51 protein-coding genes and 1 pseudogene are annotated in these 49,460 nt (G+C 63.2%); 20 read left to right on the forward strand and 32 right to left on the reverse strand.

Translation table 11 applies throughout. From position 1 onward, the window contains the following. Positions 1 to 279: 279 nt before the first annotated feature. Positions 280 to 591 (forward strand): hypothetical protein, encoded by a 312-nt coding sequence (locus NJ75_RS20815; protein ID WP_039337870.1) that lies wholly within the window; start codon positions 280 to 282, stop codon positions 589 to 591. Positions 592 to 716: 125 nt separating this feature from the next. Here NJ75_RS20815 and NJ75_RS20820 read toward each other — a convergent pair whose 3' ends face one another. Further along, positions 717 to 944: a hypothetical protein gene (locus NJ75_RS20820; protein ID WP_039337871.1), complete on the reverse strand. Its 228-nt coding sequence runs from the start codon at positions 942 to 944 to the stop codon at positions 717 to 719. A gap of 454 nt (positions 945 to 1,398) precedes the next feature. Between NJ75_RS20820 and NJ75_RS20825 the strand changes: the two genes are divergently transcribed. The 9 genes from NJ75_RS20825 to NJ75_RS20865 all read left to right on the forward strand — a co-directional run bounded on the left by NJ75_RS20825 (position 1,399) and on the right by NJ75_RS20865 (position 9,199). Continuing rightward, entirely contained in the window at positions 1,399 to 1,689 is a 291-nt protein-coding gene (locus tag NJ75_RS20825; RefSeq protein ID WP_010890955.1) for a ribbon-helix-helix protein, CopG family, read from the forward strand. Continuing rightward, positions 1,676 to 4,006 carry a type IV secretion system DNA-binding domain-containing protein gene (locus tag NJ75_RS20830; protein WP_010890956.1) on the forward strand — a complete coding sequence of 777 codons (2,331 nt, stop codon included), beginning with the start codon at positions 1,676 to 1,678 and terminating at the stop codon, positions 4,004 to 4,006. Before NJ75_RS20825 ends, NJ75_RS20830 begins: the two co-directional genes overlap by 14 nt. Positions 4,007 to 4,009: 3 nt before the next feature. Then, on the forward strand, positions 4,010 to 7,051 hold the full coding sequence (mobF, locus tag NJ75_RS20835) for a MobF family relaxase (protein ID WP_039337872.1): 3,042 nt from the start codon (positions 4,010 to 4,012) through the stop codon (positions 7,049 to 7,051). A 38-nt stretch (positions 7,052 to 7,089) separates the two neighbouring features. Further along, positions 7,090 to 7,290: a hypothetical protein gene (locus NJ75_RS20840; RefSeq protein WP_236727219.1), complete on the forward strand. Its 201-nt coding sequence runs from the start codon at positions 7,090 to 7,092 to the stop codon at positions 7,288 to 7,290. A gap of 2 nt (positions 7,291 to 7,292) precedes the next feature. Continuing rightward, positions 7,293 to 7,496, forward strand: coding sequence for a hypothetical protein (locus NJ75_RS20845; RefSeq protein ID WP_039337874.1), 204 nt, complete (start codon positions 7,293 to 7,295; stop codon positions 7,494 to 7,496). Positions 7,497 to 7,514: 18 nt separating this feature from the next. Further along, positions 7,515 to 7,871, forward strand: coding sequence for a hypothetical protein (locus NJ75_RS20850; RefSeq protein WP_039337875.1), 357 nt, complete (start codon positions 7,515 to 7,517; stop codon positions 7,869 to 7,871). A gap of 126 nt (positions 7,872 to 7,997) precedes the next feature. Beyond that, complete coding sequence (locus tag NJ75_RS20855; RefSeq protein WP_039337876.1) at positions 7,998 to 8,420, forward strand: hypothetical protein; 423 nt, start codon at positions 7,998 to 8,000, stop codon at positions 8,418 to 8,420. A 120-nt stretch (positions 8,421 to 8,540) separates the two neighbouring features. Beyond that, a complete protein-coding gene (locus tag NJ75_RS20860) occupies positions 8,541 to 8,762 on the forward strand; it encodes a DUF5818 domain-containing protein (protein WP_039337877.1) in 222 nt (73 codons plus the stop codon). A 251-nt stretch (positions 8,763 to 9,013) separates the two neighbouring features. After that, on the forward strand, positions 9,014 to 9,199 hold the full coding sequence (locus NJ75_RS20865; protein WP_039337888.1) for a hypothetical protein: 186 nt from the start codon (positions 9,014 to 9,016) through the stop codon (positions 9,197 to 9,199). Between the two features lie 2 nt (positions 9,200 to 9,201). Here NJ75_RS20865 and NJ75_RS20870 read toward each other — a convergent pair whose 3' ends face one another. Then, positions 9,202 to 10,002 (reverse strand): GntR family transcriptional regulator, encoded by an 801-nt coding sequence (locus tag NJ75_RS20870; RefSeq protein ID WP_230487993.1) that lies wholly within the window; start codon positions 10,000 to 10,002, stop codon positions 9,202 to 9,204. Positions 10,003 to 10,159: 157 nt separating this feature from the next. Between NJ75_RS20870 and NJ75_RS20875 the strand changes: the two genes are divergently transcribed. Beyond that, positions 10,160 to 10,822: an FCD domain-containing protein gene (locus NJ75_RS20875; RefSeq protein ID WP_039337879.1), complete on the forward strand. Its 663-nt coding sequence runs from the start codon at positions 10,160 to 10,162 to the stop codon at positions 10,820 to 10,822. A gap of 329 nt (positions 10,823 to 11,151) precedes the next feature. Here NJ75_RS20875 and NJ75_RS20880 read toward each other — a convergent pair whose 3' ends face one another. From NJ75_RS20880 to NJ75_RS20975, 20 genes and pseudogenes are all read right to left on the reverse strand, one after another. Next, positions 11,152 to 14,193 carry a conjugal transfer protein TraG N-terminal domain-containing protein gene (locus tag NJ75_RS20880; protein ID WP_039337880.1) on the reverse strand — a complete coding sequence of 1,014 codons (3,042 nt, stop codon included), beginning with the start codon at positions 14,191 to 14,193 and terminating at the stop codon, positions 11,152 to 11,154. 12 nt (positions 14,194 to 14,205) lie between these two features. Then, positions 14,206 to 15,660, reverse strand: coding sequence for a conjugal transfer protein TraH (locus NJ75_RS20885; protein WP_010890970.1), 1,455 nt, complete (start codon positions 15,658 to 15,660; stop codon positions 14,206 to 14,208). Continuing rightward, positions 15,660 to 16,472 (reverse strand): thioredoxin family protein, encoded by an 813-nt coding sequence (locus tag NJ75_RS20890; protein ID WP_039337882.1) that lies wholly within the window; start codon positions 16,470 to 16,472, stop codon positions 15,660 to 15,662. Before NJ75_RS20890 ends, NJ75_RS20885 begins: the two co-directional genes overlap by 1 nt. Continuing rightward, positions 16,469 to 16,843 (reverse strand): hypothetical protein, encoded by a 375-nt coding sequence (locus NJ75_RS20895; RefSeq protein WP_234007471.1) that lies wholly within the window; start codon positions 16,841 to 16,843, stop codon positions 16,469 to 16,471. The genes NJ75_RS20890 and NJ75_RS20895 overlap by 4 nt, the downstream gene beginning before the upstream one ends. 16 nt (positions 16,844 to 16,859) lie before the next feature. Continuing rightward, positions 16,860 to 18,974 (reverse strand): conjugal transfer protein TraN, encoded by a 2,115-nt coding sequence (gene traN / locus NJ75_RS20900; protein ID WP_010890973.1) that lies wholly within the window; start codon positions 18,972 to 18,974, stop codon positions 16,860 to 16,862. Position 18,975: 1 nt separating this feature from the next. Next, the gene (gene trbC / locus NJ75_RS20905) at positions 18,976 to 19,740 is read right to left on the reverse strand and encodes a type-F conjugative transfer system pilin assembly protein TrbC (protein WP_010890974.1); all 765 of its coding nucleotides are present in this window, start codon (positions 19,738 to 19,740) and stop codon (positions 18,976 to 18,978) included. 8 nt (positions 19,741 to 19,748) lie between these two features. Beyond that, positions 19,749 to 20,771 carry a conjugal transfer pilus assembly protein TraU gene (gene traU / locus NJ75_RS20910; RefSeq protein WP_010890975.1) on the reverse strand — a complete coding sequence of 341 codons (1,023 nt, stop codon included), beginning with the start codon at positions 20,769 to 20,771 and terminating at the stop codon, positions 19,749 to 19,751. Continuing rightward, positions 20,768 to 21,034: a hypothetical protein gene (locus tag NJ75_RS20915; RefSeq protein WP_010890976.1), complete on the reverse strand. Its 267-nt coding sequence runs from the start codon at positions 21,032 to 21,034 to the stop codon at positions 20,768 to 20,770. Before NJ75_RS20915 ends, traU begins: the two co-directional genes overlap by 4 nt. After that, on the reverse strand, positions 21,031 to 21,726 hold the full coding sequence (traW, locus tag NJ75_RS20920; RefSeq protein WP_010890977.1) for a type-F conjugative transfer system protein TraW: 696 nt from the start codon (positions 21,724 to 21,726) through the stop codon (positions 21,031 to 21,033). The genes NJ75_RS20915 and traW overlap by 4 nt, the downstream gene beginning before the upstream one ends. After that, entirely contained in the window at positions 21,723 to 22,265 is a 543-nt protein-coding gene (locus tag NJ75_RS20925) for a S26 family signal peptidase (RefSeq protein ID WP_011906604.1), read from the reverse strand. The genes traW and NJ75_RS20925 overlap by 4 nt, the downstream gene beginning before the upstream one ends. After that, positions 22,249 to 22,830 carry a type-F conjugative transfer system protein TrbI gene (locus NJ75_RS20930; RefSeq protein WP_011906603.1) on the reverse strand — a complete coding sequence of 194 codons (582 nt, stop codon included), beginning with the start codon at positions 22,828 to 22,830 and terminating at the stop codon, positions 22,249 to 22,251. Before NJ75_RS20930 ends, NJ75_RS20925 begins: the two co-directional genes overlap by 17 nt. After that, a complete protein-coding gene (locus NJ75_RS20935; protein WP_010890979.1) occupies positions 22,820 to 23,182 on the reverse strand; it encodes a hypothetical protein in 363 nt (120 codons plus the stop codon). The genes NJ75_RS20930 and NJ75_RS20935 overlap by 11 nt, the downstream gene beginning before the upstream one ends. Next, positions 23,179 to 25,785 (reverse strand): annotated as a pseudogene (traC, locus tag NJ75_RS20940) (type IV secretion system protein TraC). Before traC ends, NJ75_RS20935 begins: the two are co-directional and overlap by 4 nt. Positions 25,786 to 25,791: 6 nt before the next feature. Continuing rightward, a complete protein-coding gene (locus NJ75_RS20945) occupies positions 25,792 to 26,943 on the reverse strand; it encodes a hypothetical protein (RefSeq protein ID WP_011906601.1) in 1,152 nt (383 codons plus the stop codon). Next, complete coding sequence (locus NJ75_RS20950) at positions 26,940 to 27,836, reverse strand: DsbC family protein (RefSeq protein ID WP_010890982.1); 897 nt, start codon at positions 27,834 to 27,836, stop codon at positions 26,940 to 26,942. Before NJ75_RS20950 ends, NJ75_RS20945 begins: the two co-directional genes overlap by 4 nt. Before the next feature lie 10 nt (positions 27,837 to 27,846). Beyond that, positions 27,847 to 29,223 (reverse strand): TraB/VirB10 family protein, encoded by a 1,377-nt coding sequence (locus NJ75_RS20955; RefSeq protein ID WP_010890983.1) that lies wholly within the window; start codon positions 29,221 to 29,223, stop codon positions 27,847 to 27,849. Further along, the gene (locus NJ75_RS20960) at positions 29,223 to 30,017 is read right to left on the reverse strand and encodes a type-F conjugative transfer system secretin TraK (RefSeq protein WP_010890984.1); all 795 of its coding nucleotides are present in this window, start codon (positions 30,015 to 30,017) and stop codon (positions 29,223 to 29,225) included. Before NJ75_RS20960 ends, NJ75_RS20955 begins: the two co-directional genes overlap by 1 nt. Further along, positions 30,017 to 30,640: a type IV conjugative transfer system protein TraE gene (locus NJ75_RS20965; protein ID WP_010890985.1), complete on the reverse strand. Its 624-nt coding sequence runs from the start codon at positions 30,638 to 30,640 to the stop codon at positions 30,017 to 30,019. The genes NJ75_RS20960 and NJ75_RS20965 overlap by 1 nt, the downstream gene beginning before the upstream one ends. A 13-nt stretch (positions 30,641 to 30,653) precedes the next feature. After that, entirely contained in the window at positions 30,654 to 30,938 is a 285-nt protein-coding gene (gene traL, locus NJ75_RS20970) for a type IV conjugative transfer system protein TraL (RefSeq protein WP_010890986.1), read from the reverse strand. A gap of 65 nt (positions 30,939 to 31,003) precedes the next feature. Next, positions 31,004 to 31,318: a hypothetical protein gene (locus NJ75_RS20975; protein WP_010890987.1), complete on the reverse strand. Its 315-nt coding sequence runs from the start codon at positions 31,316 to 31,318 to the stop codon at positions 31,004 to 31,006. Positions 31,319 to 31,656: 338 nt separating this feature from the next. On the opposite strand from NJ75_RS20975, the gene NJ75_RS20980 reads away from it, so the two are divergent. The 3 genes from NJ75_RS20980 (at position 31,657) to NJ75_RS20990 (ending at position 32,913) form a co-directional block, all read left to right on the forward strand. Next, complete coding sequence (locus tag NJ75_RS20980; RefSeq protein WP_039337885.1) at positions 31,657 to 32,016, forward strand: hypothetical protein; 360 nt, start codon at positions 31,657 to 31,659, stop codon at positions 32,014 to 32,016. 89 nt (positions 32,017 to 32,105) lie between these two features. Then, positions 32,106 to 32,627 carry a hypothetical protein gene (locus tag NJ75_RS20985; protein ID WP_010890988.1) on the forward strand — a complete coding sequence of 174 codons (522 nt, stop codon included), beginning with the start codon at positions 32,106 to 32,108 and terminating at the stop codon, positions 32,625 to 32,627. A gap of 10 nt (positions 32,628 to 32,637) precedes the next feature. Beyond that, entirely contained in the window at positions 32,638 to 32,913 is a 276-nt protein-coding gene (locus NJ75_RS20990; RefSeq protein WP_010890990.1) for a hypothetical protein, read from the forward strand. Here NJ75_RS20990 and NJ75_RS20995 read toward each other — a convergent pair. The 8 genes from NJ75_RS20995 to NJ75_RS21030 all read right to left on the reverse strand — a co-directional run bounded on the left by NJ75_RS20995 (position 32,880) and on the right by NJ75_RS21030 (position 39,448). Beyond that, entirely contained in the window at positions 32,880 to 33,638 is a 759-nt protein-coding gene (locus tag NJ75_RS20995) for a lytic transglycosylase domain-containing protein (protein WP_143004971.1), read from the reverse strand. The two genes, NJ75_RS20990 and NJ75_RS20995, sit on opposite strands and share 34 nt — an antisense overlap. Before the next feature lie 219 nt (positions 33,639 to 33,857). Beyond that, positions 33,858 to 34,526 carry an RraA family protein gene (locus NJ75_RS21000; RefSeq protein WP_010890992.1) on the reverse strand — a complete coding sequence of 223 codons (669 nt, stop codon included), beginning with the start codon at positions 34,524 to 34,526 and terminating at the stop codon, positions 33,858 to 33,860. After that, complete coding sequence (locus tag NJ75_RS21005; protein WP_039337886.1) at positions 34,519 to 35,217, reverse strand: RraA family protein; 699 nt, start codon at positions 35,215 to 35,217, stop codon at positions 34,519 to 34,521. Before NJ75_RS21005 ends, NJ75_RS21000 begins: the two co-directional genes overlap by 8 nt. Further along, positions 35,210 to 35,602: a RidA family protein gene (locus NJ75_RS21010; RefSeq protein ID WP_010890994.1), complete on the reverse strand. Its 393-nt coding sequence runs from the start codon at positions 35,600 to 35,602 to the stop codon at positions 35,210 to 35,212. The genes NJ75_RS21005 and NJ75_RS21010 overlap by 8 nt, the downstream gene beginning before the upstream one ends. A 77-nt stretch (positions 35,603 to 35,679) precedes the next feature. Continuing rightward, the gene (locus NJ75_RS21015) at positions 35,680 to 36,690 is read right to left on the reverse strand and encodes an amidohydrolase family protein (RefSeq protein ID WP_010890995.1); all 1,011 of its coding nucleotides are present in this window, start codon (positions 36,688 to 36,690) and stop codon (positions 35,680 to 35,682) included. 59 nt (positions 36,691 to 36,749) lie between these two features. Further along, positions 36,750 to 37,247 carry an aromatic-ring-hydroxylating dioxygenase subunit beta gene (locus NJ75_RS21020; protein ID WP_010890996.1) on the reverse strand — a complete coding sequence of 166 codons (498 nt, stop codon included), beginning with the start codon at positions 37,245 to 37,247 and terminating at the stop codon, positions 36,750 to 36,752. Further along, a complete protein-coding gene (locus NJ75_RS21025) occupies positions 37,244 to 38,419 on the reverse strand; it encodes an aromatic ring-hydroxylating oxygenase subunit alpha (RefSeq protein ID WP_010890997.1) in 1,176 nt (391 codons plus the stop codon). The genes NJ75_RS21020 and NJ75_RS21025 overlap by 4 nt, the downstream gene beginning before the upstream one ends. Positions 38,420 to 38,461: 42 nt before the next feature. Then, positions 38,462 to 39,448: a dihydrodipicolinate synthase family protein gene (locus NJ75_RS21030; RefSeq protein WP_010890998.1), complete on the reverse strand. Its 987-nt coding sequence runs from the start codon at positions 39,446 to 39,448 to the stop codon at positions 38,462 to 38,464. Positions 39,449 to 39,599: 151 nt separating this feature from the next. Between NJ75_RS21030 and NJ75_RS21035 the strand changes: the two genes are divergently transcribed. Next, the gene (locus NJ75_RS21035; protein WP_010890999.1) at positions 39,600 to 40,388 is read left to right on the forward strand and encodes a 1,6-dihydroxycyclohexa-2,4-diene-1-carboxylate dehydrogenase; all 789 of its coding nucleotides are present in this window, start codon (positions 39,600 to 39,602) and stop codon (positions 40,386 to 40,388) included. A 19-nt stretch (positions 40,389 to 40,407) separates the two neighbouring features. Here the strand turns inward: NJ75_RS21035 and NJ75_RS21040 are convergent, their stop codons facing one another. Both NJ75_RS21040 and NJ75_RS21045 read right to left on the reverse strand, forming a co-directional pair. Next, a complete protein-coding gene (locus tag NJ75_RS21040; protein WP_010891000.1) occupies positions 40,408 to 41,634 on the reverse strand; it encodes an NAD(P)/FAD-dependent oxidoreductase in 1,227 nt (408 codons plus the stop codon). A 113-nt stretch (positions 41,635 to 41,747) separates the two neighbouring features. Further along, the gene (locus tag NJ75_RS21045) at positions 41,748 to 43,388 is read right to left on the reverse strand and encodes a sigma-54-dependent Fis family transcriptional regulator (protein ID WP_010891001.1); all 1,641 of its coding nucleotides are present in this window, start codon (positions 43,386 to 43,388) and stop codon (positions 41,748 to 41,750) included. 212 nt (positions 43,389 to 43,600) lie between these two features. On the opposite strand from NJ75_RS21045, the gene NJ75_RS21050 reads away from it, so the two are divergent. The 5 genes from NJ75_RS21050 to NJ75_RS21070 are packed head-to-tail and all read left to right on the forward strand — an operon-like array spanning position 43,601 to position 49,459. Beyond that, a complete protein-coding gene (locus NJ75_RS21050) occupies positions 43,601 to 44,953 on the forward strand; it encodes an aromatic ring-hydroxylating oxygenase subunit alpha (RefSeq protein ID WP_010891002.1) in 1,353 nt (450 codons plus the stop codon). Then, the gene (locus NJ75_RS21055; protein ID WP_010891003.1) at positions 44,946 to 45,473 is read left to right on the forward strand and encodes an aromatic-ring-hydroxylating dioxygenase subunit beta; all 528 of its coding nucleotides are present in this window, start codon (positions 44,946 to 44,948) and stop codon (positions 45,471 to 45,473) included. The genes NJ75_RS21050 and NJ75_RS21055 overlap by 8 nt, the downstream gene beginning before the upstream one ends. 25 nt (positions 45,474 to 45,498) lie before the next feature. Further along, positions 45,499 to 46,866 (forward strand): aromatic ring-hydroxylating dioxygenase subunit alpha, encoded by a 1,368-nt coding sequence (locus NJ75_RS21060; protein WP_010891004.1) that lies wholly within the window; start codon positions 45,499 to 45,501, stop codon positions 46,864 to 46,866. A 14-nt stretch (positions 46,867 to 46,880) separates the two neighbouring features. Further along, positions 46,881 to 47,432, forward strand: coding sequence for a 3-phenylpropionate/cinnamic acid dioxygenase subunit beta (locus tag NJ75_RS21065; protein WP_010891005.1), 552 nt, complete (start codon positions 46,881 to 46,883; stop codon positions 47,430 to 47,432). 50 nt (positions 47,433 to 47,482) lie between these two features. Continuing rightward, positions 47,483 to 49,459 (forward strand): TonB-dependent receptor, encoded by a 1,977-nt coding sequence (locus NJ75_RS21070; RefSeq protein WP_236727220.1) that lies wholly within the window; start codon positions 47,483 to 47,485, stop codon positions 49,457 to 49,459. Position 49,460 lies beyond the last annotated feature (1 nt).

Here is a 49,460-nt window from a genome sequence, read left to right on the forward strand (position 1 = left end):
GCATCCGCGACCGCGTCATCGTGGATCAGGGTGGTATGCCCGCTGCGCCTGATTGACAGGTTAGCGATTAAAAGACTCTCGCAGACTTGCCAAGCATGATGGCCGCCATTGGCCCGCGTCAAGAAGGGCAGTTCCCCCAATTTTTACGCCTGAAGAAGGCGAAAAAATCGGCACCCCCACCCCCGCTGCGCGGCGGGCCGCGGGCGACCCGTTCCTGACCCGGACCAAGCTCGGCCATCCCCGAGGAGACCTCTTCAATTCCTTTGACAGGAGGCTCACATGAACGCTCTTACCAAGTCCCTCGACATCCCGGCTTTCGACCCCATCAGCTATGACGCCGCGCTGCGCGCCGCCAGCATCAGGGCCCAGCACAGCTTCTTCGACCAGCACGTCATCGAGGACGAGTTCGGCTGCTTCCTCGCCATCGACGAAGGCGATTACAACGCCCTGCCCCAGGACCTGATCGACCGGATCGTCCATTCCGTCCCCGGCATGATGGCCGACGACTTCGACGAGGCGAACATCGCCCGCGCCGCAAGCTTCATGAGCGTGGTGATGGATCCCGAATGGGACGCGGATTGCCCGTTCTGAGATGACTATCGACCGCAGCGCCGGAGGGCTCCGACGAGGGGCTCTCCGGCCCCTTTTTTGTGCGGATGATAAAGCACAGCCGGGGCATCGAACCCCGGCTGCGCTGGCCTTTTGCAAGGCCGGTTTCAGCTTGCCCGCAGGCGTTTCTCGGCTTCGTCGAGACCGAGCCTTGCGAGAGCGGCGAAGAAGCCTTCGACCCTCTCGAACGGCGCCTTGCCGAGAACCGATTTCTGCATCAGTTCAACGCTTGCCGCCCGCTCGCTGTCACGCAGTTTCGCCTCTCGCGCTTCCAGCGCTTGACGCTCCTTTGCGATCGATGCTCGTTCCGCTTCGAGACTTCCTTTCCTGGCCATGATGATACCTCTTGGGTTGGTGCTGAAACCTCCCGCGCGCGAGGATCGTCATCCTGGCCAGCTTGGCAAGCCCCCTCCCCTGTATCGCCCCGGTCGGAGCTGCAGACTGCGTGCAATCCTGCGCCCCAGGCTACCGTTGGCAGGCCGTGAAAGGCCCACCCGGATTCGGGCAAAATCACCAAAACCCGCGAGCCATCTAAGCTACGGGATCAAGGGGAAGAGGTGCAGACCGTACACGGCAGGGCCGTAGGGAAAATGGCGGAAATGCGTGGGTTTCGTTTCGCGAGATTTGTCTGACTGGGTCTGACAGTGGCGCAAACCCGCAGAACTCCGTCGTTTTCCTGTCGGACAGGGTCGGACAGCCGCTCTGGGGCGCGTCACGATTGCCAGAAGCGCTCTGCTGGCCTAAAAGGGTCCAGCGCAATTCCCACCAGGCCCTGATGAGGGTCTGGTTATGGCAGATGAAGTCCGGCTGACGGTTCGGATACCGCGCGACCTCGCAAATGGCGTTGAGAAGGTCCAGGCCGCGCGCGGCCTGACGCCTTCGATCATCCTTCGCGATGCACTCACCCTGTACCTCGAAGCCTTCGCCGGCAGCACGGAAACCGAGCGGCGTCGGCAGTTCTCATCCGAGTATCTGTTCCTCGGCATCGATCTCCTGATCCAGCGCCAGTTTCCCGATGCGCATGAAGCCCTGATGGCGGAAGCCGACCGCCGCGTGGAGGCGCTCTATGCGTCGTCCTGACACCTGGTCCGATCAGGCCCGCCCCGGCCAGCTCAAGCACCATTCGGCGCGCGGGAACATGCCGCGCAACGCGGGCAATTTCACTCGCGGCTCGCAGCTCATCACGCACGAATTCCTGATGTGGTTTTCCTCGGCGAAGATGCCGCTGCTGGTGTGGTTCTTCACGTTCCTGATCGCGCTCTCGATCGTCCTCGCGCTGCTGCTTCACGAGCATGAAGTGCAGATGATCCTGATGCGGATCTATGCGGAGGGATGGAGCTTCATGGAGTTCAGCCCGCGCAAGATCCTCAACCTAACCTTGCCCTCCGGCCGCGTGATCCCTGCCCCCGTTTCGATGATCGCCAGCCACCCTGATGTCGTCATCGCCTGGAACAAGCTGATGCGCGCAATTTGGGGTTCGCTGTTCATCTCGCTGTTCGTCGCGGTGCCGCTTTCGGTCTGGTTCATCGACCTCTCGCGCAAGCGCGGCAAGGCGATCCTCGAAGAACGCCACCAGCGCGGCGCGATGCTGGTCGACGCCAAGGAGCTTGCCGCCGTGATCAACCAGCACAACAGCGCCGCGCTTGCCCAGGAGATTGCCGAACGGATGCCCGGCAAGACCATGGACGACGTCATGAAAATGAGCTTTGCCGAGCGCAAGGCCGCCGGCATCCACCACGTCTACAACATCGCCGGCGTATCGTTTCCGTGGCGGAGCGAACAGGCTCACACGATCATGATCGGGTCGACCGGGACCGGCAAGACCACGCAGATGCGGGACATGATCGCGCAGATGCGCGTGCGCCAGGATCGGGCGGTCGTGTTCGATCTTACCGGGGCCTACGTCGAGGCGTTCTATAACCCCGAGACCGACACGATCCTCAACCCGATGGACGAGCGCTGCCCGAGCTGGTCGCTGTTCGACGAGGGCAAGAACTACGCCGACTTCACCGCGATCGCATCAGCCATCTTGCCGACCGACGGCGGCGGCTCGGACCCCTTCTGGATGCTGGGAGCAAGGACATTGTTTGTGCAGACCTGCGTCCAGCTCATGAAGCTCGGCCAGGCGACCAACGCCGCACTCGCCTACCGGCTGATGATGGCCGACCTTGAAGAGGTCCACGAACTGCTTCGCAATACCATTGCCGAGCCGCTGACCGCGCCAGTCGCGGCGCGCATGGCCGAGTCTGTCCGTGCAGTTCTCAACACCAATGCCCAGGCCTTGTTGTTTATTCCCGAAGGCAAGGAACCCTTCTCGATTTGCGACTGGATTCGCCACCAGGACAAGCCGGGCTCGATCCTGTTCATTACCTCTTCGCATAACGAACTGGTGCTCAACCGGGCGCTCTTGTCGCTGTGGATGAACCTTGCGGTGCATACCCTGATGCGGCTGCCGCGCACCCGGTCATTGCGCACCTGGTTCTTCTTCGACGAAGTCCATGCGCTGCACCGCCTGCCAGCGATCGAAGACGGCTTGCAGACTGCGCGCGGCTTTGGCGGCGCCTTCGTGCTCGGCATCCATTCCTTCGCCAAGCTAGCCGAGACCTATGGCAAGGAAGGCGCGCAGAACCTTGCCTCGCTGGCCCGCACCAAGCTGATCCTGGCAGCGGCCGATCGCGACACCGCCGAGCACTGCTCGGACTACATTGGTCACCGCGAAGTGCGGATGATGGATGAGGCCTACAGCTACGGCTATTCCAACATCCGCGACGCCGCGACCATTACCCCGCGCTCGGAAGTGCAGCCGCTGGTGATCCCCGATGACATCATGCGCCTGCCTTCGCTGCGCGGGTTCCTGGTCTTTCCGGAAGGGTTCGATGCGGCGCGGATCAGGCTCACCTACAAGGACTACCCCAAGGTCGCAGAGGGCTACATTCTGCGCGAGAACGTCGAGCCTATCGAGTTCATCTCCATGCCCAAGGGTGACGATGAAGTCGCCGAGACCGGCGGCCGGGACCGCAGCGGCGAACCGGAACTGGAGCCGCGCGGCGAAGACCTTGGGCGCGACCCCGCAGTGCCGTTGTCACCGGCGCTCGAGCCCGACGCCAATGCGCCGGAAATCATGCCCGATGGACCAAATCCTGATCCCAGTGTCGGCAAGCAGATGGCATTTCGTCTGGAGCAAGCGCCTCAGAACGAACGCACCAATAGCCGCGAGCAGGACCCGAGTCAGAAGGCTGAAAAGAGTTCCGCGTCCAAGCCTGCCGCGCAGCGCACCGTCGGGTCCCGCGAACTCAATGACCCCGCCATCCCCGACAAGGAATCTGAGCGCGGCGCGAAGACCGCCAAGGGGATCGAGGACCAATCGCATTCCCGTGACGACGGACCGGAGCTCTAGGCCATGCACTCGATCGCCTCCGTCCGGTCGTCGAGCGGCGCTGCCGACTACTTCGCCAACGACAACTACTACTCGGCCGATGAGCACGCGGAAGCGGGGGTCTGGGGCGGCGAAGGTGCGCGCGCGCTGGGGCTTGAGGGGCAGGTCGAGCGCGATGCGTTCGAGGGCGTGCTCAATGGGCGGCTGCCCGACGGCGAGATGGTCGGGCAGGTCGAAGGTCGGCGCCTGGGTCTCGATCTCACCTTCTCGATGCCCAAGTCTGCCTCGATCCTGGCGCTGGTCAGCGGCGACCGGCGGATCATCGATGCGCACCTGGCGGCGGTCAAATCGACCATGTCGCAGCTTGTCGAAAAGCAGTTCGCCGAGAGCCGCAACTATGAGCGCAGCCGCAGCGGCGAACCCCAGAAGACCGGTAACCTCGTCTATGCCCTGTTCGCCCACGATACGAGCCGCGCGCTCGATCCGCAGGGGCATATCCACGCCGTCGTCGCCAATCTGACTCGCGATCCCAAGGGCACCTGGAAGGCGCTGTGGAACGGCGAGATCTGGAAGAACAACACCACGATCGGCCAGTTCTACCACGCCGCCTTCCGCGCCCAGTTGCAGAAGCTCGGCTACGAAACCGAGGCTGCCGGCAAACACGGGTCGTTCGAGATCAAGGGCGTGCCCGCCGAGGTGATCAAGGCCTTCTCGACCCGCACCACCGAGATCGAGGCGAAGATCGCCGAGGTCGGGGCAACCCGCCTCGAAACCAAGAAGCAGATCACGCTATATACCCGCGATCCCAAGCTCGCGGTCGAAGATCGCGGCGCACTGATCGAGGGCTGGCAGCAACGCGCGGCTGAGCTCGGTTTCGACGGCAAGACGCTGGTTGCCGAAGCCAAGGCGCGCGCCGAACTCGAGGCAAAACCGACTTTCCGCGAAACTGCCACGGCTGCAATCAGTGAAGTCGCCACCAGGATCAATGCGGCACTGCGCGCGCCGAGCCCGCTTGCAGTGAGCGGCGCGGCAGCGCTCTTCCTGCCTGCCGAGACGATCAAGGCCCAGCACGCGACGGCCTCGGCGATCCGGCACCTCTCCGAGCGCGAAGCCGCCTTCTCTCCCCAAGCGATACTGGCGAGCGCACTCGGGTTCCAGATCAAGGGGCTCGAGGGCGGCGCGGTGGTCCAGCGGATCGGCGAGCTGGTGCGAGAGGGTCACCTGATCCCGGGAAAATCTGACCGGCTCGATGGACATGTCGACCTCGTCACCACGCCGGCCGCATTGGCTATGGAACAGCGGATCCTCGACACGATCGACCGGGGGCACGGGGCCGGCCGCGTATTCATGCCGCCCGAGACGGCGATGGCGCGGCTCCAGGAAGCGGCACGCGAACTGGGGCGCGAGCGCGCCGGGGTCGACACCTGGCAATTGAATGAAGGCCAACTGGCTGCGGGCGTCGCGATCCTCTCCGGTGGCGACCGGTTCCTCAATGTCCAGGGCGTTGCCGGTGCGGGTAAATCGACGCTGCTCGGCGCGCTCGACAAGGTGCTGGACGCCGAAGGGGTCAAGCTCGTCGGCCTTGCTTTCCAGAACAAGATGGTCGCCGATCTGCGAGGCGGCGGCGGCCAAGGCATGTCGGCCGACCAGATGCGCGCGGCGGGGATCGAGGCCTATACCATCGCCCGGTTCCTCAATACCTACGGCTCGGCGGCCGCTGCAGGCAGCGGCGAGCGCTACGAGGCAGCCAAGGCCGCGCTCGCCAACACCGTCATCATCACCGACGAAAGCTCGATGGTTTCCTCGCGCGACATGCTGCGCTTGGTAACGCTCGCCGAACAGCTCGACCTCGCCAAGGCGCCGTTCATGGGCGACCGCCAGCAATTGTCGGCGATCGAGCAAGGCAAGATGTTCGCGGTCTCGCAAGCCTCTGGCCAGGCGACCGTGCGGATGGACGAGAACATCCGCCAGAAGAATTCACCGCTCCTGCTCGCTGTCGCGGGCCTCTCGAACGAAGGTCATGCCGGTCTCGCGCTCGACCTGCTTGCGGCGCACGGCCGCGTGATCGAGGCGGGGCCCGACCATGTCGCCCGCGCCGCCGAGCTGTGGCTGTCGCTCTCGCCCGACAAGCGAGAGGCGACCGCGATCTTCACTGCCGGACGCGACGACCGGGCCGAGATCAACGCGCGGGTCCAGGCGGGCCTGCTCAAGGAAGGGACCCTCCTCGGCGCGGGCGTGCCGCTCGCCACCCTGCAGAGCGTCAACGCCACGCGTGAGGAGCTGCGCTTTGCCTCGACCTACCGCGTCGGCCAGGTGCTCGAGGCGCGGATGGAGGTGCGCGAGATCGGGCTCAAGGCCGGCGAATACCGGGTGAGCGAGGTGCGCAAGGACGGCAAGGTCGTGCTCGAGCGCGATGGCAAGCGCAAGGTCATCGATCCTGACCGGATCAATCCCGATCACCGCTTCGACCGGCTCGGGCTTCATGAAGAGAAGCAGATCCGCCTCCACGACGGCGAAACCGTGTTTTGGCGTGACAAGGACGGGTCCCGAGACATTGCCAAGTCGACCTACGCCACCGTGCTCGAGGCGCGAGCAGAAGGCATCCGGGTCGAACTTGCGGACAAGCGGCAGCTTGTCCTGGTCCCCGGCGATCCGATGCTGCGCCGTCTCGACCTTGGCTATGCGCTCAACGCTCACATGGCGCAGGGCATGACCAAGCCACAGGCGATCGAGGTCATCTCTTCGACCCAGCGCAACCTTGCCACCCAGCGCACGCAGAACGTCCTCAATACCCGCGCCACTGACGACATGACCGTCGTCACCAACAACCTCGAAGGCCTGAAACAGCAACTCGACCGCACGCCCGGCAACAAGACCTCAGCGCTCGAAGTCACCGGTAAGGTCGAGGTTGAGCCGCGCCATGTGAACCCGATCGATACCCGGCAGGTGCCCGAACTCCGCATGAGCCCCGAGCTCAAGGCCAAGCTCGACGCAGTGCTCGGCAAGGTGGCGGAGGCGCCGGTGAAGCAGATGCGCCCGGAAAAGACGCTGGGGCTCGACCTGTGAGGGCTCGGTTTGCCTTTTCTCCCGACGCCGCGGGCCGCGTGTTCGATCGCGCGCAGGCAACTCTGGTCTGGCTGGCGGTGCTGGTTTTCTTGTCTTCCGAGCCAGCGGTGCGCGGCCTGGCGGTCGCCGCGATGCTCGCCGTCGCACTGGCGGCAACGGCGGTCGCGCTTCTCGCCGAGCCTGCCGCTTCAACTCCCTCACAGGCGGCCCCTCCCCCGGCTGCCGAACCTGGAGACTGACCATGGCTTACGAGCATGACGAAATCGGCGACTTTGCCAGCGAGCGCGACGCGCAGGACTGGGCCGAGCGCAACAACATCGATCCAACCGATCTCCACTTCCGCGCCCGCGGCAAGCGGGGTGTCACCCTGAGCGTGCGCCGGTCGGCGCTTGGGGATTCATCGCAAGCCGACCTCTCGTTCGGTCGGCGGACCGGCTTTTTCTGAAAACCAAGGAGACCAAAGATGAAGCGTTATTTCTACCTCGTCCTGCCGCTACTTGCGGCAACGGCCACCCCTGCCCTCGCGGCGAATGCACGCCCGCAGGATCCGGCGGCAACCGCTGTGACGCCCGCCGCCGCGCAGCGCGCGACCGACAGGGAGGCCATGACCGAGCAGGTCCGGCAGAAGCTCGCCCGCCTGCGCGAAGCGCTCGAAGCCCGCAAAGGGGATGCCAAGGCCGGCTCGGCGGCCGCCCAGCACGAAGCACAGGGCCTGTGCTCGGATTGCCCGGACGAGGACGCCAAGACCTATCACCATTCCGTCAGCGAAGAGCGCAAGGCCGATTGCATCGAGTGCGTCGAGCACGCGACCTACGCCTGACGGGGTGCGGCGCGGCCCGGGCCACCTCCCACCGGACCGCGCCGTTTTCCCGGCGGTACTCTTGAACAAGGATTTTGTGAAATGGATTCAGTTGCATCACATCTATGCCGGGAACCCGCAGTCCCTATGCCCACGGGGCAGTCCTACGATGCCGAGCTTACCGTCGATCGCTGGCAACTAAGCTACTTTGCCGGGCCAGAAGGGATCAGTCTTGGCGTCGGCGGCAGGCTTGAGATTGACAGGGCGAGTCCCCGCGTGGTCGAAGTATCGGAAATTCATCTTTGCAACGGGTACGCGACGCAGCGCTACTTCAATAATTTCCATGATATCCCCCAAGGTGCAGTTGGGGCAATTGACCTGTCCGACGACACGTGCGGCGCGATCGTCGTGCGTGCAGGCGATCCGGTATTGATCTACGACCTGCTCGAACTGCAGCGCACACGGCAACTGTCGCTCCACCCTTTCCAGCAGATCAAGTTGTTGATGACGATCGCGGAGACAGATACTCACGACTTCCTTGCCGTTCGTTCGATGCATTTCTACCTCTGACGGCCGCAATGTGCATTGAAAGGACGCTGCTGTTGGGAATTCCCCTCGTCTCCTGCTAAAGGCTTCCTCGCCTCGAATTGCTCCCGGCTAGGCCCCATCAATCGCGAACCAATTCTGCCTATGAACCGCCCTGCCCGCCTTACATCCAACACGATAATCGGAACGATCGAGGCTGGACCGCGCGGACCGATCTTGCGCGATGCCGAAGGCCTCGCCTGGCGGCTGCATTTTGGCGAGCAGCCGGTGCCTGAGGGTCTTCAGGGAGAGGTCAGCGTGCGCGGCAAGATCGTCCAGCCCGACCGGATCGACGTCGAATTCTGCACCCTCCTCACCGGTGACTGATTGCCACTGCGGGACGAAGTTCCAGCATCCCGGACGTTCACTGGCATTTGTCTCGACAAGTCGACATGGCTTCAGCGTTCGTGACAAAGTCGATTTTGCGCAGTCGGCGCTCCGCGACTTAGGCGCAGATACCTAACTAGCGCCATTTTAGAGCGACTATTTGATAGATTTAACTTGGCGCAATATTGACAGATTCCCAAGTTTCAACAATCGTTTGCTTGGATTTGGGCTTCGGGGGCGGCTTGATGCGAATGCAGCGACTGCTGATCGATCGAAGCACACTGGACCTGATCACATCCGATGCCCGGGACTTCCTCAATGTCCTCGATGCCGCAGGCCTTCTCCAGGCCTCGGCGATGATGCGGGACGTCCTTGAGCAACTCGCGCTCGACCGCTTGCACCTGCCCGACGATACCAGCGAGGCAGGTCCGAACTAGGCCTATCTGAGGTTGGCGGCGGGCACCCCGAACGGGATTGTCCGCCCGTCGGCACCCGGCTCGCGGGTCCCCTGGCCGTAGAGCCTGCCTTCGAACTCGAAGGTCGGCGCAAACCGGACGATGGTAGCAGTCTCGCTCGCCTCACGCCCGACCAGGTCCGCGATCGTAGCCAGCACCGCCTCTCGCGACGAGTAGATGTCCTCGCGCATCAGCAGCCGCGCCATCGAGCCCGATCTCTCGGCAATTGCGGACGCAATCTTCTGATGCATGCGGAACGACTGCTCGGCATCTTCCGCTCGCTGCGACCAGACGATCCGGCGGTGGAGCGCATTGGGAAGCACCATGCGCGCCATGTCCGGTATCTGGGGGATGCGCGACATGCGCATAACCTCGACGTGGAACCTGAGGTTCTCGATGACTACGCGCTCGAGTGAGTCCGGATCCTCGGGCATTGCTTCCCTGGCCTCTGCGGCGAGCGCGGAAAGCAGCGAGATCTCGGCATCGCTGGCCCGCTCGGCCGCACGGAATGCGGCGAGGCCTTCGAAATTGGCGCGCATCTCGAACAGGTCCTCGACCTCTTCGCGGCCCCAGGCGCGCACGGCAAAGTCGCTCCGGCCCTGGCGGATGAGGTAGCCTTCATGGGTGAGCGCACTCAGCACTTCGGCGACCCCGGCAGGGCGGCAATCGTAGACTTCGCCGACCTCGGCCTTGCTGATCGCCTGTCCCGGAAGGTAGCGCGCAGACAGGACCCCGAACCTGATTTCGAGGAACATGAGTTCGGAAAGAGACTGTGCTCTGGTCAATCGACCTCCCTCATGGGTGAGTTCTGGCTCACCGCATTGTTTCGTACTTCCTAGCATAATATCGTTCTGATTTCCGAATCCGGGAGCTTCGCATTATCCCCATTTGGTCGTCGTTCGGGTTTTTGGGGCAGCAGTGGCCAAAGCAAAATTGCCAGTCATGACAACGATTGCCTGCCCGGAGCAGATGATCTTTGCCGTGCTGCGTGAGCCCAGCAAGCGGCGGCGCTATGACAGTGCGGCCGATATTCCCGGCCTTCAGGGTCTCGATCCCGCCGAGGCAGAGCGCCTGGCACTTGAACTCACCGATCTTGGCCTCATTGCGCGTGACCATGGCCGCTACACCATCATCGACTGGAGCGTTGACCGGATCACCGAGCACCTGGCGCTGGCCGGTGCGATCCAGGCCTTGGCTGCGGCGCAAGTGGCGAGTCTGCACAGCAAGGCGGATTTCAGCCATCTCGAGACTCTGAATTCGGCGCTCAAGACCTTCGATGACATGGATGCGGCAAACCTGCTCCAGGGAGCCTACATCGACTACCAGTGGCACCTAGAACTGGTCCGTCTGAGCGGCAATCGGGCGGCGCTTTCCGCTTATGGCAAGGCGGTTCCGCCGGCGGTCTGGATCGCCGGAGCCAACTACTTCCAACTCGATGAAGCACGCAGCTCCTTGGTCGAGCACGACCGTCTGGTCGCCTACATGAAGGCGGGCGACACTCTGCGCGCGCGCGATGCCGTCTCTTTCCATGTCGAGGAAGCGGCCGCCCAAATCCGCCGCGCCGGCGCGGCGCGGATCGAGAGCTATCCTGGCAAAGGCACCTGACTTCCAGCGCCGCGGCGCTGCGAGGAGAGGGGGTGCGAGCCTTGTGTGGAGGGCTCGACCTGCTGCTGGCACATGATTGAAAATCCAGTCCGTTCGGGGTAATCATGGCCAGGGCGAGGAGACCCTCGATGGACCATGATCGCTACGGACTTGATGGAATGCCGATTTACCCGCGACCTGGTCACTTTGACCATGTCACGGGGGTCAGACTCCCTACGTTTCGCGGCAAATCCAAGACCATGGGCCGTTGGCCAGCAATCGTGCTCGTGGCTCTGATGGTGATAGTCGGGATAGCGTTGGCTTCGGCCTCTCACCTGTTCGGTTGAAAGTCAGGTTCGTCTCTTAGCAACATGCAGGTGATCACGCTCGGGCTTGTCAGGGAAGCGCTCGAACTGAACGGCATATCCGTCACCAAGCCGTGACCGAACCTGCGAAGCCCAGCGCTCGCCCTGCTCGTCTGAAATGTTGTTGCCCCTGAAGTCCAGAGCGCGATCGTCATAGTGCGCTGACCCGGCCATGTGCTGGCTGCTGTCATTGCCCGACGTCACCACCGGGGTTGGCAGGCCAAGCGAACGGGCCTCTTCAGCCACCACTCCCATTGCGGGCACAAGGTCTCCATCCATGCGGCCGAGCCTCGCGCCAGGCTTGACCTTGATGCCAAGGTCGCGCGCAAGGGCGGCGCCATCGACTGGACCATCGGGCACCGCGAGCAGCGTGCCGCCTTCGAGCGGCGAAGGAACCAGCCCCTCCGTGCGCGGGGCGGATGGAAGCGCAGGCGTTTGCGGCATACCGAGATCGGCATTGGTCCCAAGCGATCCCACGCCAGCGATCCCGGCAACATCGCTGAGTTCGTCGATCCGGTGAGCGCGCAAGTCACCCATCAGGTCGTCCATTATATAGGTGATGGCCTGGTCGCGGCGCGTCACATCCCGATAGTCGAGCCGCGGGTTGGAGAGATCGGGCAGGTGCCACTCCGGGTGCTCGCGCTGGAGTGTCTCATAGCGATCCTGGATCAGGTTGGACATGTCGCTCGAGATCTGGAAGCCGTGGCTTTCGGCGTAACTCGCCTCTGACATCATCCGGCTGCCGATCTCGCGGTAGCGAGCAGCAGCGGCGCGCCGTTCCTCGGCCTCGCCAATCCGCCAATCGCTGCCATCGGTGCTGGTTCGCGAACGGCTATGGTCAGTGTAGTCCGAGCTCTGGCTGTAGGTGCCCGAAGACTGGATATCGCCGCTCGACCCGCTGACCACCATGCGATCGCTCGTCTCGTCGGATTTGTCGGTGCCGCGCGTGGTCTGGTTCGTTGCTGAACGCTCGGATCCTGCGCTGGCATTATCGCCGCTTTCACGGCGACCGGAAAGAGAGCCGGAAAGAGAGGCAGACACGCCGCTACCCACTTCCGATTCCAGAGGGGTGCCGACCGTTCCGGTACCAGTCAGCGACAAGCCTGAACCAAATGTGCGACTGCTGAAATCGCTCGATGAGCGGTTATTGCCCTCGCGAAGGATCAGGTCGTTGTTAGTGACCTCCCGCGTTGAGCTGCCTTTGGCGCCTTCGACGACGACGTTGCCGCCCACATTGTGAGTGTCCGATGCCCGCGAACCGCTTTCGCGCCGCGCTCCCGACACATCGCTGGTCGCGGTGACCGCGCTGCCAAACTGGCCTTTCGAGCTGGTCCAACTGCTTGAGGTGCCGTTTTCGATCTTGTCGGCCTCATTGAGATACCATTGGCCCTGGGATCTGAGGTCGGTCGCATAGCCCCGCGTCATCGTGGGCTTGAACGGCAATTGGGACATCGCTGCATTGGTGTCGATCACCGAATAACCCGAGCCATATTCGTTGAACATGCGCCCGTCCGCTTCGCGGAAGCCAGAATGCCCTGCACCTGCCAGCAAGTTCGGCGCCTGATTCCACTGCGACATCTGCCGGTTGTCTGCGTTGAGATTGCCGTAGCTGACATCGCCATAGGCGTAGTTGCCGGTGGTCCGCTCGAGCGCCGCGGCATCCGAGCCAGCCTGGACCGGGGCGAGCATCGAGCCAAGGTTGTTCGCAACCGACATGGTTCCGCGCATGACCATCAGCGCCAGCATCGGCACCGACAGCATCAGGAACCCCGCCATCGTGGCGATGTCCTGATTGACCGCATCGATTCCCGCCCAGTTGGCGAGGTTCACGCTGCCTGCTGAAACCGCTGCGGTCTGGGAGGCCAGGCGGTCCATGATGAACGAGTGGATGAGAACGTAGATCGGTCCCCAGGCCGAGAGGTAGAAGAAGCCCGAGAAGTAGCCCTTCAGGGTCGCGATGCCGGTGCGCGGGAACAACAGCAGCGGGAAGACGATCGGGAACAGAGCGTAAAAGACCACGGTCAGGACCACGCCAAGCACCGGAATCCAGATGAGCCCCTGCTCGGCTGCCGTCGTCATCGCGTTGCGGGTCTGGGTGTCCGCGCGCTGGAGCGCGAAGGAATCGGCATCGGCATTGCCGAAGTCGAGCTGGGCGGCCTCGAAAGCGTCGACCATGCTCTTCTGCTTGAAGAACTGGTTACGCGTCATCGCGGTGCCGGTGAGCAATTGCGAGACCACCGGCACGTCGGCGGCGAGCTTTGCCCCTGCCGCGGCCTCGGTGAGCTTGGGGTACATCGTATGCGCAAATGGCAGCGCATAGGCGTTGATCTGGTTGTCCCACTGGTTGTTGATCAGCGTCCAGGCCTGCGCACAGGTCTTGCCCTCGATATCGACCGTGCCGGTGCCGGTATCGGTCAGGTACTTCATGCCGCGGTTGGTTGCGGCATTGACCCCGAGTTCGGCCCAGAGGTCGGGCGCTTCGCTCAGCAGCTTGAGGCTCTTGGTGCCAAGCAGGATGTCGTAATAAGCGCATTGCTTGAGATAGCCGTCGACATTGGCCTTGAACACCGGATCGCGGATCTCGAACCCGCGCGCCTTGTCCCACATCCGCGCGCCGTAAACGAAGCCGCCGGTCGAGTAATTGAGCGCAGCAGGCATGACGAAGACTGTCTCGGCCGTGCGGGTCAGGTAGTCGCTGATCTGGCTGGTGAACGAGGCCATGGCTGCGAGCCCGATCGGCACGTTGGCGACCGTGGCGGGCGCAAGCCCGGGATTGACACGGTCGGTGACCTTCACCGTCACCGTCGGGACCATCAACACGGTGTAGATCAGCGTCGACTGGATGAACCAGCGAAACCACGCGCGCCAGTCGAGGTCCATCGCGGTAATGAGGAGCGCGTAGATCAGCCCCATCACCATGACGACGCGGATCAGCGACTTGAACCCGCCCGAGCCGGTCCAGGCGGCGATCGCGTTGAAGGTGTTGACGAGGTAGTCGCCGCCCCCGACCGTGAAGACCTCGAGCATCTCCGCCGCCCCTTACTGGACCTGGCTGCCGAGCGTGCGCGAGAAGCGCAGCGCGGCCGACATCTGGGGCGAGAGCTGGGTACGCAGGGTCTTTTCGAGCATCTGCGTGCGCTGGATCAGCGCAAAGGTCTGGTCGAAGCGCTGCGAGGTGCGCGCCGCGATCCCGAGGAAATTGCGCCGGGTCTCGTAAAGCCCCTCGCGCCATTCGCGTAAGCTATCCGCATCAGCCCCGTTGAAGTCCGAACGCGCGTTCACTGCCATGTCGATGAACCGCATGGTCATGGTGGTGACGAGATCGACCGCGACTATTTCGGAAAGGTCGTTGATCTCCTGCGCGGAGATGCCGAACTCGGCCGCTGCGCTCACGGTGATGATCTTGTAGACCGGCACGCTCGCCATGCCGAGGAGCTGGATCTCGGCCGGGGTCAACGAGGCGCCGGGATCGCGCACTTTCAAGGCCATGCTCTCGATCAGCGTGCGCACCCGCGCCTTGATCGCTGCATTAGGCCCGATCACCATGTCGATCTCGCTCGGCGCCATGCACTTGGCGCTATCGCCGCCGCAGCTCCAGTATTTGTGCGGGGTGGAAGAGGTGCCGTCGAGCATGGCGCTGATCAGCGCCGGGTCGGCCGGGCCGATGAACTGGACCCTCGGCTTGCCGCCATTACCGGCCGGATCGTAGATCACGGTCCCGACGAGGGTCATCAGGAACTCGCGGAACTGGGTGTCGAACCCACCGTATTTCTTGCCCAATGCCGCCCAGGTGTAATTGTTGGGCATCCCGGCCTGTTCCTTCATGTCCGGGTCGGAATTGGCGCTTTTCAAGGCTTCGCGCTGGCCGCCGTTGTTGCACTGCTGGCGCGCGCGGGCCCAGTCGGAGACCGCGCCCTGACTGTTGGCGATCGCCTCGCAGATGACCGAACTCGCCGTATCGCTCTTCGGCCAGAGGCCGCCGACCAGCGCCTGCGCGGTCTCGCAGGACGAGATGTTCATCTGGTTCATCTGCTGAACCTTCTGCGCCAGCTCATCCATGACCTTGCCGATCTCGGGCGAGATCGTGTCGATCGCGAGTTTGAAGGCAAAGCCGAGCGCGTTGTTCGCGGTCGCTTTCAGCATGGCGACAAGTTCGGCGGTGTTGATGAACGAGAACGACCCGGCAAAGAGGTCGATGCCGCCGCACCCGGCGCGCGCGTGGGGCAACTGGAGGTTGAAGGGCTGGATGTTCTTTTGCGGGAAGCGCGACCAGACCGAGCCCATCGAATAATAGCCCGCCGACTGGCCCTGGTAGGCGCTGGGACCGGTGACATTGGCCTGGACGCCCATGTCGGACATGAAGCTCTGCATCTCGCCTTCGACCCCGGCCGAGGCGGGTGTGGGCGAAGCGAGCAGAACCGCGGCACCGAGGACTGTGCCAAGTGCGCGGCGCGAGGCTCCATGGAGGCGGCGGGCGAAGCGACGGGCGCGCATCAGTAGTCGCTCCCCACCTTGACCTGCGTCAGCTGGAAGACGCGGTCCATGATCTCGTCCTGGCTGAGGATTCCGTAGCCGATCGGCATCGGCTGCTTGGTGACTGAATCGAACAGCACCAGCGCGGGCACCTGGCGGTCGGTGCCAAGCCCGAGCTTCTCGTATTGCCCGCTGTCGACCATGTAGCCGGGGAAGGTCGAGGAAGGTCCGCCATCGGTGGAGACCGCGAGCACCGCGAGGCCGTACTTGTCCGAGACGGCTTTGAGGATCGGCGAGAAGATGTCGCAGGCGCCGCAGCTCGAGGCGAAGAAGTAGAACACCCCGTAGCGCTGCGAGAGAGTGGCCATGACCCGGTCGCGGTCGGTCTTGCGCTCGTCGATCCAGGCGCGCTTGCCGAGCGTCGAGACCGGGCGCTGCAGCGTGTAGTCGAGCCCGGGATCCTGCCACAGCGCGCGCTGCCAGACGTCGGCGAACATCGAGGAGCGGTCGAGCTGTTCGCGCTGGAAGCGGACATAGGCGGTGACGTTCTCCGGGCTCGGCTCGAGGATCGCGCGCGCCTTCAGTTCTTCAAGCTGGGTCCCGATTGCGGCCAGTCGCTCGCGCGCTGGTGGCTGCGCAGCAGCAGCTTTGCGCGGCTCCTCCTTGGGCTTCTCGCAGTAGAACCAGGTGCCGAGCTTCCTCTCCTTGCAGTAGAGCGCGTCCTCGGACTGCCGCACCTCGACACCGTCGCCCTCGGAGGCGCGCAGCGGTGCGGTCCCGGTAAGCGCGACGCTGGAGGCGGCAAGCAGGGCAATGCATTGGCGGTGGTTCATGATCCGCTCCTCTCGAATTCCTTGATCAGTGACATGAAGACGCCGAGGTCGAGCAGCCGGCGGCCGCCATCGAGCAGGCGTACAAGCGCGCAGTAGAAGCCGGACAGCGCCTCGCTCCCGGCATCGGCGATCGTGTAGGTTCCGGCCTCAAGTCGCGCCCATCCCCGCCGGACGATGGCATCGAGCTGCGCGCTGAGGCTGCGCGCGCGAACCGGGTGGTCGAACCAGGCCGAGATTTCGGCAGCGATCCCGCGCGCGGTCAGCGGCCCCTTGCGAGCGAGCGCCATGCCGACGCAGAACTCCAGCACGGTCAGATCGGGGGCTGCGGCGTAGGCCCCGAACGCGACCACGCGCGCGCCGCTTTCGGGCACAGGATTCGTGGCGGGCTCAGGGCTTGTGCGCGGCATAATAGGCCTCGATCTTTGCCTGGATTTCGATGAGCGTGGCGGCTTCGTCGGGGAGCTTCGCCGCATCGACGAACTCCGCGTAGATTTCGGAAAAATCCATCACCGAGAGGTCGAGCTGCTGGAACTCGAAAATGGTGAAGCCGTCGCAGACGGGCTTCTTCGGCGTTCCCCATGTCTTGCCGATCTGGGGCCGGCCCTGCTCCTGGAGGATCCGACTGATCTTCGAGAGGAAGCAGCAATAGACATCGCGCTTGGAAAGACAGATGCCAAGGAAGCTCGACGAGCAGTAAGTGCCAATCTTGTGGCAGAGCCCTGCATCGTCCTTCTGATCGAGCAGCACCTCGGCCGGGCTGCACAGCAGCGGAACGAGGAGCGGGACGCCCTTCCCCGAGCAGCAGTTGGCGAGACCGAAGACCTTGTGCGCACAACTCTCGGCGGTGCCCTTGAACAGCGTCAGCGTGCTTTCGTCGAACTCGGAATTGGCCTGTCCGAGCGCGTTCAGCGCCACGACCGCGTCCTTGAACTCGTCGGAGGCCTCGCGAACGATCGGCTCGCAGTCGCCATTGACGCAGTAGACGTCGTCCCCGCAGATGTACTGCGCAGGCTGGCTCGTCGATCCCGGGATCGGGCACTTGTAGACACGCTCGGCGACCTTGCACGAACCATCTCCGCTGGGCGGATCGTCGAGACAGGTCTCGTGGTCGAACATGCAGCCGGGGGTTGCATCGAGCTTGCCGCAGTCGTTGCCGCCGCCCACCACGGTCTGGCACTGGTAGGTCTTCGCCGTCTCCCAGCAGGCCCGCGTGACCGGCACGCCATCGATCAGGCGGGTTTCATTGGGGGCAGTGCAGGTCTCGGCAGCGAGGGTGCAGGTGCCAAGATCGACCGAGCAGGCATTGTCGGTCCAGACTTGGGTGAACCACTTCGATACCGAGCTTTCGGGCACGATGCCGGCGACATTGGTGCTGCACGAATAGACCGCTTCTAGCGAAGCGGGCTCAAGGCAAGTGAGGTAGCCCCCTCCCCCGAACGGATCGCCGATGAAATCCCAGGTCTTGCAGAGCTGGCGGTCGGTGAGGCCTGCCGCGGAGGCGGTGGTTTGGGTACAGCTCGGCTCCGCCGATATCGCCCCGCACTGCTGAAGCCCGCTCACATATTGGACGGGAAAACCCGTCACGGGATCAAAGGTCAGCGCATCGGTGATCCCTTCGTTGTTGCAGCGATAGACGTTGCTCACGACCTGGAAGGCGTCCGCCGGCGGCGGTTTGGCCACCGTGCCCATGAGGTAGACGTTGGGATCACTGACGCCTGCGTCGCAGTCGTAGTAGTCGACCGTGAGGTTATAGTCGGGAACAGGGAAGGTCCCGGTCTTGCGGCACAGGGCGTTGCCCTCAAGCGAGGCGCAGCCCGGAAAGCCAGGGGCCGTGACGCAGAGGTACTGGTAGAGCGTCTCGTTCCATGGCGCGACGGTGAGACTGCGGGTGCAGGTCTTGGGCTGTTCGACCACGCTCGAGCCGACATTGCAGGTCCATTCGGCAGTGTTGGTGGTCCCCGGACTCGGCGGCAGCGGGACGCAATTGCCGGTCGACCCGTCCGCGCTCATGCCAGACAAGTAGGCATTGGGATCGTCGGTCACGGTGTTGGCGCGGGACAGGTCGGCGCGGGTGACATCGACGGTCGGCCGCGTGGTCGAATTGGCGGTGCGGTAGGCATTGCTATTCACGCCGGCCGCCGCCCCATCGGCGTACATGTTGCCGGGATTGTCGTAATACTGGGTGAGTCCGGGATATTCCGCCTGATACCCCGGTATCTGCCCGGCCGCACCCGGGGCATCGGTGATCCCCTGGTAGGCGCCGCGCACGCTCGATCCGGTCGCCCGAGCCTCGGCCTTGGCCTCGTCCACGGTCATGGTGGCAGGCGCGGAAGGAGGCGGCGGGGCGGGAGCGGGCACGCCGGGATCAATCGCGGGCGGGAGCGGCGGTTGCGGCTCGACCAGATCGTCGGGCGGGGGGATGTAGACCTGTCCTTGTGCGCCGGCCGCGGCGAGCAGCACCATCCCGGCAAGCGCAAATCCAGCAAGGCGCGGCGCGCGCATCTCAATGACCCTTGTTGAGCTGGGCGAGCGCGATGCGCGCGACGCCGGCGCCGGGCCCGCGGCCACCTGCAAAACTCTCGAGCGCGAACTCGACTGTGACATTGCCGGTGAGCCGGTCGTGGTCGGGAGTGGCGCTGGTGCAGTCGAGCCCGTCGCAGAGCTCGTACTCGCGGCCCGCGGCGACGAAGGTCGGCGCAGCCTCGACCTTGAAGGCGCGGAACAGGCGCGGGTCGATCGCGAGATGGGCTTCTTGGCCCTCGTCGGTCACAACGCGCTTGAGGCCCTCGGCAAAGGCTTTTGTGCTGCCTCCGGGAAAGCCGCGGAACACCACCACGCCGCCGGCCTTGGTCGTGTCGGCGATCAGCCGGGTGAGCGAGGCCCCAGGCATCGACAAGCTGGCAAAGACCATGAACATCGGCCCCTCGCCCATCGGCGCGCGGGTATTGGCCGCGGCGCCGGCGAGCAGTTCGTCGAAGTCGACCGCGCCATCCGGGCCCTTGGGAAGGCTCGCGGGATCGATCGAAGCGACGGAAGCGAGGCCTTGTTCGCGCAAGGTCTCGGCCTCGGCGCGGTGCGCCTCGCCCTTGCCGGCAACCGCATCGACCAAGGTCTGGGCATCGGCTGTCGCCTCGGTTGCCCGGTCCTTGATGGCCTTGAGGTCGATGCCGTCTAGCGTTTGCGCGAGCGCTGCCGAGACAGCCGTAAGCGCGAGGAAGCCAGCGATTCCTGCGAGGTGGGGTTTAAGCAAGGTGCGCGCGAAGGTCATGGGCGTCCTCACAGCATGCAGCAGTTGCGCTTGCGCCAGACGAGGTAGCCAAAGTCCTCACCCTTGACGGGGTAGCCCTTGCCGGTCTGGGGAATGATGGTGGTCGCGCCGATCGGCGCGCAGGCGTAGCGGCCCTTCACTGTCGAGATCGGGTTGGTCATCTGCAGCCGGTATTGCTGCTTCCTCATCACCGGCATCAGGTACTTGTGGCACAGCGCCTTCGAACCCATCGTCCCCCAGGCGAGCGCCTCGCGGTGCATCTTGTAGAGCATGCGTTCGGCGACGAGCCGCGAGGCCTGGATCGGGGTGACATGCGCGGCGACGTGGCCGTTCAGCGGGTACATCCCGCCGTTGCAGCCCGCGCACCAGAACATCTGGTCGATCGGCAGCTTGGCGGTCGCCGCGACACAGTCGGCCGCACACGCCGCGGTCGCGATCGGGTTCGAGAACAGCGCGACTTCCGGATTGATGATCGAGGTGAGCGCGGAATCCTGCCAGAGCGGGTCAATCTCGGTGACATAGGCAACATCGAAGGTGGTCTGCTCGAAGCAAAGGAAGTCGGTCAGGATCTCCATCCAGTAGAGCAGCGGGTAGACGTAGTAGTGCGACTGCCACTGCGAGCTGTTCTGCGCCTTGCCGCCGATCTGGCTGCGGCCCTGGACATGGCCATTGCCGATGGCGAAGCCGGGGTTGAGGCGGATTCCGCCAAGGTTGGGAAAGCACCAGGCCTTGTTGGTGACGTCGACAAGCCGCACCGGCTCCCAAAAGCCCACCGAGATACCAATGCGCGGGATCGGCGAACCGCAGGCGCACAAGGGAAACGAGGGATTCTTGGGGTCGGGGCGCGAGCCCTTCCAGATCGAGAGCCCGCCGATCGACAGTGGGAACAGGCACGACCAGCACACGTCGGTGATCGGGTTGATGAACTTGCCGTGGCAGGTGGCGGTATCGGCGCGCGCGGGCGCCGATACCGCAAAGGCGAGCGCCAGCGCCGCGAGCAAGGCGGCGAATTTCCGGCCGAGCCGCGTCATGGCCGAGCTCCTTGGGCGAAGGCCTCATCCGCCCGCAGTTTGGCGCGGAAGTAGGCGACGCCGTGGACCGGCGCGGCGAGGGCGAGGGTCAGCGCAGGACCTGCACCCCAGAGCCCGAACAGCGCTTTGAGGAGCGGGAGCAGCAAGACGGCGAGCGCCAGCGCCCAGCACAGGGCCATCCACCAGCGCCGCATGTGACGAAGGCGCGCCGTTTCGGGAGCGGCCATCGGTGTCTTGAGGAAGTCGATGAGCGAGTGGGTCATGACACCTTGCCTCCGCCAGAGAGAACGGGTGCGCGTGCGGGCGCGGCTGCCGCGGGCGGTAGCGGCACTTCGCTGATCTTGAGATTTGCGCCCGCTGCCGAGACCACGGCGGGGGTGTGGCGGATGCCGAACTTGGCGGTGAGCGTGCCGCCCTGGTCGAAGTAGAAGCGCCGCTGCCAAGGCTTCATCGCATCGAACGGCGAGCCCGAGACAAAGATGATCTTGGCCCGCGCATCGCTCCAGGTTTTCACCGCCCAGGCCAGCTCGGCCGCATTGTCACCATCGACGAAGACCAGCGCCTGGCTCAATTGCACCATGTCGAGCGGATTGACCCGGGTGCCGCGCGCGGCGATCAGGTTGCCCTTGGCATCGACGATGTCGTCTTCCGTGACGATCGAGGGATCGAACAGCCATTCGCGCTTGACGCTTGCGGGGGTCATGCCATCGACCGGCTTGGGACGGCGCACGCTGGCGACCGCTTGTTCCTGCATCTGGCGCTGCATGCGCTCGATCCCGCCATTGGCCTCGAGCGTCCTCAGCCGCGTCTCGATCGTGGTGAGAAGATCGGTCTCGATGATCGGAAAGGTCTGACCCATCTGCCCATAGTCGGCAGCACGCAGGCCCGAGATGCCCGGCCAACCGACCAGCAGGGCAAGGCCGCTTGCGGCGATCAGGGCGGCGAAGGGCCTCACAGCAACGAGTCCCCGGTGCCGATGATCGTCCCGGAACAGACGAACCCGATATCGGCATAGCGGCTGTCGAGCCCGTCCTTGTGCGCGGTGCCGAGATAGTAGCAGTGTTCGGGGATCCGCCCGGTCGGACCAGGCTCGAGCTTTTCACCGCGCGAGCTCGCCGGCTTGAGGCGCGCAACCTCGGCGCCATTGATCCGCACGACGGCGCCCTCGCGGCTGACCACGTCGCCCGGCATGCCATAGACCCGCTTGGCAAAGGGCGGGGCCACCTTGCCGAAATGCGCGGTGATGAGCGGGGTCTGCGGCGCCTTGAAGACCACGAAGTCGCCGCGCTCAGGCACGCGGTGCTTGTCAATCCAGAACGCCCAGTTGGGGAGCGACTGGGTGGTGTTGATCAGGATCGCATGTTCATCGCGCCAGCTCGCGAGCAAGGAACTCGCCGCGAGGCACGCCGCAAGCGCGCCAATCGCCAGCCAGCGCTTGGCATGACTGCCGCTCGCCGCCGGGGGCTCAGGGTGTGTTTCATTTTGCGGGGGCATTGCCCTGACCCCCGAGAACTCCAGCCTGCGGCGCCGGTCCCGGCCCCGAACCCGACATAGCGGCACGCATCGCGCCCATGACATCGGTGCTGCTCGCCGCCGCCTGCTGCGGCATCCGCACGCGGGCATAGACCTCGCGGCGCACGTCGGCAGTGATGTCGGGGACATTGCCGGCGACGACCGCTTCGCCGACCAGCACGATCTGGCCTGCCGCGCCGCGCCGTTCGAGATTACGCTGGATCTCGCTCATGAACGCGCGGGTCTCGGTGGTGACCTGCTCGGGCGGGGTCGCCGAGCGCGCCTGCGCCTGGACATATTCGCCGACGATCCCAGAAAGCTGGACCTTGGCGATCGCCGGTGTCTTAGGCCCGCCGAGCACGCTCTTGGTCACCCATGCGCCCCACAGGCCCGCCGCAACAAGGGCGGCCACGAGCGCGACCGGGGCCGCACCGAGGCGCGCACGCTGCGGCGGGCTCGCGGGCGCCGCTGCCACATCGGCCTCGAACAGCGGACCGGGCGCTGCGTTCTCGCCGCCTGTTGCGGCGACACGGGGCTTACCTGCCATGATCTCTCTCCTTGCAAGTGGGGTTTGCCGCCGGGCTCAGATCGCCAAGCGAATGGCGGCGGAAGAAGGCGAGCGCGGCGAACAGCACGGCGCTCGCCAGCCAGAAGAACAGGCGGAATCTGTCCTGCCGTGCGGCATCGGCCGCGACGTAGCGCGAGGCGAAATTGTCGAGCTGGAGCACGGTCCCGGAAAAGCTGAAGTTCCCGAGCGCGGCGAAGAACAGCAGCCAGAGGGCAGCAACACAGCCGAGCGTGACTGCGAGCCAGCCTGTCAAGCGCAGCGCGACGTAGCAGCCGTCCGCCAGGCGGGATGGAGCGCGCGATGGCGCGGTTGGGGCCAAGGTGGGCGTCATTCGGCCGCCTCCGCAAGCTCGCCCTCGGCAAAGTCGGGCGCGCCGGGCTCGGGCGGCACGAAATCGGGGAAGGCCACCCGCTCGATCGCATCGGGGAGCGCCAGGCCGCCGCGCACCTTGTCCTCGATCTCGGAAAAGACCCGGGGGCTCGAGGAATAGAGCGTCGCCGAATAGGGATCGAGCACAAGGCGCCCTACAGCAAGCGTCTCGGGGCCTTTGATCAGGACGTCGGAATACTCGGTCCCGTTGCGCTTCAGCGAGCGGAGCAGGCTTTCCGTGTAATGGTCCATCTCGAAGCGCTGGTGCTTGGCGAGATCGTTGATCGTCTCTTCCTTCTGCTGGAGGACGATCGACCAGTCCGAGTTTTCGAGTGCGGCGAGCGAACCTTCCGACTTGTAGAAGTCGTTGAGCGACTGGGTCGCTGTGATCAGCGAGCCGCCATATTTGCGGCAGGTGCGGGCATAGGTCTCGATCGCCTGGCCCATCTGCCCGCCGCCAAGGAGTTGCCAGGCTTCGTCGATCATCGTCAGCTTGGGCACCGAGCGGTCGAGATCGCGCATCACCCGAAGTGTCAGGAACATGAGCGCGGTCAGCGCGACCGAGCGCAGTTCGGGCTTCGAGGAGAGGTCGGAGAGCTCGAACACGGTGAGCCCGGCCGAGAGGTCGATCGAGCAGGCGCCTTCGAAAAAGCGGCCATAGGTGCCGCCTTTTAGGAACGGCGACATCGCATCGGCAAGATCGCCGGCATAGGGCGAAGGCAGCGCGCGCAGCGCCGCGGCAACATCGTCAATCGTCCCATGGCGCTGTTTCTCGCGCCAGACCGTGCTCACCGCGGAATCGATCAGCCCGCGCTCGGTGTCGGACAAGCGGTCCTGCTGGCGCGCCATCTGGCCGACGATCGATTTGAGCATCGCGAGGCATTCGACCTCATAGTCCTCGCCGTCCTCGTCGCTCGCTAGCGCCTCGCCGTCGATCATGTCGAAGGGATTGAGCGAGAAGCCAGAGGATAGCTTGAACTCGACGAAAGCGCCGCCGAAGGCTTTGACCATGTGCTCGAACGAGCGGCCGTCATCGATCACGATGACCTTGGCCCCCGCGCCGGACATCGCGGCACAGACGTCCTGCAGGAATACCGACTTGCCCGAGCCCGACTTGCCGAAAACGGCGACGTTGTGATTGCCCGCCGCGTTCTGGAACGGCGACCAGAAGAACGGCTGCCCGCGCCGGCCGATGAGCAGAACGTGCGGGATGTGCCCGCCGGTGTGCTCGCCCTGGAGCGGCGCGATCGAGGCCGCGGTGGTGGTGAGCATGGTCTTGAAGCGCTTCATGCGCTTCAGGTCAGCCGAGAGCCCATTGGGGAGCGACAGCGGCATCGCTGCGAGCAGCCCCATCACCTGGAGGTAGCGCTCGTCGATGAGGTCCCACCCGCAGGCCTTGTAGACCGACTTCACCATGCGCTCGTTGATGTCGCCCTTGCCCAAGGGCGAGAGCGCGCCGACGCCGTAGTAGACCTGCGCGAGCTTGCGGCCCTGGCGGATCTCGGCCTGAACGTATTGCTATTCGTCGCGCTGCTCGGAGAGCTGGGGCAGGAAGCGCGCCGAGCGGCTGTCGGCAAGGCTGGTGGTGCGCATGACCTTGAGGCCCGCGCGCGAGGCGACCGCTTCCTCGTCCTGGTAGACGAGCCCGAGCACGGTCATGACGTTGCAGCCGAAGCGCAGCTTGTCGTTGATGACGTCGCCGATGATTTTCTGGACGTCCCACGGCGCCCATTGTTTGGGGAGGTTGCGCACCGAGAAGAAGCGCCAGTCGAACTTGTCGGGCACGACCTCGCCGATCACCGGCGCGCCGTCCTGGCGCTCGCCAGTGGGGCGGAAGCGCTCGGTCTGGAGCACGATCCGGTCAGGGGTGACCTGGGTTTCGAGATCGCGCCGCACGCACTGGACGTTGATCGGATCGAGCTCGGAATAGTGTTCGGGCTTGTCGGCGTTATCGACCGCCGGGCAGAGAAAATCGTCGAGGAAGGCGATCAGTTCGACCGGTCCCATGTCGCGGGCCGGGATCGAGAGCGACTGCAGCGTCCCGTGAAGACTGTCGCGCACCGAGGCGAGCGTGTCGGCCCCGATCGGGCCACTGAGCCGGGCACCGACCGAGAGGATCACCCGGGTGTTGCGCAGGTAAAACGGTGCGTCGCGCGAGATCGACATCCAGGCGGCGCGGCGCAGCCAGCGCGCCCGGTGCATCGCCGCGCGGCCATAGACCCCCTTGGCGACCACGCGCGGCATCACCCAATCAGCGATGCGTTCGCCAACCGAGGGACTCTGCCAGTGGATCAGCTGGATCTCGCAGCCCGAGGGCACGGCGTCCGACAGAAACTGGGTCAGCAGCTCGCCGCTGCGCTCGTCTGCGCCCATCATCGGGGCCAGCTCGAGAATGAACCCGAGCGAGTCCGTGTTGATGAACAGGCCGTGCTTCTTGTCGTAGCTTCGATAGGGCAGCCAGTTCGACAGCATCGGCGCGCCGAGCACCGGGCGCTCCGCCTCCGGATGCGCGCTTTCGCCGAACAGCATATCGAGGAACCGGTCCCAGAACCCGTGCGAGGCCATCGTCGCTTACTCCTCGACCTTGGCCGGAAAGGCGGCGGGGCCATTGGCGGGCTTGGTCGCCGCCGGAGCGGCGCTGACCGCCGAGGCGGAAGCCGGAGCTGGGGTCGGCACCGCACTACTGGGCGCCGCACGTACCGCTGCTGCCGGGACGTGCGCTTTCGCAGTGGGCGCGAGACGCGCCTGCACCTGAGCCTGAATCGCCTCGATCGCATTGCCCGACTGGAGCGCGGCACCCTTGGCGCGCGCCGCCGCAACGGCCTCGGGGCGCGGCGGCCCGGAAGGCGCGGCATCTATTGCTTTGGGAGTGGGTGACCCAGCGTCCTGGGCGATCGGGGCGACGGGTACCGGTGCCGGCACGAATGCCGCGCTCGCGAGGCTAACTGCCCTGCCCTCGACCTGCTCGCCGATATTGGGCTCGCCCGAGGACAGCTCCATCCAGGCGCCGTTGTCGACCACTGCGTGGATGATCCGCGGTTCGTGGAGATTGCCACCACCATCGACGAAAGAGGGGAACACCACCTTGAGCACGCGGCGCTCGCGGTGGACCATGCCGCCGCCGGCCGAGGTGATGCGGCCCGAACCCGACGGCGTGTACGACGCAGTAACCGGCTTGGCGGCGGCGGGCTGGCGGATGTACGGCCCTGCCGGGGTCATCGGCCGGGCATTCTGGATCACCGACAGCGCCTGGTCGTCGATCACCGTCGAAGGCGCGCAGGTCCCGCCTGGTGCGCTGCAGGCAAAGCTGCCCTTGATGTTGCCGCCGAACAGCGAGGTGCAGGCGGCGAGCTGGGTAGCCGCGAGTCCGATGGCCGCGATGCTTGCAGCCCGGGTGACGGGGTTTGGCGATCGCCGCGCCGCAAGATCCCCAAGCCGGATCGCGAGCCGCCAGATGGCGAGGCCCGATTGGCGCGACAGCGGAGCCTCACCAAGCGCGACATGGCCCGCCGAGCGCGCCCACGCGCGCTTGCCCAGCAATGCCTGTTCGCGAGGCGTGAGCAGCACGCCTCGCGGAACCGCAGTGGCAAGGACGAGATCCTGCCACAGCTGGATTGCTTCGGCGCGGCTGAGCTCCACCCGCGGCAGCGAGACTCGCCCACAAGAGCGCCGCGCGACTGCGCGCGTGAGGCTCGCAAGATGCTTGGAGCTGAGCGCGGTCACGACTTGGCGCCCTTCAGCCACTGCTCGAGCACTTCGCGCGGGCGGAAGCCTTCGATCACCGCGCCGTCCGAGCGGACGATGACCGGGGTTCCGGCAAGGCCCTGCTGGCGCGCGAAGGCCTCGTTGGCATCGAGCGGCGAGGTGTCGCAGGCGCGCGTGTCTGTTATCGGCGCCCCGGCATAGGCGGCTTTGACCGCCTTGCGGCGATCGCGCGCGCAGAACACCTGGTTGGCAAGATCGCGGCTGCCGAGCACCGAGATCGGCCGCTCGATCACCCGCACGTTCATGTTTTCGAGGACGCCCGAGAGCGCCCGGCAGTAGCCGCAGCGAAAATCGCTGAACACGGTCACGGTCGGCCCCGAGTTTGCTCCCCAGACAATGCCGCCCGCCTCGGGCAGTGCGGCGAGCGACATCATCCGGGGGGCACCGCTCGCCGCCGGCGTGCTGACGCCGCGGCGTGGGGTCTCGACTTCCTGGGCTTCCTGCTTGCTCCCCGCAGCGCCGCCGACGAGGAGATCGGGGTTGACCTCGAGCAGCCGGACCGCAGTCAGGTCCTGGCGGGTCTGCATGTCGTAGACCCGCCCGATCAGGAGATATCGCGCGGTCTTGTCGACGTAGAACAGCTGCGAGCCTGCGGTCACTTCGCAGACCCCATCGACCACCTGGCAATTGACGCGGGAGACCTGGGTGCGCGGCAGGCGCTGCTTCAGGAGCGCGGTCACCGCCTGGTCCGCCTCGCTTGGGGCATGTTGGGCAGTTGCGGCATCACCGGTGCCGGCGTTCGCCCAGACCAGCGAGCCGCCACTACCGAGCGCGATCGCGGCGAGCGGCATCAGGACCTGGCCAAGGCGGGGCCGCGCCAGATGGAATGACTTCAAGGACTTCAGCTTCATTGCACCCTCCTCACCCGTTGATGAACACGCCTTCGAGAAACACGATTTCGACATCGATCCCGGTCGGCATCTCGATCACGGGCTGGTACTGTTCGGCCCGCTCGATCAGGTACTTGCTGACCATGTCGCCCGAGGTGGCGATGCCTTCGCCGAGCCCGCCCTCGAGGATGTCGCCGGTGCCGAGCTTCTGGCGCTGCCCATTGACGTTGACGTTTGTTCCGGTGAGCGTCGAATTGGTGTTGGCGGCAAAGCCGCGGCCAAAGCCGCCGGCGAGACCGGCAAGGAAGGCCTGGCCGATCAGCGAACCTTCCCGGCTGACCACCCTCCCCCTGACCCCGGTCTTGCCGCCGAAGGCGATGAAGCCCTTGACGTCCGAGACCGCGTAACGGCCATTGGGCTGCGGGCAGGTCATGCGCTGCAGCTTGACGTAGACCTTCTCGCTCGAGAGGTCGCCGCGCGCCGCGCCGTTGACCAGGCATCCGGCGATATTGGTCGTGAGCAGCCGCCCGTTGTCGTAGACCGAGCGCGCAGGGCCGGTGATGCGCAGCACGACCGGCAGGGGATCGGTCTGACTCTGGACGCCGGCGGCCGCATCGACCCCGACTATGACCTTGGCGACCGCGATCGAGTTCGGCGGCAGGTAATTGGCGCTGTCGGTGAAGACAGTGTTGCCCTTGGGGACCGGGCTTCCGGTTCCGCTTGCGCCCTCGTTGAACGAGACCAGGCTGACCTCGCTCCCGCGCCCTGCCGGGAGTCCCGCCGCGGCCATTGCGGCTTGCCCGGCAGGCGTGCTGGGCGCGGTCTGGTAGCTCGGTGGGCTGGTCCGCCCGTAAAGCGCGTTGGGTCCGACCGGTGTCGCGCCGGCACCCATGACCGGCGACTGGCGCGCGGCTGCGAGCGCTGCCTTCAACTGCTCATTCTCGTTCTGGTAGGCGGAAAGCACCCGCTCGGTGTCGGGAGATATCCCGCCGCCTGACGTGCTCTGCGCTGCCTGACCCTGGGCCAGCTGCGCTTCCAACTGGTCGGCCCGCTGCGCACGGGCAGCGAGCGCGCGCATGTTGGTGTCCATCGACATCATCTGCGCCTCGGACTGGGCACGCCACTCCTTCTCGGCCATGTTCTTGTTGACCATCTCGTCGACCGAGACGTCGGCGACCTGCCGCTTGACGCTGGCGTCGCTGCTCTTGTGATCGCCGGCGAAGATCCACGAGGAGCCGATGACAAGCGCGGCAAGACCGCCAGCGCCGAGCAGCAGCATCTGCTTCTTCCTGACCGCCTCATTGGCCACGATTGCATCGCCGAGCGGCGAGGCGTCACCACTTCCAGGGTGGGTTGCGGGACCGTCGAGCGCCTTGGGGCCTTTGCGGAACGGGTTCTTCCAGTCCATCACTGGCCTCCATTCGATTGGATGAGGTAGACAGCGGCCGCCTGGCCGGGCGCGAGCTCGCTCACCGGGGTCATGAAGGCGACGCTGCCGCGCGCGGCGAGCAGGTTCTCATCGAGAGTGAGCGGCTTTGCGCCGGTGTTGCGGACCTTGAGGATCAGTCCCTTGAGGTCAGCGCCGCGGTATTCGCCGACCTGCTGGACCTCGAGCTTGCCGACCGCGACCGGCTCGAGCACGCTTTGCCTGATCTCGAAGCCTTCGATGGTCTCGCTGCGATACATGGCTTGCGCGAGGCGCACGGCGGCATCCTCGGGCGAAGAGCGCACTTCCCAATCGCGCGCGGCCTCGGTCTTGATCGCCGTGTTGGTGACGAAGACCTGCTCGGCGTCGTTGCCGCGGACCTGGCAGAGGAACTTGTAGACGTAGCCCTTTCGGGTCGTGCCGAAGAACGAGAGGTTGGGCTTGGTGAAGCCATCGGGCACCGAAATGTAGATGTCCCCGCGCACGGGCTCGTTGACGATCTTGAAGTCCTCGGCCGGGTTGCCGGTGCTGATCTTCGAGACCGAGGCGAACTGGTCTCCCGCAAGGCTGATCCGGGTGAGGTCCTTCGCCGAGGCGACACAGGCGACCGTACCATTGTCAGCAGCGGGAATGCTCTGGTCGGCCATGGCGGGTGCGGCAAGGCACAGCGCACCGAAGCAGATGAGCGCGGCGCCAACCGGGCGGCCATTGATTGCATAGGGCCGTCCGGCGAGCACGCTGCCCACCCCGATCGCGCCCCAACCCAGTTCGGCCATCACGCCTCTCCCCCGTCGCTATTGTCTGATTGCGCGCTGCCCGCGCCCTTGGCGTCGATGACCTTGCCCGACGGATCCTTGGTCACGCGCCCGAACCCGGCGAGCTTGAGGCTGACGCCCGAGTAGCTCCACACGTAGCGGAAGGTCCGGGCTTCGGAGGTCACCTCCTTGGAGCCGACCACCGTGTGCAGCACGCCGTTGACCTCGCTGGTCAGTGCCTCGGGATCGACAGAGAGGTTCTCGATCGTGAAGAACTGCGAGACATTCGAGCCGTTCTGCTCGTTGAAGATCTTCATCAGTTCGGCCTTCATCCGGCCGTGGGTTCTGGGATCGGTGATCGCCAGGATCGAATCCATCCAGTACTGCAGGTTGGACGGCGAGCGGTTGAGTGTCAGCAGCGCGGCATCGCGCGTGACGAGCTCAAGGTAATCCTTGTCGATGTGGCTCGAGGACAGCGTCAGCGGCTTCGCCAGCACCGGCTGCAGCACCACTTCGCGGTCGCGGTGCGCGGCGGTGAACGTCAACACCACGCTCAGGGCAAACAGCCCGGTCGCGGTGATCGCGAGGAGGTTGCGCTGCTTTAAGAGCCGCTGCGCCTGGCCGTGAGAAATCGAGAGGTCCATGTCGGTGCCGTCCTCAGCCCGCCATCAGGCGAAGATGGGAGGGCGGCGTCGCTCTCAGCCCCATAAAGGCACCCGGCAGGTACCAGTAGGCCGAATGAATGATCCACGAGACGGCTCGTCCCGCCTTCAACTTGCGCAATCCCCACCAGGCCAGCACGCTTGAACATAGACCGATGAAAATATGTTGAGACAGGATGCCCCAGGCGAAGGGAACGATCATCGCGAGAAACTCATCGAGTGTCCAAAACCCGATCAGCTCCGGATCATCGAGATGCGCGGGAACCGTGTAGCGATTCATGAACGACACCACCCTCTTGTCCGCCCACGCAAAGCCCTGCGGCCATGCGCGGACGACTGGTTGGATCAGATCGTCGCGGTGACCGCGGCGGTGACGATGGGCACGCCCGTGCCGGCTCCGACGCCGACCCCCACGGGAATGGCGACCTGGCCGAGGCTGAACCGGCCCGAGGCGAGACCGACGATGCCGCCGGCGAGGCTCAGCACGGTGATGATCTTGCCGCCCGAACCTTCAAGGAAGCCGGTGAAGCTGGTGAGCGCGGTGTTGAACGTGGTGTCGGCGCCCGCCATCGCCACTTCGCTGCCGAAGAGGCCAGCGACCGCGACCACTGCGGCCCCCTGGAGGAGGCTTGCCCCCTTCCCTTTCATCGTGAGTTTCATGTTGCCATGTCCTTTCCAAACGCCGTGATTGTCACGGCCTTCAGAATGAACAGAGGGGCGCTGCCTGGAGCAATTAAAGGTCCGTTACGGCCCGGAAACGAATCGGATGATTTCCTCAAGGCGGACTTGGAGGCACCTTATGTTTCCGAATTTGGGAATGGGAATTGCCGGATCGGGAACTGAAGTTTCCGTTTTCCGCAATCCGGTTTGCTGCATCGGGAATTGTGATTGCCGAACAAGGAATTGGCCTTCCCGAATCACTTCCACCGGCCCGGATTCGCCAAATTTACAATTTGGAGCCATTGTGCCTGCCGACACATGCACCGGAATATCCACCCATGGCCGCAGGAACGCGCAACGTCCGCATCTTCGTAAGCGAGCAGTGCTTCGACCTGCTGGTCGATGCGATGGCGGCCTATTCCAAGGAATCCCGCCGGTTTCAGACGATGCGGATGACTGTCCAAGCCGCCTGCTTGCGCCTCAAATCCCACGGGATATCGAAGCAGGAACTCGAAGATTTCCTCGCGGATTACGCGATCGGCGGGGACATCCGGATCTTTCTCGAGGTCGGCCCGGAGTGGTCCGGAGATTACGATGCGGTCCGCGCCAAGGTGAAGGAAATCAGCGAAAAGCCGGGATTGGACAAGATCCTCGTGCCGTTCGCGGTATACCTCGCGGTAAAATACAATCTGCTCTAGGTATTTTCCACGCGGCAAGTTGCGCGCTTCTTAAGACTCTTGACAGGTTATGCCATCCCATAGACCTTTTGCCTTGGGAGGGATGGATAATGCCTCACAGGAACTTGACGCCCGAGACGGTCTTCAAGCCGAGCAGTCCACCGGGCAGTGAACCCGTCTTCGCTTTTGCCAGTCCTGGACCGCGCGAGGGCGAGCAGGAACAGTACAAGCAACTCATAAACGACGAGCTGGTACGACAAGGCATTCTGCCGGCTCACCTTGCTGACCGGATGCAGATTTCGCGGCCGAAGCTGCACAAGATCCTCAAGCAAACCAACCCGCTCTCCGACGACTTGCGAGATCGCATCTTCAGCGAGCTTGGGATGGATCATGTTCGCGCGAAATTCTGCGTGGCACTGCTTCACGATCCGCGGGCCTACATCGAGCAATCGGTCTTTCTGGCGACCGAGAGCCTCAAGAGCTTCTATCTCGAGGTCCTGACCTGTCGGCGCGGCTCGATCGAGGTCGATCTGCGCCCGGCCGTGATCCACGAAGCGGCGCGGCGAGCCTACGATCTGCTGCTCTCGCATCAGGAGCGGGTCATGCAGAACAACCAGACGCTACAGGCTTGATCGGCCCTCCATGCGGCCCGACACCATCGCCGCGTGGACCCAGCTCTATGCGGCCGTCGGCCTCTTGGCCGGGATTTGCTCAGGCTGCGCTCTGCTGAAAACGATCTTCGATATCCGCGCGGGCACGATCGCGCCGCCGTCCGGTTCGGGGCTGCGGTGGTGGCTGTGGTTCCCGAAGGTATGGCTGCATTTTCAGCTCAGCTACCTCTGCGGATTTCCGTGCATTCTGGCCATTGCGATCCTCTATGCGCACTATATCGGGTTTGCGGAATTCGTCCCGTCGTAGGTGACCAATGAAACCTCGCGGTAGCCTGATGCCCAGACGGCTGTGCTGGCTGCTGTCGCTCGCGCAAGAGAGCTGGAATCTGGACGATTGAGCTGGGTAAGGCGGAGCCAGTTGGTTGTGATGGTTCGCACGTAATTGCGGGTTTCGGGGATCGCTGGGATATAGCCCAGCGTGAGGGAGCGGCGCTCTGGTCCGGCATTGTAGGCGGCCAGGGCGAGATCGACGCGTTCAAAACGATCAAGTTGCTGGCGAAGATATCGCGCGCCCGCGCGCATGTTCGCCAAGGCGTCCCAAGGGTTCCATAGCTCCAGATGCCTGGCGGTTCCGGGCATAACCTGCATCATTCCCATTGCGCCGGCCCTGCTGATTGCCCAAGCCTTGTATCCTGACTCTTGGGCAACAACTGCATCCAGCAAGCTGGCGGGCAGGCCATTCTCGCAGGCGATTTGCGACATCGCTTCAAAGTACGTTGCTCGGCGTTTCTCCACCTCGGCCGGCAACCACCATGTCTGGAGGTAACCATTCCCAGGACAAGACAGCGGGTTCTGGCTTGCGCTGGCTCCTTTGCCAATTTTATCAATTATATAGACAGGTTGGCTGATACCTTGCAAATGAGCGCGTAGCGCAACCTCGACAGGACCATCTCCGCCACTGGCCGCAATGGCAGAAGGAGCGAAGCGAGACAAATCCACTTCCCTTGCCTTCGCAGGGGCAACGAAGACCATCGCAGCGACTGCGACTATTTTTGCGTAAGTCAAAATCACGACACGCCTTTCCGGGTGGCGTGCAGTCTAGTTGGGAATGCGCACGTGGATTCAACCTAATCGCTGCATTCTTGTCAATTGATGATCTGGAAGCGCCCCCGTTGCCTATAACCTGGTGTCATTCGCGCTAATGGGTGCCTTATCGCATTCCATAGGCCAGATGCCGTTTTCGAGAACGGTTCATGCGCAGGTCCTACCCATACCGGTTTGCAAACTATGATAGCCAAATGCCTTACGTGCCTCTTCCAGGCGCTTTCCGCTATCCACGGCAGCCAATATTGCTTTCTCGGCGACCTCTATTTGCTCTGCGATTGCAAGAACCTCCTCTAGATGGGGGGCAGGGATGGCAACCACGCCATCTGAATCTCCTACCAGCCAGTCACCGGGTTCGACACGCACTCCTGCCAGCTGGATTGGATCGTTGTTGGCAACCGCGGTGGCGCGATCCTTGGCGGTGCGCATTGTCACGCAGCGCGAGAAAACGGGATAGTTAAGCGCGACGCAGCGGTCGCTGTCGCGGCATGCGCCGTCGATCACGGTCGCCGCAATACCTTTGGTATGAGCCACATAGGTCAGAATGTCGCCCCAGACGGTCTGGTTCAAGATGCCGCCATTGTCGATGGCGACCACCGCGCCAGGTGGCACTTCGTCGATATAGTCGCCGACGCTCCCACCGGTAAGGCCGACCGGCAACATCCGGATCGTAAAAGCCCGTCCGGAAAATTTCATGCCGCGAGCAACCGGAGCAAGGCCGATCAACTGGCCTGCAATTTCCAGCCTGTCCAGCGCGTCGGAGAGCGCCGTGACCCCGACGGTGTTCAGACGTTCCACAACCTTCGCTTCATCCATGATTGCTCTCCGCACCGTTCAGCAAGTCTTCGTAATTAGCCCCAAGGACTTGATCGAGTGGCGAACCCGCTTCGATCGCCAGCGCCATCGCCGCTTCGCGTGCGCTGATCCTCTCAGCTTCCCGCAGGACGTCATTCAGACGGTTCGGATCGACGAAAACCACTCCGCTGCCATCCGCGACAACCCAGTCACCCGGTTTGACGACCACGGTCCCGATCGTGACCGGGCAATCCCAGGCGTGCTCCGCAATCCGGCCTCGTGCAGTTACCGGAACCGCATTGCGCCCGAAAATGGGCAGCCCCAACTCCCTGCTTTCATCGACGTCGCGGCAGGCACCATCGATTATCACCCCGGCCACGCCGCGCTTGATCGCGCCTCTGCTGAGCAGTCCGCCCCATCCGGAAACATCGGCCCGGCCACGGTGTTCTATCACGATGACTTCGCCATTGCGGGCCGACATCACGGCGGCCGCGCACAGGTGGCGTTTGGGCAATCCGGCAAGCGGCGGCCCGAGCTTGACGGTTACGGCCTCTCCGGCAATCCGACGACCAGGGATGGTGAGCGGAGCCAGACCGATTACGGCGCCCGTTAGCCCAAGAGTATCGAGTGCATCGGATATCGTGCAAGTGTCGAACGAACCGAGGCGATCCGCAATCGACTGATCGTCGGTTGGTGCATCGTCTTCACTCATGGCTGGAAACAAACGCCAGTGCATCGCACTGGATCACGATATCTCCAGGCAATGAATTGTACATCAGTGTGTGTCTGGCTGGCCTTGATTGCTCGTCCGTGAATTCCATCAGCCAGTACTTGTTGATCAGGGGCTTGAGATCGGCCGAGGCAACATAGAAGGTCATCTTCGCGACATCGTCGAAGCTGCCGCCCGCCTTTTCCAGAATGCGGCCCAATTGCCAGAATGTAAGCCGTACCTGGTCCTCCGCGGTCTCCGCGACGATCCCTGTTTCGGGATCCAGCCCATAAACGCCTCCGGTGGCGACGAGGCTGCCGACCCGACTTGCGGCCGGGATCGGATTACCGGAATGGTGGAAGCCATCTACTTGAATGCTGTGTCGCACTGTTCGCCACTCCTTCGTGAACCAGGTTGGGCCATCGCGATGGCCGATCGGACCGGTCCGCGCCGGTTCGCCCGGGATTAAACATCGAGACGTGTGAACAGCTTCCGGGCATTGTGTTCAAAAATGCATGCCCGCGCTTCGTCGTCGAGTGAAGTGAGACCTTCGATCACCGGCTTGAGATCGTCGTAGTGCCGCCTGGTGAGAGGGTCGATTCCGTCGCCCGAGCCAGGCCTTTCGGTGCCGAAACAGCAACGGTCATATCCCACTGTTTTCACCAACAGATCGAGCGAATCGGGATTGTGCAAGACGGTGTCGAACCAGAATTTTCGTAGAATTTCGTCAAACGACGGGGCATCCGCAGCAATCCGTCCCTGCGCCCGTGCCATCTCGCGATGCGAACGCCAGCGTCCGATCTGGTAGGGGATCGGGCCGCCACCATGGCTGATCATGAGTTTCAGATCGGGGAAGCGATCAAACACGTTAGCCCGGTAGACCGAGGTAATCGCAAGCCCCTCCTCGGCGATGAAGTGCTCATCGTAGGATTCCCGACCGTTGCAACATTGCCCGGAATGGATGTGGGCCGGGAGATCCAGTTCGCACAGACGCCGGTAGAGCGGATACCAATAGGGATCGCCCAGCGGGGGCGATCCGTTCATGCCTTCGCTCGGATCAGGGTTGAGCAAAATCCCGACGAAGCCCAAGTCATCAACAACCCGCTCGATTTCGTCAAACAGGGATTCGACGGGTCGGCCCGCCTGTTGGGGCAGGGCTCCCACCCCCCGAAAACGATTGGGAAACATTTTCACGGTGCGGGCGATCATGTCGTTGGTGTCGCAAGTCCAATCGACGATATCTTCCCACCGGGCGGTGCCGTTCAGAGTGAGGAAAGGCCGAGGCGACAGCAGCTGGACGTCGGTACCCACGGCATCCATGATCTTGACGTTCTGTTCGGCGCTTTCCTGCAAATCGCCGTCGCTTACTTTCGCTCTATAGTTCTTTCCGTACTGCCCCCCGGAAACAATCAGATTGCTTCTGTGTGCGTATAACGATGACGGAGCTACCAGGTGTGCGTGCGCGTCGATTATAATGTCTTCTTACCTTTTTTGGCTCCAGCGCACGGTCGAATCCGAAGCCCGACATGCGAAGCTCAGATCGGGTAGACCAGATAACGCGGCAGAACCGAAGTATCGAGTTCGGCGCGGCGGGACAGCAACTTGGCGCCACCATCGTCTGACAGTCGCATTGTATCGAGATAGCGGCCGGCGGCTAGGACTTGGGTGACGCCGACATCCATCGGCGTCATGAACACCGAGAAATTCGAAACCACTTCCACCGTTCGGGCATCGACCTGGCGATGGCTGACGCGCTGGACGAAATGACGGGTGCGGTAGTCCTGAAAGGTGCCGGCCCAGATCTCGTTCACATAGGTGACGCGATCTTCGAGCCGTGCCCGGCAATCGTCGAACATGAATCCGAGCTCGAGGTTGTGCTCGGTATTTTCAGCCGCGCGGCAATAATAGGATGCTTGGTCTTCCTCGGCATAGTTTTCGAGCCAGCCCGGCATGTCCTTGCTGTCAAGCGCGTTGGCATCGGCCAGCAGCAATCGGTCGATCGCTGTTTCCAACTCGGGAATGGTGGCCGTCATGCTTCTGCCCTCTCGAAACCCATCGCCGAGCGGTAATATTCCCAGCGGGGCAGATTGCCGCTTTCATCGTTCTGCAGAAACTCCGATTCCAGCTTGCCCGGATCGCGCACGCCTTTCTGGAAGATAGCGTGGCCTGGCGTGTGACTGCCGATGTGGATCCGGTGGAAGATCGAGGCGTCTTCCATGCTGATCAGCCCGCAAGGCCCCAGCAGGTTAGAACTTTGCCGCAAGCGGTGGCGAACCATGTCCGCATCGTCGTCCTGGTGGGCGAAATAGGCATAGTGAACTTCTGTAGTCTCTGCATCGACCGGGGTGGCGAAGCGCAGATTGATGACATCGAGGTGCTTAGTCGAGACGAAGGTGGGGAACAGCTGGACGATCCGCGACCCCACCGAAGGGTCCTGCCCCTTGAACGCGATCAGTTCCTTGTCCTTGAGAACACTGGGGCCACTGGCCACCGAGAGCGCCGATTCGAAGCACACGTGCCCACGCTTAGTGCAGGTGTATTGCCGCCCTTTGCCGCCCTGCCAGTTGAGCATCTTGAACGCCGCGTGCAGCAACGGGGCATGATAGCCGTCGTTGTCGTTGTAGCCCTTCCAGTTGCTGTCGTAGCGAACCTTCTGATAGCCGAGCAGCTTCAGCCGTCCGTCGCCGGCCATCAGTTCGCGCAGGGTTTCACCGGCTTCACCGAGGAACTCGTCAAGTGGCTCAGTCTCGGCCGAAAACGTGACGAAGATCAGGCCATAGAAGAGCTCGAAACGCGGCTGCCCCAAGGGGTAATCGGCCTTGTCGAAGCCGGGCAGGAATTCGCGCGGGTTGGGGCAGCCGACCAGGTCGCCCTTGGCGTTGAACAGCCAGCGGTGATAGGGGCACTCAAACTCGGTTTTGTTGCCCATTACCGCGGTTTCGAGCTGATTGCTGCGGTGCGAGCAGGCGTTGTAAAACACCCGCACCACGCCTGCCTCGTCGCGTGAGATCAAAAGCGGGATTCCGGCCATCCGCATCGTCTTGAAATCACCGGGATTGGGCAATTCGCTCTCATGCGCGATCGGGTGCCATTCCGGGCCGTGAAAAATCCGCTTGATCTCGTCAGCGTAGAGATCCGCCCGCGTAAAGGCCGCCTTGGGAACTTCATTATAGTTCTTGGGCCAGGTCAGTGTTGTTTCAGCCATCCTCGTTTTCCCACGGGTTTGATTGCGGCAATTCAGCTCATTTCAACGCTCTGCCTCGAGCGCCTTGCCCAGTTCAGCCCACATCCTGCCTGAATTGCGCGCGCCTTCGAGATAGTTTTCGGGACACAGGTGATAGGGCGGACGGCAAGGCCCGGCATTCATCCAGCCGCCGGCGGTCATCCGCGCCTTTTCCAGGGGGATGTTGTAGGTCGAGAATTCCTTGAAGCTGCCGTTCGGGAAAAGCGTCGCCGCAGTCGGCGCGAGCCGGCCCATGAAAGCCTTGGCAGCGCTCCAGTCGCCGCTCGCGCGCGCTGCGGCGACCACATCGCGCAGGGTCGTGCTGACCAGCGGGTGGCAGACCGCGCCGCTGGTCCAGAAGGCGTCGATCGAATCGTCCATCCGCGCCGCGCCGTAGTAATCGAAATCGATCGGCAGCAGCTTGATCCGCCCCTTGATCGCCGCGAGATCGGGCAGCAGGGTGCCGACGCCGATGTACTTGGCGGTGACAACCTGCGGAATTTCGGCGACCTGGCCCCAGAACGTGCGCGGGAAATCGAACTTGAAGGCTTCGGGGTTGGCATAGATCGCGATGTTGATGTCGGGCACCGCCTCGGCAACGTCGCGATAGAACTGTACCGCGACGTCGACACTGGGGGCGCACCACATCGGTACGCCCAACATCGTCCCGGTCGCGCCGATATCGACTGCCTTGCGGGTTAGCGCAATGGTGTCGCGGGTGTTGATGCAGGTTGTCCCGACAAACACCGGCACCCGGCCCGCGGCGGTATCGACGATAGTCTTCATAAAGACGAGCTTTTCGTCAAGTGTCATGGTTGCGGCCTCGCCCAGCGTCCCCATACTGAGAATGCCATCGACCCCGGCCTCGATCAGGCCGTCGATCATGCGGGCTGCTTCTTCGACATTAACAGTATCAGCGGCGCGCCAGTCGGAGGCACCTTCCTTGGCTGGAGTCGGCACGATCGCCCAAGCACCCTTCACATCAGCAGCAGTCAGCAGTTCACGCGCCACGAAACATCTCCCAAAGACTCTTCAATCATTAGCCAATGTGTAACGCATTGCCTATTGACTTGGCAAGGGTTGAATGCGGTTTTATGAGGCCGGATGCCACTAGGATTGCACGCGTCCGGCCGGATGCGGTGTGGGTTGGGAGAAATCAGGGATGACAGACGCGAACGGCAGATTTGCAGACAAGATCGCAGTTGTCACAGGAGCAGCCCAGGGGATCGGCTTTGCTACCGCCCAGCGCCTAGGGCGAGAAGGGGCCACAGTCGTGGTTGCCGATCGTGCAGAACAGGCGACACTGGATGCGGTTGCGCGACTTATGGCCGAATCTGTCGACGCGCACCCCGCCATCCACGACCTTGAGCAACAGACTGGAGCCGCTGCCCTGTATAACGCTGTAAGCGATAAATTCGGGCGGATCGACGTGGCCGTCCATAATGTAGGTGGCACGATCTGGGCCAAGCCCTATTGGGAATACACCACCGAAGAAATCGTCGCCGAGATTAATCGCTCGCTGTGGCCGACGCTGTGGTGCTGCCATGCAGTGCTGCCCCACATGCGCGCGGCAGGTCGCGGCGCGATTGTCAACATCGGCTCGGTGGCAACGCGCGGGGTCAATCGCGTGCCCTACGCGGCTGCGAAAGGCGGCGTGGCGGCGCTGACCGCTGCGTTGTCTCTGGAATTGGAGGATTGTGGCATCAGGGTAAATTGCGTGGCTCCCGGCGGGGTCAACGTGACCCGTGTCACCCCGCGCAACACCGCTCCGCATTCCGACGCGGACCGCAAAGGCTTTGGCGAAGTGATGGAGCAGACCTTGCGCGATACCCCGCTGGGCCGCTTCGGCGAGCCCGAGGAACTGGCCGCCGCAATCTGCTTTCTCGCCGCTGACGAGGCGTCCTACATCACCGGCCAGACGCTCTACGTCGCAGGTGGCGGGATCGGCTGATCCCGCCCGCCTTGCGAGCCTAACCAGCCTGCTTGAGGATTTCGCGGAGCGACACATCGGCATCGGCCAGCTGCGCCGCCTGGGCTCTGGCCCGGCGCTCGATCAGCCGTTTGCCGATGCCCATGTCCGGGGCGCGGTTGACAGTCAGGATGCCCTCGATCGTCTCGCCTGACCGGAAGAATGCGGTAAACTGGTTGCTTGCCATGTCTCCGCGCAGGGTTACCTCGGCTTGCACCGGGATATGGCCGCAGAACTGGATGTTGAGATCGAACTGATCGCTCCAGTACCAAACCGGCTTGCAGTAATCGACGTCCTGCCCGAGCATCGCGAGCGCTGCGGCCTGGGCCTGGTCGGCAGCGTTCTGGTAGGTTTCCTGGCGGATATGACCGCCGAAGAAGCTGTCCTGTTCGGCGACGTCGCCGGCGGCAAAGACATTCTCATTGCTGGTGCGGCACTGCCTATCGACGATAATGCCGTTATTGGTGACGATGCCTGCGTCCCGGGCTAGGCTGATTTCTGGCACTATCCCGACCCCGACTACCACGGCATCGCAATCCACCAGTGATCCGTCATCGAGTTCGACCTGCGTCACCCGCCCGTCAAGCACCTTCATCGCGTTCACGCCGCGTCCGAAGCGGGTGTCGACGCCGCGCTGGCGATGTTCCTCGCCCAGCCATTGCCCGAACTGCGGCCCGAGCGCGCGAATCATAGGCGCGGCAAGCGGTTCGATCGCGGTCACTCGGCACCCCAGCTTGACCGCGCTGGCCGCGACTTCAGCCCCGATCACACCCATGCCGATGATGACGATCCGGGCGCCGTCCCTGAGGTCCGTCGCCATCCGGGTGGCATCGTCCCGGGTGCGCAGGTAATGCACGTTGGCGGCGTCGGCACCCTCCATGTTGAGCTTGCGGGCGGAACCACCGGTGGTCAGCAGGATGCGGTCGGCTTGGACCAGGTCTCCGCCCGTCAGGCGCACAGCGCTCGCCGCCAGGTCGAGCGCTTCGGCACGCGTGCCAAGCCGCATTTCGATGCGGTTGGCGGCGTACCAGGCCTCGTCATGAAGGAAGAAATTGTCCGGTACATTGGCCGGATCCCACAACACCTCCTTGGACAGGGGCGGGCGCTCGTAGGGCCGCCACGGTTCTTCGCCGATAAGGGTGATCCGGCCATCGAAGCCAGCCTGGCGCAAGGACTCCACCGCGCGGCCACCCGCAAGATTTGCTCCGACCACGGCTATCGATTTCATGCAATTCTCCCAACTTTGCGTGCTTTCCGGGGCTTATTGCCAGAAGGCGCCCCTTCCCATAGACTGCCTTTGCATAATATGCAATGCGTTGCGAGATTTTGCCCGCGCTAGGTTTATTCCTGGATTTCCAACTTTTCAAGACGCAAGGCGAGCTGCCGACGGGTAAAGCCTAAGGTGCGCGCCGCGCGCGCAACGTTGCCCCCACTCGCATCAAGGGCCTCGCGGATCACCAGCCCTTCCATCTCCAGCAGGCTTCCGCCCCCATCGACGATCAGATCCAGCATCTGGCGCACCAAGCCGGCGCGATCGCCGACATTGTCAACGGCGCTGATCCTGCCATCGTTGGTCATGCCCATCGTCGGCTTCAATTCGAGACCGTCGGTTTCGAGGAACAGGTGCCTGACGTCGATCGCTCGCCCGTCGTCCGCCAGCAGCACGGCACGTTCCACCATTCGCTCGAGTTCGCGCACATTACCGGGGAAATCGTACACCAGCAGCGCGTTGATCGCCCGCGGGGTGAAGCCCGATACCGTTCGGCCATGGCGCATGGCATAATGCAGACGGAAGTGTTCCAGCAGCACCGGAATGTCCTCGCGGCGCTGGCGCAGCGGCGGCACCCGGACCGGCAAAGTCGATATCCGGTAGAACAAGTCGGCACGAAACGTGCCTTCCCGCACCGCCTCGTTAAGTTCCACATTGGATGCTGCGATCAATCGGACATCCACCTTGATCGTCCGCGTATCGCCGACCCGCTCGAACTCACCTTCCTGGACAGCGCGCAGAATCTTCGATTGTGCAAGTGGCGACAGTGTCGAAATCTCGTCCAGGAACAGCGTGCCGCCATTGGCCAGCTCGAACCGACCGGGCCGGGCGGCAACCGCGCCAGTATAGGCCCCCTTGGCCACGCCGAACAGCTCCGATTCGATCAACCCCTCGGGGATCGCCGCGCAGTTGAGCGCGATGAACGGCTCCGCCTCGCGCATGCTCAGCCGATGAGCGAGCTTGGCCAGCACTTCCTTGCCGACCCCGGTCTCGCCCATTAACAGCAGCGTCGCATTGCTCGACGCGGTGCGTTCGATCATGGTCTTGGCTGAGAGGAACCCTGCCGAGATCCCAATCACCGTTTGGCCCCCATCATGCCGCGTTTCGGGCAGGACCAGCGGCGTCGCGGCCAATTCGAGGTTGTCCAACTGATCCCATTCGGGTTTTGGTTTGGCGTGAAGTACGCAGGCGGCATCGCCTCGCCCCGCACATTCCACTTCGCGCATGATGATCGGTTGTCCCGCGAAGGTTGTGGCAAAGCCGCTGGCAAAGCCAGTCTGCATCCAGCACACCGGGTCAGTGCTGTACCCGGTCGCGCTGAGATGGATCGCCGCCTCGATCGAATCGTGGACCCTGAACCGGCCTTCGAAATGCCCTCGCGAGGAATCATTTTCCAGGATTTCGATCTGGGTCCAGCCAAACCCGGTCAAGGCGTGCGCCTGCGGTCCGACCGCGAATGCTTCAAGATAATCACCATCCGGGCGTAATTTTTTCGCGCCGATCGCGCACCGTGCGCCTTCGGCAAAACCGACACCCCAGAAGAACCGGCTGGCCGCTTCGTGCCCCAATTCGGCAACTAGGCGGCTGCGCCAGCTGGCCAGAGCCGCTTGGCTGAGCAGTACGCAGCGTTCACCATCGTGCCAGATCCGGCCCATTTCCGGTGAGAACTGCAGCTTGCTGGCAATGTCGGCGTAGCCTGGAAGTGTCTTCATCCGGTCAGGCTATCAGATTCGTAACTTTCGGGCCAGACTCAAGCCTCGACATTTACATTTACGTCGATCTGCAAGCTGCCTCGCAGTGGGATTGACCAACCCGGACTGCTGTAAACCGGTAAGAAACCGATATTGGCACGACTCGTGCTTAGAACTTTCGCGACACGAAAAATCGATGCCGACTTTAGCCATACTGTGCGGGAGAGGATCAAATGAACGACAGCATTGCCGATCTGGTTGATTCCCGCACCGGGCGCCAATCGCGCTCGATCTACGCGAGCGAAGACATTTATCGGCAGGAACTTGAGCGGATCTTCGGGCGCTGCTGGCTGTTTCTGGTCCACACCAGCCAGATTCCGAAGCCGGGCGACTATTTCCGCACCTTCATGGGCGAAGACGATGTGATCGTGATCCGCCAGAAGGACGGGTCGATCAAGGCGTTCCTCAACAGCTGTACCCATCGCGGCAACCGGATCTGCCGCGCCGATCGCGGCAATGCGCGCGCTTTCACCTGCAACTATCACGGCTGGTCTTTTTCCCCGGACGGCGCGCTCTCCGGGGTGCCGCTGGAAAACGAGGCCTATTTCGGCGAACTCGACCGCACCAAGTTCGGCCTGATCCCGGTGACGAAAGTGGCCGAGTATAAGGGCCTGGTGTTCGGCTGCTGGGATGCCAATTCGCCCAGCCTCGATGACTATCTGGGCGATGCCAAGTTTTTCCTCGATGTCTGGCTGGATGCCATGCCAGGCGGATCGGCACTGCTCGGCGAGACGCAGAAGATGGTGCTGGGCACCAACTGGAAGCTGCCAGTCGAGAACGTCTGCGGCGATGGCTATCACCTGGGCTGGGCCCATGCCGGCGCTATGGCGGCGGTCCAGTCGATGGACCTCACCGGGCTCAGCGTCGGCAATTCCGGGGTCGATCTCGATGGCGGGCTGTCGGTCGCCGGCATGAACGGGCACATGGTCCTGAGCGCGCTCGACGGCGTTTCCGGCTATGCCTTCTATCCCGATCCCAAGCCGATCCTCGAATACCTGGAGGCCAACCGCCAGACGGTGATCGACCGTCTGGGCGAAGTGCGCGGCAGGCAGGTGTGGGGTGCGCAGGTCAACATCACCATTTTCCCCAACCTGCAGCTGCTGCCCGGGCTCAACTGGTTCCGGGTCTATCATCCCAAGGGTCCCGGCCAGATCGAGCAGTGGACCTGGGCCATGGCCGAAAACGACATGCCCGAGGCGGTGAAAGCGCAGATCCTCGAAAACCAGTGCCTGACCTTCGGCCTGGCAGGCCTGTTCGACAACGACGATGGCGACAATCTGACCGCCTGCACCGAACAGTCGCGCGGCTGGCGCACGGCGCAGATGGATGTCTACACCAACATGGCGCTGGGCCGCTCGGGCAAGCGCGAGGGCTTCCCCGGCGATATCGCCGCCGGCTTGGTAAGCGAACACAACCAGCGCTATTTCTACCGCCGCTGGCAAGAGCACATGATGGCGGAAACTTGGGCCGAAGTGCCCACGTACAACATCAACTCGTTGACCGAACAGGAAGCCGAGCATGCTTGACCGGCCGCTTGCCCCTCCACCGGTGGAGGTGATCGTTGCTGTCACCCAGGCACTCCACCGCGAAGCCCGGCTGCTCGACAACGAAGATTTCGAAGGCTGGCTGGCCATGCTCGGCAAAGACGTCAGCTATCGCCTTGAACTGAAGAGCCGAAGGTTCCGCGCTGACCGTTCGCCGCCTTTACCACTTGGCCCAGGGGTAATCTTCAACGAGGATCTGGGTCGGCTCAAAATGCGGGTGGATCGCCTGAAATCCGGCTTCGTCTGGGCCGAGGATCCTCCCAACTACATCCGCCGCGCTGTCTCCAACGTGGAGGTTCTGGCCACCCAGGCCGATAACGAGGTGCGGGTCCATTCTGTGCTGGTGATGCACCGGAACCGGATCGACGGCACTACCCGCCTGCTCACCGCCGGACGCACCGACCTCTGGCGCAGCGAAGGCGGCGCGTGGCTGCTCACCGCGCGCGAGATCGTGCTGGACCATTCCGTGCTGCCGGACAGCAACCTCAACGCCTTTTTCTGAACAATCCTGACGGGAGAGAACAATCATGCGCTTCGAACGTATCGGTCGCGAACCGGATTATTCACGCTACATGGACCTCAAGGAAGGCTGGCTTGACCGCCGGATCTTTTCGGATGCCGACATCTACGAGGAGGAGCTGTACCGCATTTTCGCGCGGTCGTGGCTGTTCGTTGCCCACGAAAGCCAGATCCCCAGTTCCGGAGACTTCCTGACGACCCACATGGGCGAAGATGCGGTGATCGTCGCCCGCCAGCCCGACGGATCGATCCGGGTCATGCTCAATTCCTGCCCGCACCGCGGCAATAAGGTGTGCTTCGCCGATGCCGGGAACACCCGTCGGTTCGTCTGCAATTACCACGGCTGGGCGTTTGACACCGCCGGCGACCTCAAGGGCATGCACGAGGAATATTGCTACGACGCGGGCGATATCGACTTCAAGAACCATGGCCTCAAGAACGTCGCCAAGGTCGGCAACTACAAGGGCCTGGTGTTCGCCACCTTCAACAGCGATGCGCCGAGCCTGGAAGCCTGGCTAGGCGATTTCCGGTGGTATCTCGACATGATCCTCGACAACGAGGAAGGCGGCACCGAATTCATTGGCGGCTGCATCAAGTCGGTGATCAGCGCGAACTGGAAGTTCGGGGTCGAGAACTTCATCGGCGACGCTTACCACGCCGGCTGGACGCATGATTCGGGCACTCGGTCGATGAACAACGGCCAGCCGTTCCCGCCGATCGACATGGATAATTCCTATCACGCCAGCGTGAACGGCCACGGCTGGGAATTCGGCACCGAAGGCGTGGGCGACCTCTTCCTGCTCGGGCGCCCCAAGGTGATGGACTATTACAACAAGATCCGCCCGAAGATGGCGGAACGCCTGGGCGAGATGCGCTCGAAGATCTTCGGTTCGGTCGCCTCGGCATCGATCTTCCCCAACGTCTCGTTCCTGCCGGGCATTTCCACCTTCCGCCAGTGGCAACCCAAGGGGCCGATGCAGTTCGAATTGAAGACCTGGGTGATCGTCAACAAGAACATGCCCGACGACATCAAGGAGGAAGTGACCAAGGGCGTGATGCAGACCTTCGGCCCCGGTGGCACCTTCGAGATGGATGACGGGGAAAACTGGGAGAACTGCACCACCGTCAACCGCGGCGTCGTCACCCGGCACGAGCGCCTGCACTATCGCTGCGGGATCGGCCGCCAGATCGAACATGATACCCTGCCGGGCATCGTCTATCGCGGCCAGTACAACGACGCCAACCAGCGCGGCTTCTACCAGCGCTGGCTCGACATGATGACCCATGACGAATTCGGCAAGATGCCGGCACGGCCCGAACCGCAGCTGGGCAATGTGGCCGAAACCCGCGACCTTCCCGGCCTGTTCGCGCTCTGAGAGGAACTACAGCTATGACCGACACCGCAACGATCGAGCGCACGCGCGAAGGGACTACCGCATCGCTCGAACTGACCCACGCGCTGACCCAGACGCTGTATCGCGAAGCACGGCTGCTCGACGATGAACACTACAAGGCCTGGACCAGCATGCTGGCGGAAGACCTGCATTACCACATGCCGGGGATCGAAACCCGCTATCGCCGCGACAAGACCGAGCAGGTGACCGACCTGACCCGGATGGCCTATTACAACGACAGCAAGCCCGAAATCCTCAAGCGGCTTTCGCGGCTCGAGACCGGAACGGCCTGGTCGGAGGATCCGGCGACGCGCTACACCCATATCATCACCAACGTCGAGGTGGAGCTTACCGAAAACACCGACGAGTTCCGGGTCTATTCGAACTTCTATGCCTATCGCAATCGCAACGAACGCGACGAGGATTCGCTGATCGGCAACCGTATCGATATCTGGCGCCAGGTCGGCAACAGCTTTCAACTGGTCAAACGCCGAGCGATCCTCAAGCACAATGTGATGTTGAGCAAGAACCTCAACATCTACGTTTAGTCTATCCACGCTTATAAATAAAAATACATCAACAAGAGGGAGAATGCCAAGTGACAAAGCAATTGATGAATTTCAGGAAGGTCTTCCTGCGCGCCAGCACTTCAGCCATCATTGGGCTGACTTGCCTTGCACCGATGACGGCGCATGCCCAGGATGCTGCGGCAAGCGAACCTCAGGCCGACGCCCCGGCATCGGGTGGCCTTGAAGAAATCATCGTGACCGCTCGCAAGCGAGCCGAGAATCTGCAGGAAACTCCCGTTGCAATCACGGCAATGAACGCAGGAATGCTCGAAGCACGGCAGATTAACAATGTCGCACAGGTCGCTAAATTTGCTCCTAATGTGAACATCCAGCCGGTCGCGAATATTTCCGGATCAAGTGCTTCGCTGACAGCGTTCATCCGTGGCGTTGGGCAGACCGACTTCAACATCACGGTCGATCCAGGTGTCGGGGTTTACGTCGATGGCGTCTACGTCGCTCGCTCCGTTGGCGCGCTGCTTGATATGGCCGACATTTCCGACGTTCAGATTTTGCGCGGGCCACAAGGAACCCTGTTTGGCAAGAACACGATTGGTGGCGCCATTGTTGTTAACTCGATGCAGCCACAGAAAGATTTCGACCTAAAGCTCGAAGCCGTTACCGGACGCTACAATCGCGCAGATTTCAAGGGCATGATCAACGTGCCGCTGAGTGACAATCTCGCGATGCGCGCGGTTGCATCCTACGAAACCCGCGACGGTTTTCAGAGACGCCTGTTCGATGGCGGTCGCCAAGGCAACAAGGATAGCTTTGGCGCCCGGCTGGCGTTCAAGTGGGAGCCGACCGACAAGCTGACGGTCAACCTCAGCGGCGATATCAATATCCGTCGTGAAGAGCAGACAGCAATCTCACTCATCGAACTGCGAGACCAGCCGGTTCCGTTGCGTTTTGTGGAGATTCCCAACAGCGCCCCCCCTGGGGGCACCAATCGTCTGATCGCCGCGCCGAGCTCGATGTATTTTTGGAACAAGATCTCCGCGGTCGGGGCCGCTACGGGCGCCTGCGGCGCGGCTTGGGGCGGGTTTGGGCCCACCGGTCCGATTCCTGGAACGCTGGCCCCGACCAGCAACCCTAATTGCGCCAGCACGCGCTGGATTACCGGGGATCCTGATACGACTTGGGCCGGCGGCAACAACCGCTCGGATTTCGATCTATGGGGAGTTAACCTGACGCTCGACTATGACTTCGGTGATATCAGCCTGAAGTCGATCAGTTCCTATCGTGATCAGAAATCGAGGTTCGAATATGATTTCGACGGCACTCCGCACAACATTTTGCAGCTCACCAACAATATCGATCTGTGGCAGGCATCACAAGAGCTCCAGCTAACCGGTAGTGTTCTGGATGATCGACTGAAGTTTGTTCTGGGCGCATACTATCTAAAGGAAAAAGGCCAGGATAAGGAACCGTTGGAGTTCGGGTTCGCCCAATTCTTCTCCGGTGGCAAAATCGACAACGATAGCTATGCGTCATACCTGCAGGCCACCTTCAAGGTAACCGACCGGTTCTCGATCACGCCGGGCATTCGTTACACCAACGAAACCAAGCGGTTCGATCCGTCGCTACAAGTCATCTACAATGATAGGTCGCGGTTCGATCCAGTGCTGGCCTCACTTTATCCCAATGGCGCTTTCATTGCCTTCAGCCAGTGCCTCGTCGGGCAGGCCGTGCCGGGCGTGATCCCACCAGGCGTCCCCGGCTTCGAAGCCTTCGCCGGTTTCCCGCTTCCAGGCGGATGCACGCCTTCGGCAACGAACCCGGGAGGCAACCACACGATGCCAGCTGTGCAAGTCCAGGCCAAGGCGAAGGAATGGACACCAGCGATTTCGGCGGACTACAAGATCACTGACGACACCTTGATCTATGCATCCTACTCAAAAGGCTTCAAGAACGGCGGGTTCAGCCAGCGCATTGCGGATTCCGACGATGGCGCGCATGTATTCCGATCTGATGCCGCGCAGCGTTCCGATTTGATCGCGCGCAGGTGAC

This window comes from Novosphingobium subterraneum, from assembly GCF_000807925.1.
Classification (GTDB): Bacteria; Pseudomonadota; Alphaproteobacteria; order Sphingomonadales; family Sphingomonadaceae; genus Novosphingobium; species Novosphingobium subterraneum.

Excerpts from the sequence above, each read along its gene's own strand:
- NJ75_RS20815 (WP_039337870.1), top strand. The coding sequence starts at position 280 with ATGAACGCTCTTACCAAGTCCCTCGACATCCCGGCTTTCGACCCCATC.
- NJ75_RS20820 (WP_039337871.1), bottom strand. The coding sequence starts at position 944 with ATGGCCAGGAAAGGAAGTCTCGAAGCGGAACGAGCATCGATCGCAAAG.
- NJ75_RS20825 (WP_010890955.1), top strand. The coding sequence starts at position 1,399 with ATGGCAGATGAAGTCCGGCTGACGGTTCGGATACCGCGCGACCTCGCA.
- NJ75_RS20830 (WP_010890956.1), top strand. The coding sequence starts at position 1,676 with ATGCGTCGTCCTGACACCTGGTCCGATCAGGCCCGCCCCGGCCAGCTC.
- mobF (WP_039337872.1), top strand. The coding sequence starts at position 4,010 with ATGCACTCGATCGCCTCCGTCCGGTCGTCGAGCGGCGCTGCCGACTAC.
- NJ75_RS20845 (WP_039337874.1), top strand. The coding sequence starts at position 7,293 with ATGGCTTACGAGCATGACGAAATCGGCGACTTTGCCAGCGAGCGCGAC.
- NJ75_RS20850 (WP_039337875.1), top strand. The coding sequence starts at position 7,515 with ATGAAGCGTTATTTCTACCTCGTCCTGCCGCTACTTGCGGCAACGGCC.
- NJ75_RS20855 (WP_039337876.1), top strand. The coding sequence starts at position 7,998 with ATGCCCACGGGGCAGTCCTACGATGCCGAGCTTACCGTCGATCGCTGG.
- NJ75_RS20860 (WP_039337877.1), top strand. The coding sequence starts at position 8,541 with ATGAACCGCCCTGCCCGCCTTACATCCAACACGATAATCGGAACGATC.
- NJ75_RS20865 (WP_039337888.1), top strand. The coding sequence starts at position 9,014 with ATGCAGCGACTGCTGATCGATCGAAGCACACTGGACCTGATCACATCC.
- NJ75_RS20875 (WP_039337879.1), top strand. The coding sequence starts at position 10,160 with ATGACAACGATTGCCTGCCCGGAGCAGATGATCTTTGCCGTGCTGCGT.
- NJ75_RS20880 (WP_039337880.1), bottom strand. The coding sequence starts at position 14,193 with ATGCTCGAGGTCTTCACGGTCGGGGGCGGCGACTACCTCGTCAACACC.
- NJ75_RS20885 (WP_010890970.1), bottom strand. The coding sequence starts at position 15,660 with ATGCGCGCCCGTCGCTTCGCCCGCCGCCTCCATGGAGCCTCGCGCCGC.
- NJ75_RS20890 (WP_039337882.1), bottom strand. The coding sequence starts at position 16,472 with ATGAACCACCGCCAATGCATTGCCCTGCTTGCCGCCTCCAGCGTCGCG.
- traN (WP_010890973.1), bottom strand. The coding sequence starts at position 18,974 with ATGCGCGCGCCGCGCCTTGCTGGATTTGCGCTTGCCGGGATGGTGCTG.
- trbC (WP_010890974.1), bottom strand. The coding sequence starts at position 19,740 with ATGACCTTCGCGCGCACCTTGCTTAAACCCCACCTCGCAGGAATCGCT.
- traU (WP_010890975.1), bottom strand. The coding sequence starts at position 20,771 with ATGACGCGGCTCGGCCGGAAATTCGCCGCCTTGCTCGCGGCGCTGGCG.
- NJ75_RS20915 (WP_010890976.1), bottom strand. The coding sequence starts at position 21,034 with ATGACCCACTCGCTCATCGACTTCCTCAAGACACCGATGGCCGCTCCC.
- NJ75_RS20925 (WP_011906604.1), bottom strand. The coding sequence starts at position 22,265 with ATGCCCCCGCAAAATGAAACACACCCTGAGCCCCCGGCGGCGAGCGGC.
- NJ75_RS20930 (WP_011906603.1), bottom strand. The coding sequence starts at position 22,830 with ATGGCAGGTAAGCCCCGTGTCGCCGCAACAGGCGGCGAGAACGCAGCG.
- NJ75_RS20935 (WP_010890979.1), bottom strand. The coding sequence starts at position 23,182 with ATGACGCCCACCTTGGCCCCAACCGCGCCATCGCGCGCTCCATCCCGC.
- NJ75_RS20950 (WP_010890982.1), bottom strand. The coding sequence starts at position 27,836 with ATGAAGCTGAAGTCCTTGAAGTCATTCCATCTGGCGCGGCCCCGCCTT.
- NJ75_RS20955 (WP_010890983.1), bottom strand. The coding sequence starts at position 29,223 with ATGGACTGGAAGAACCCGTTCCGCAAAGGCCCCAAGGCGCTCGACGGT.
- NJ75_RS20960 (WP_010890984.1), bottom strand. The coding sequence starts at position 30,017 with ATGGCCGAACTGGGTTGGGGCGCGATCGGGGTGGGCAGCGTGCTCGCC.
- NJ75_RS20965 (WP_010890985.1), bottom strand. The coding sequence starts at position 30,640 with ATGGACCTCTCGATTTCTCACGGCCAGGCGCAGCGGCTCTTAAAGCAG.
- traL (WP_010890986.1), bottom strand. The coding sequence starts at position 30,938 with ATGAATCGCTACACGGTTCCCGCGCATCTCGATGATCCGGAGCTGATC.
- NJ75_RS20975 (WP_010890987.1), bottom strand. The coding sequence starts at position 31,318 with ATGAAACTCACGATGAAAGGGAAGGGGGCAAGCCTCCTCCAGGGGGCC.
- NJ75_RS20980 (WP_039337885.1), top strand. The coding sequence starts at position 31,657 with ATGGCCGCAGGAACGCGCAACGTCCGCATCTTCGTAAGCGAGCAGTGC.
- NJ75_RS20985 (WP_010890988.1), top strand. The coding sequence starts at position 32,106 with ATGCCTCACAGGAACTTGACGCCCGAGACGGTCTTCAAGCCGAGCAGT.
- NJ75_RS20990 (WP_010890990.1), top strand. The coding sequence starts at position 32,638 with ATGCGGCCCGACACCATCGCCGCGTGGACCCAGCTCTATGCGGCCGTC.
- NJ75_RS20995 (WP_143004971.1), bottom strand. The coding sequence starts at position 33,638 with ATGGTCTTCGTTGCCCCTGCGAAGGCAAGGGAAGTGGATTTGTCTCGC.
- NJ75_RS21000 (WP_010890992.1), bottom strand. The coding sequence starts at position 34,526 with ATGGATGAAGCGAAGGTTGTGGAACGTCTGAACACCGTCGGGGTCACG.
- NJ75_RS21005 (WP_039337886.1), bottom strand. The coding sequence starts at position 35,217 with ATGAGTGAAGACGATGCACCAACCGACGATCAGTCGATTGCGGATCGC.
- NJ75_RS21020 (WP_010890996.1), bottom strand. The coding sequence starts at position 37,247 with ATGACGGCCACCATTCCCGAGTTGGAAACAGCGATCGACCGATTGCTG.
- NJ75_RS21025 (WP_010890997.1), bottom strand. The coding sequence starts at position 38,419 with ATGGCTGAAACAACACTGACCTGGCCCAAGAACTATAATGAAGTTCCC.
- NJ75_RS21035 (WP_010890999.1), top strand. The coding sequence starts at position 39,600 with ATGACAGACGCGAACGGCAGATTTGCAGACAAGATCGCAGTTGTCACA.
- NJ75_RS21040 (WP_010891000.1), bottom strand. The coding sequence starts at position 41,634 with ATGAAATCGATAGCCGTGGTCGGAGCAAATCTTGCGGGTGGCCGCGCG.
- NJ75_RS21045 (WP_010891001.1), bottom strand. The coding sequence starts at position 43,388 with ATGAAGACACTTCCAGGCTACGCCGACATTGCCAGCAAGCTGCAGTTC.
- NJ75_RS21050 (WP_010891002.1), top strand. The coding sequence starts at position 43,601 with ATGAACGACAGCATTGCCGATCTGGTTGATTCCCGCACCGGGCGCCAA.
- NJ75_RS21055 (WP_010891003.1), top strand. The coding sequence starts at position 44,946 with ATGCTTGACCGGCCGCTTGCCCCTCCACCGGTGGAGGTGATCGTTGCT.
- NJ75_RS21060 (WP_010891004.1), top strand. The coding sequence starts at position 45,499 with ATGCGCTTCGAACGTATCGGTCGCGAACCGGATTATTCACGCTACATG.
- NJ75_RS21065 (WP_010891005.1), top strand. The coding sequence starts at position 46,881 with ATGACCGACACCGCAACGATCGAGCGCACGCGCGAAGGGACTACCGCA.